We start from the raw sequence: 57,671 nt of genomic DNA on the forward strand, positions 1-57,671 counted from the left end.
GGCCATGGCGGCCCCCTCCGGGCTCGGCAGCAACGTATGCTTGATGTTCTCAAGCGTACTTGAGAACATCAAGTGATTGAAGGAAATGATGAGAAGTTACGGACAGTACTGCGGGCTCTCCCGGTCCCTCGAAGTCATCGGCGACCGGTGGAATCTGCTGATCGTGCGCCAGCTCCTCATCGCCCCCGCGCGCTACCGGGACTTGATCGACGGACTGCCCGGCATCGCCACCAACCTGCTGGCCGACCGGCTCCGGGACCTCGAAGCGGCGGGCGTGGTCGAGCGTCGACTATCGGGTGAAGGCAGCATCGTCGAATACGCGCTCACCCCGTGGGGCGCCGAGCTACGCGAGCCGATCGAGAGCCTGATCCGCTGGTCCACCCCGCTCATGCTCCGCGGCCCCGACGGCGATACCTTCCGCCCCGAATGGCTCGCCCTCGCCGTCCCCGCCCTGCTCAACACGCGGATCCAACACCGCCCCACCGCAACCATCGGCCTCGAAATCGGCGACTCGCCCTTCCAACTCCGCGCCACAACAGCGGGATTCGAGGTCGGACTACACGACGGCCACCCACTCGACGCCACCGTCCGCGCCGAACCCGGCTACATCCTCGGCCTCGCCGCCGGCGCCATTACCCTTGCTGATGCCCTTGCTGCCGGCCTGGTCGAGATCGAAGGTGACGAGTCCGTCCTCCGAGCCGTTTTCGGCTGACCGCCGCCTTCATTGCGCACGATCAGCATGGAGGTGAACTCGACTGTGGCCATCAACAGCCCGTTGTTCTGGATGGACCGCAACCGGAATCGCAGGACGGCTATGGCCGCAGGCGGTCTTGTTGACCGTCGTAGCAGTTCAAGCCCCACACCTTGGCCAGACCCGCCACGAACTCCGAGACCTTGGTCTCTTCACCCCATCGGATATTGACGTAGAGAACTGAGCCGTTGGCACTTTGAGTGAGGCGTGAAGACCACGGGCTACGTTGTCCGACGTCGGGCCAGCGGCGTAGCAGGGCCTGGATGAAGTCGGCGATCGCCGCGGTCGGCGGGGCCGCAGGCTCTTCTGCCAGTACCCGGCGTTCTTCTACCTCGCTCAAACTGTCCAGCATGCAACGAAGTTCGCCATCGTCGCTTGGTTGGGGGCCTTCCCAGATTCTCAGGTCGTAGCTCACATCGCGTGATTGTGCCTCGACCGGCCGACATCAGAGGGGATGGGCGAAGCGGGAGATGGAGTGGGCGAGTTGTTCGGCCAGGGCGGGGCTGCCGGTGTGGCCGGAGTCGTCGATGACGTGCAGGCGGGCGTCGGGCCAGGCTTTGGCTAGCGCCCAGGCGGTTTCGAGTGGGGCGCTGAGGTCGAGACGGCCGTGGATCAGTTCGCCGGGGATTCCGGCGAGGCGATCGGCATCGCGCAGTAGTGCGCCTTCCTCCAGCCATGCCGCGTGTGCGAAATAATGCGTGCAGATTCGGACGAACGCGAGCATGGGGGTGTCTGGCTTGGCGCTGTATTGGCCTGGGCTACCGAGGGATTCGTGGGCGATGACCGCGTCCTCCCAGAGGCACCATTCGATCGCGGCATTGTGGCGCACCCGCGCATCCGGGTGTTCGAGCAACTGCCGATAACCCTCGACCACGTCGATATCGCCGGGAACCACAGCCCGGAACCGCTCCCACTCGGCGGGCAGCAGGCGCCCGACACCCCGGTACAGCCAGTCGATCTCACGCCGCCGCGTAGTGGTGATGCCGACCATCACGATCCCGGTCACCCGCTCCGGATATCGCTGCGCATACGCCAGGATCAGCGTCGAACCCCACGATCCGCCGTACAACAGCCAGCGACCGATCCCGAGATGAATGCGCAGCCGTTCCATATCAGCGATCAAATGCTCGGTGGTATTGACCGTCATATCGGTATCCGGCTCAGCCGCGCTCGGAATACTGCGCCCACATCCCCGCTGATCGAACTGCACGATCCGGAAGATATTCGGATCGAACGACTTCCGCGGTCCCGGACTACTCCCGCTACCCGGCCCGCCGTGCACTACCAGCACCGGCCGTCCGTCCGGATTGCCGCTGGTGCACCAATACACCTTATTCCGGTCGCCGACCTCGAGCAGACCTTCGGCGTAGGGGTCGATCGGAGGGAATGTCGTGGGCATGATTGCCGAGGTTAGTGGAGGCGGGGGTGATGACCTGGCAATGGTCTGCTCACACCATTGCGGCGAGCATGGCCGGTGGGGCGTTCATGAAACCGTGTACGGCGATCAAGAGCCAGGGGTTGCGGTGGCGGGACCAGAGGTAGCCCAGGAAGAGGCCGGTTACGCCGATGTTGAGGATTGCGGCGGCGGAATCGATGAGTAGGCCGTTGCCGCCGTGGATTGCGGAATGCCAGGCTGCCCATAGGAGGCTGGTGAGGATGATGGCGGGCCAGCGGCCGTAGCGGGATTCCAGGCGGGTTTGCAGCCAGAAGCGGTAGAAGACTTCCTCTAGGACTGCGTTGATGAGGAATACCGCCAGGACGGTGATGATGTCGGGGGCGGTGCCTTCCCAGCCGGGGTCTATGGCGAGGGTGGTGGCGATGTAGGCGGTGATTGCGAGGGCGGGGCGTAGCCAGCGGCCGCGGACATTCAGGCGTGCCCATTCGGTCCAGGTGACGTGGCAGACCAGAAGTGGGAATGCCAGTAGCAGAACGGTTTTCAGGATGAGAAACCAGAGGTTGTCGCCTTGGGCCAGGTGCAATCCGATTGCGAAGGTGACTGCTGCGCCGACCAGCATCCAGGTGTCGCGGGTGAGCTGTCGCGGATCGATGGCGGTGAACGGGTCGGAGGCGGGTTCGCGGGGTGGGAGCGCTGCTGCGACGAGGAAGCCGGCGACGGCTGGTAGCCACAGGAGCCAGATCGGGCGGGATTCTGCTGTGTCGGCTGAGAAGCGGACCGAGGTTTCGCCGCTGACTGTCAGGACCACCAGGGCGGCGATATACACCGCAATTCCGGTGAGCAACAACGCCGTACTCGCTCGTATCGATGTGCGCACCAGATCCACCATAACGTGCCGTCGTCGCTGGTCGGGGGTGCGGAGCGCCGAACTTGATCGGCAGGACTGAATCTCGAAGTTCCTGCCAGACTGGTCGGATGAGCGGGGACGCCCGGTCGCGGGCATACGCGTCGTTGCAGGGCTTGGCGCTGGGAGATGCGTTCGGGTCCTGCTACGAGGATGCGATGAATCAACCTGCGCTGCGCGAACGCCGGGTGCTGCCGGGGCCGTGGTTGTGGACCGATGACACACAGATGGCGTGCTCCATCTTCGCCGTGCTGGCCGAGCACGGGCGGATCGATCAGGACGCACTGGCGGGGTCGTTCGCTCAGCACTACGACATCTACCGGCTATACGGTCCAGGGACGAGTCGGATACTGCGGCTGATCCGCCAAAAGGGTTACCACTGGCGGGAACTCGCCCAGCAGGCACGAGGTGGCCAAGGGTCCTGGGGCAATGGCGCTTCGATGCGGGTCGCACCGTTGGGCGCTTGGTTCGCCGACGACCTGGACCGGGTTGTCGCCGAGGCTGCCGCATCGGCGGAAGTAACTCATACCCATCCGGATGCGGTGGCAGGCGCTGTCGCGGTAGCGGTCGCCGCCGCCCTGTCCGCCGTCGAACCGCACGCCAACTCCGGATCGCTCCTCGAAATGACCGCAGCCCGCACTCCGGTGGGACCGGTGCAGGACAAGATCGTGCACGCGGCATCGATCGGCGATCCCGGCACCGCCGCTGCGAAATTGGGTGTCGGCCACGACACCGCCGCAGCCGACACCGTCCCCTTCAGCCTCTGGGTTGCCGCCAATCACGGCCATGATTTCAAAGAGGCATGCTGGACAGCGGCTACGGCAGGTGGCGACCAGGACACCACTTGCGCGATCATCGGTGGAATCCTCGGCGCCCGAACAACTCTCGACGGCCTGCCACGGGACTGGCTCGCGTGCAGAGAACCACTACCCGAATGGTCAACAGGGATCGCTCATTGATCTCGAGCGTCGTGTACCGCCTGGATCCTAAGGGCGAGGAACGCGTGGTCGACAGGCCGGGAGGTGTCGACCACGACGACCGGAGCCAGCCCGAGCGGCGCAGCATGAGCGGCCCAGTCGTTCCAATCGCCGGCCAGCCGTTCCCGGTCGCGGTGCACAGCTGCACGCGTCCGTGCCGCGTAGCGGGCCCTGGCAACCTCGGCAGGGATATCGCACCACACCTCCACGACCCGGCGTGCCCCGCTCCGCTCGATCCCAGCACGAGCGAACCCCAGATCTCGCGGCCTGAACCACCACGAGTCGATGACGACGTCCACCGTCGCCTCCGCCGCGAGCGCCCAAACCGTATCCATCGCGATCCCACCGAGTTCCGGCACACCCCGCGCGCCTTCGAGGCAATCGGCCAACGCCTCTTTCACCGCGTCCTTGGACAAGAACCAGGCATCCATCGATCGGGCCAGCGCAGCGCCCAAAGTCGTTTTGCCCGCACCAGGAAGCCCATTCACCAACACCAGCAATCCGCCCATACGCCGATCATCGCCTCTCGTAGCGTTGAACCCTGGTCTACTTCATTGGTAGGCAGATTCATTCAATGAGCAGCACCGGAAATTCAGTCGGCAGTCTCCCGAATCCAAGACGCCACCGGCGGTCAACCAAGATACGGATAGTCTCCGGACAGGAAGTCTCCGATCTGCTGCCGCATACTCGGATGAATGTCGTACCGGCCCAACTCCTCCGGCCGAACGAACTCCACGCCGTCCGCCTCGTCATTGACGCTCGGTTCCCCCGAGACAGGCCGCCCGATGTAGCAGTTCTCATACTGCTGACGGATCTCACCGTCGGTATACGCGACAATGTGATTCGGATTGCTGTACACCCCAAGAAATCCCGTGATCTCAGCCAGAATCCCGGTCTCCTCCTCACATTCCCGAACCGCACACTGCGCCGCCGTCTCACCCAAATCCATCGCCCCGCCGGGCAACGCCCACTGCCCCGTATCGCGCCGCCGCTGCAACAGAATCGCCCCGGACTCATCGGTGACGAGCAGATTGCAAGCCACCACAAGCGAATTCGGCTTGGGCGCCCTCGGGTCGTTGTAGTACTCGATCCTGCCCATGATCAGCCTTTCGTCCTCAGTTTACCGAGTGCCTTGCCGTCGATACCCTCATGATTCACGACCTCGGGCAACGAGGTGAGGTAGCGCATGGGCAAGAGGACTGGAGGAAGCGATGGGTAGTCGGCGTGACTACTACAAGGACCCTGATGCACCCAAGCCGAACTCGCTGAAGCCTGGTGGTGCGGCGCTGGTGGTGGATGAGGCTGGGCGGGTGTTGATGCAGCGGCGGGGGGATTCGGGGAACTGGTCGTTGCCGGGTGGGGTTATGGAGGTGGGGGAGACGTTGGGGGAGTGTGTGGTTCGGGAGACTCGGGAGGAGACGGGGGTGGAGATTGAGGTCTGTGGGTTGTTGGGGATTTATACGGATCCGGAGCATGTGATTGCTTATGAGGATGGGGAGGTTCGGCAGGAGTTTGCCGTGGTGTATTTCGGGCGGGTGGTGGGGGGTGAGATTCGGGTTTCGGAGGAGTCGACCGAGGTTCGGTTCGTGGCGTTGGAGGAGCTCGAGGGGATGCCGGTGCATCCGACTGTGCGGTTGCGGCTTGGGCATTATCGGGAGCGGAGGGAGGGGCCGTGGTTGGGGTAGGGGGAAATGAGTAGGGCCCAACCCTTTTGGGGTTGGGCCCTACTCATTTGTGGGGTGGGTTAGTCGGTTGTGACCGCGCCGGGGAGTTTGGATTCGATGGCCGCGATGATGCGGGGGCGGAGGTCGGCGGCGCGGATGATGGCGTCTACCGAGCCGACTTCGACGGCGCGCTGGATATTGTGGACGCGGTCGAATTCGGCTGCTACTTCGCCGAGTTTCTCGGTGCGGACGGAGGAGCGGATTTCGTCGAGTTCGGCGGTGAGGGTGGCGCGGTCGGCGGTGGCCGTGCTGGCGGCGCGTTCGGCGAGTTCGCGGACTCGCTGATCGGCCGCGGTGCGGGCGCTGACTTCACCGGCGAAGACGACGGCGGCGGCGGGGGCGCCGCCGAGGACGGAGGCGAAGGAGCCTTCCAGGGCCAGGACCGTCATGTTCGGGTTCAGGGCCTTGGAGAAGACCACGAACGCGCCGCCGTGGTAGCGGGAGATGACGCAGAAGACGATCGGGCCCTCGAAATTGACGATGGCGCGGCCGATTTCGGCGCCGTACTCCAGCTGGAGCTTGCGCATCGACTCGGGGGAACCGTCGAAGCCGGACAGGTTGGCCAGCACCACCAGCGGGCGATTGCCGCTGGCGGTATTGATGGCGCGGGCCGCCTTCTTCGACGACTGCGGGAACAGGGTGCCGGCGGTGTAGGTGTCGGGACCGTCCGTGGAGGGATAGCCGCGACGCGACACGCCCCGGGACTCGATACCCAACAGGCACACCGGGATACCGCCGAGACGAGCGTCCTGAACGACCGCGGTTTCGGCGTCGGCCATGCCCGCCCAGCGCTCCAGGACCGGATGGTCCTGGTCGGCCACGGCGCGCATGACGGTGCGAATGTCGAAGGGCTTCTTGCGATCCGGGTTGGCGGTCGCGGAGAAGATCTCGCCGACGGTGGTGAAGTCGCTGCCGGCCACCACGTGCGGGAAGTCGGAGACGTCCCGGTCGATCGGGTCGCTGGTCGCGGTGCGGCGCGGCATGGCCTCGCCGGGCGCGATGTAGGTGTGCTCGTAGTGGGACATGAGCACGCCGCGCGCCGCGTTCAGGTTCGGCGCCCAGTACTGCGCCTGACCGTTGGGGCCCATGACACGGTCGTAGCCGCCGATACCGAAGTTGTCCTCGGCCGACACGCCGCCGGAGAAGTCCAGCGCCTGCTTACCGGTCAGCACCATGGCCGAATCCGGGGTCATCACCAGAATGCCCTTGGTGTGCATGAGCATGGTGGCTTCGGCGTTCCAGTACGGCTGGGCGCCGACATTGATGCCCGAGACCACGATGTTGATCTCGCCGCCGTCCTGGGTGAATTCGACGATCCGCTTGAGCGCGGCCGCCACCCAGTCCATGTTCTCGGTGCCGGACTTCATGGAGATGCGCGCACCGGAGGACAGCGCGTACCACTCCAGCGGAACCTGCAACTGCTCGGCCAGATCCAGCGCGGCGATCACCCGCCGGCATTCCGGCTCCGACAGCGCGCCCAGGGATTTGGTGGGATCGCCGAGCAGCAGCACGCGCGTGATGCCCTCGGGGTACGACGGGGTCGCGGTCTTGACCACGCCCGCCACGATCGCCGCCTTGTTATTGCCCTTGGGCCGATCCACCGGCACCAGCGCGTGCGCGGCATCCAGATCGTATTCCGTGAAATCGCCCAGCAGGCTGGTCAATTCGTACGGGTACACGGTATTGCGGCTGCTGGCGCGCAGCACCTTCTGCCGGTACTCGTCCAGCGGCTCCACGACCTCTTCGGTGCGCTCACCGATGCTGACTTCCGCACCGCCGGTGGCGTCGAACGCGATCCGCACCGCGATCTTGGCCAGCTCCCCGGTCTGCGGATCCCGCTGGCGGGCGATGAGCAGGATCTCCTCCAGCCCGGCCCCCGCGGTCAGCGGCAGCACGTGCCCGCCGAGCACCTTCTCCAGCTCCTCGCGCGTCACATCGACCTCGGGCCAGATGTACATGATCACGCGATTGGTGTTGAACCGCTTGGCCGACGGCCGCTGCGCCTGCGCCCGGCGAATCGAGTCCAGGCAGGTGGCGATGGCGATCTCGGCGGTCGGCAGCGCCAGCAGCCGTCCGTCGTGGTCGCGCAGCGCCGCCAGGTCACGCACCTGAGCGAAGGAGATGAGCCGCTCGTCGGACGGATTGTCCTTGGCGATGGCCCGGAACAGGTACACCTCTTCGTCGTCCGAGGACGGCAGCCGGGTGAGGTCGAACTTGCGCAGCCGCTTCATCTGCATGCGCTGGGCGATGAACGGGTGCAGGCCGCGAATCAGCCGCTCCTCGCTCATCCCGGTGGCCGAGGGCCGGAAGGTGAAGTGGTGGTGCATGACCGCGCCGCCGCTGCCCGCGACGGTGGCGGTGATGCGGTGCACCTGGTTGGGCAGCGCCTGCCCGTCCAGCACCTCCTGCAACGCGGTGGCCATGGCGTCGAAGTCCTCGGGCTGCTTCTCCCAGCCGAGGTAGATATCGACCTCGATGGACGCCGAGGCGTGCGCCAGTTCGGCCAGCCCGCGCAGGATGGCGCCGAGTTCGTCGAAGCTGCCCGCGGCCGAAATCAGCGTCAGCCCACGGCGTTCGGCGCTCACGAAGGTGCAGCCGCCGGCTTCCCGGGTGCGCACGTCGGTGAGGTCCTTGTTGCCGTAGTAGCGGCGGGTCAGCACCTCGAGCATGGCGGTGTTGTCGATATTGCCGCGGACGAGGCGCTGCCCGAGCAGCCGCACCAGCGGTTCGGTGCTGCGCACCATATCGGCGATGCGCTCGGAACGGTCGGTGGTCTCCGGGTGCAGATCCAGGTAGCGCAGGTTCTTGCGCACATTGGTGTACACGCGAGCGCGGTTGCGGCGCAGCAGAGGCTGTCCGTACCAGGCGTATACGACGCCACGGGTCAGATCGGCGATGACCGGGAAACGCACCTGGGTGGCGGTGACCAGCCGTTCCAGCGCCAGACCGGCGGGCTCGTACAGCGATCCGCTCGGCACCGGCTCCCGCAGCCACGAACGCAGCAGCGTCGTAATGACATTGACGGTGTCGGCGGGCCGCTGCTGGGCCAGGAAGATGCGGAAGACCGCCGATTCCAGGTCCGGGGTGCGGTCCAGTTCGGTCACGCCGTAATGCCCGAGCGCCTTGACCAGCTTGGCCTGGTACGAGTCCGGCAGCCCGGCCCGCTCCACATCGAGGCTCTGCAGGTAGGTGTGGAAATGCTCACGCGCACTGTGCACATGGCTCTGCACGCCCTCGTCGTCCCACGACCGGTTGTGGCTCAGCTCGGCGAGATCGGTGAACACCTCGATCAATTCGAGCTCTTCGGCGAGCGGCCGGCGGTGATCGGACACCACGGTGCGGCGCACGTCCAGGTAGTCCGCGATGACGCGGCCCTCGTCGTGCGGGTCCACATCGAAGCCCAGCAGCAGGCTGCGCAGATCCTGCAGCCCGCGGGTCAGCCGCTCGTGCGGGCGCACCGGCGCGGCCTGATCGGGCAGATCCAGGGTGGCGGTGCCGGTGGCGGCGGCCTCGGCGTCCGCATCGTCCTCGGAGGCGATGGGCTCCAGGCGCAGCAGCGGCGCACCGGTCTCCACCTGGGTGCCGACCGACACCGCGCATTCCTTCAACCGCGCCCGGAACGGCGCGCGCAGTACGGTTTCCATCTTCATGGATTCCAGCACCAGCACCGGCGCCCCGGCCTCCACCTCGTCGCCGACGGCCAGCGGGGTGGCGACGACCAGCGCGGGCGCGGGGGAGCGGACCACGCCGCCCTCGTCGCGGCTGATGCGGTGGGTGACGCCGTCCACGTCCACCACGTGCACGGGCCCGTGGGTGCCGGTGGTCAGGCGGTAGCGGGCGCCGTTGACCACGACCTGCCCGGTGTGATCGTCGAAACGCTCCAGATCGACGTCGGCGGTGCGGGTTTCGCCGCCGGCCTCGACCCCGACCCGGAAGCGATGCGCGCCGATGCGGGCGACCCGCACCCGGTAGCCGACGCCGCGCAGCTTCAGATCGCGCGGCCGCCCGCTCTCGTGCTGCACCTGCGGCCGCCCGCCGGATGCGGTGGACAGCAGGCGATTCCGCTCGACCCGCTCTTCCTCCTCGTACGCGTCGATGGCCGCGGCGGCCAGCGCGATGGTGGAGTGGCGATGCGAGACCAGGCGGCCTTCGGGTCGCACCCGGTCGATCCAGCCGGTGTCGGCGCTGCCGTCGAGCACCTCGGGCTGGATCAGCAGATCGAGCACGAAGCTCTTGTTGGTCGCGCCGCCCTCGATGACGACGCGGGTCTGGGTGACCGCGCGGCGCAGCCGGCCCAGCGCCTCTTCGCGATTGCGGCCGTAGGCGATGATCTTGGCGATCATGGAGTCGAAGTCGGCCGGGATGGTGTCGCCCTGGCTGACGCCGGTGTCGACCCGGATGCCCGGTCCGGCCGGCAGATCCAGGCGCGCGATGCGGCCCGGCGCGGGCGCGAAGTCGCGATCGGGATCCTCGGCATTGAGCCGCGCCTCGATGGCGTGCCCGCGCTCGACCGGCGGCTCACCCTCGAGCTTGTTGCCGGCCGCGACGTGCAGCTGTGCGCGCACCAGGTCGAAGCCGGTGGTGGACTCGGTGATCGGATGTTCCACCTGCAGGCGGGTATTGACCTCGAGGAACGCGAACAGCTCGTCGCCGGGGTGGTAGAGGAATTCGACGGTGGCCGCGCCGCAGTACCCGACCGCGACGGCCAGCCGCTCGGCCGACGCCTTGAGCTCGGCCGCCTGCTCGGGCCGCAGCACCGGCGAGGCCGACTCCTCGATGATCTTCTGATTGCGCCGCTGCACCGAGCAGTCGCGCACGCCCAGCGCCCACGCCGTGCCCTGCCCGTCGGCGATGACCTGCACCTCGACGTGGCGGGCGCCGGTGACCAGGCGCTCGAGGAACACGACGCCGCTGCCGAAGGCGCGCGCGGCTTCCTGACGGGTGCGCTCGTAGGCGTCCTCGAGCTCTTCCGGGCCGGTGATGACGCGGATACCGCGCCCGCCGCCGCCCGCGGTGGCCTTGAGCATGAGCGGGTAGCCGATGCGCTCGGCGGCTTCCTTGGCCTCGTCGATGGTCTCGACCGGGCCGCGGCTCCACGGCGCGACCGGCACCCCGACCTCTTCGGCGATCAGCTTGGCGCCGATCTTGTCGCCCAGCTTGCGCATGGCGTCGGGGCTGGGGCCGATGAAGGTGACCCCGATCTGCTCACACAGTTCCGCGAAGGCGGGATCCTCGGCGACGAAACCCCAACCCACCCAGGCGGAGTCGGCGCCGGTCTCGCGCAGCGCGCGCTCGAGCAGCTTGAGATCCAGATACGGGCGCGCGGCGGCCGGACCGAGGTCGTAGGCGATATCCGCCTCGCGCACGAATGTCGCGTTCCGATCGACATCGGTGTGAAGCGCGACGGTTTCGATCGATTGCCCGGTCTCTGCCGCCAGGTCGCGGGCGGCATGGATGAGCCGCATAGCGGCCTCTCCCCGGTTCACGATGGCGATGCGGCTGAACACTCGCCAGCTCCTTCCATTCCACGATTCCGGCCCGGTCGGGCGAACAGGCGAACAGTATTGCCACTGCTCTTTCCGCGTACTATGCCCCTCCGGGCGCGTTCAGGTACACCGCGCGACGGGGTTACCGGCACGTATCCTGCAAAATTTCTCGCTGCGGTCATGAAAAACACCGATTTGGGCCCGATATGGGCAGTGCGGTAGACCGGGTGGTTTACGCGCTGCCGGAGTTGCCTGTGCCCTGTTATCGCGATCGAATCCGATTCCGTTCGCGAGCGCGTGCTTACAATACGGACGGTTCCGGTCAGGGACGGGCTGTACACCACATCGGAAACGGGAGTGGGAGGCCATGCGGAACGCGCTCGACGCTATCGACCTATCGGGACTGTTCACGCCGGCGACGCTCGGCCCGCTGCGCGTGCGGAACCGGTTCGCCATGGCCCCGCTCTCGCGCTACGCCGCGCGCTGCGGGGTGCCGGCCGCCGAACTCGGGGCCTTCTATCGGCGGCGCGCGGCCGGCGGCTTCGGGTTGATCATCAGCGAGGGCATATCCGTCGGCGCGAGCCCGGCGGGCTCGGGTATCGCCGCGATCCGGCAGCCGTCGGCGCTGCGGGCCTGGACCGCGATCGTGTCCGCCGTGCACGCCGAGGGGGTGCCGATCTTCGCGCAGTTGATGTACGTCGGCGAACCGGACCGGGTGCGCTGGGGCGTCGAGGCGGAGCGGATCATCGCGAGTTACGCGCAGGCGGCGCGGCAGGCCCGGCGGGCCGGGTTCGACGGCGTCGAAATCCATGGCGCGCACGGCATGCTGCCCATCCGGCCCGTGCTCGCGGCCGAACTGGTCGGTGCGGTCCGGGCCGAGCTGGGGCCGGAAATGCCGGTCACCTACCGGTTTTCGCAATGGCGGGCCGGGCGGTCCGGCACTCGCGCGGCGGCGGGACCGGCCGAGCTGGAGGAACTGCTGTGGCCGCTCGCCGAGGCCGGGGTGGCCGCCTTCCATCCCTCGACCCGGCGCTTCGACGAGCCCGAATTTCCCGGAATCGCCGGGCCGAGTGGGCAATTGAGCCTGGCGGGCTGGACCAAGAAGGTGACCGGGCGGCCCGCCGTCATCGTCGGATCGATCGGGCTGGCCAAGGACGCCGCCGCGGCGGGCGGACCCGCCGAGGTGATCTCGCTCGAACGGCTACGGCGGCGCTTGGACCGCGGCGAATTCGATATCGCCGCGGTCGGGCGTGCGGTACTGGCCAATCCGGATTTCGTCGAGCTGATCCGCGACGGACGGATCGGCGAGCTGGTGCCCTACGAGGACAGCAAGCACAAGTCCACGCTCGCCTGACGCCACTCGCGCGCAAGCTTCAGCGGATCAGCTTGCCGAGGTCGGGATACTCCTGGATCCAATGGAAGTCGCCGTCGCGCAACGGAAACGTATCCGGATCCAGCGCCGTCATGGTCAGGGTCGCGGGCCGCCCGTCGTACTCCCCGCGCAGCACCAGCTGATCCGCCGCCGGCTGCTCGAAGCTGAAAGTGTAGGTGAACGGCGGCATTTCACTCGGCGGGGCCTGTTCGTCCAGCGGCGGCCCGGTCAAGGTGAGGGTATTGGTTCCGGTGTCCACGGTCGCGACCGCGGGCACGAAGGAATCGTCCATCTTCTGATAGGCGGCCTTCCTGGTGTCCAGAACCAAGCGCCGCCAGCGGGTCTCGTCGGTGGTGAGCGGCGGCAGCGACCGGCCGTCCAGGGTGAACTCGGTGACGTTCCAGATGCCGTACAGCGGCGGGCGGGGCACGCCGTCGCCCTGCACCCGATAACCCTCGGCGGCCATCCGCGCCCCACCGGCCAGCACCCACACGCCCAGCGCCGCCATCGCCACCGCGGCGATCCGGTTCGCCCGCGCGCCGCGGAAGAGCGGCGGTTGTGTCATCGGACCGGAATGCCGCTCCAGCACAAGCACATTCGCCAGCCGCCCGGCCTGCGGCGCCAGCACGAACAGGCACATCAGCACCAGGTGGAACGACAGCAGCTTGACCGGCACGTCGAAGGTCATGTTCAGCACGAACACCTGGGCCAGATTCACCAGGCTCAGCAGCGCGCCCAGGGTCGCGGTGCGGGGCAGGAACAGCAGCAGCCCGCCCAGCACTTCGGCTGTGCCCAAGAGCATTTCGTACACCGGCGCGGACCCGACCTGGTTCCACAGCACCCCGGTGGCGCTGAAATCCCCGTACGGCTGCAACAGGGTGATCAGCGTGGGCCGCGGCATCTGCAACGGGATCACCTTGGCCATGCCGTAGAACAGCATCTGCCCGCCGAGGCACAGGCGGACGGCGGTGAGGAACCAAGCGTGCAGTCTCACATAGGCCGTCCGGCGGCGGTCCAGCACCGACCACACCAGGGTGATCGCGACCGCGGCGCCGAAGACGCAGAAGATCAGCACCCAGAGCGGGGCCTGATCGCCGCTGTAGGACTTGCGCAGCGGGGCCACCTCGGTACCGAACACGGTGGTGCTGACCGTGCGGACGAAATCGTCGATCGAGTCCATCTGGCCGCCGGCCGCGCTCGCCGCCAGATAGACGAACAGCGGTCCGGTGAAGACCAGCACCAATTGGGCGAACAGCAGGCAGAGCAATCCGAAATAGGCGAAACAGAAACGGAACGCGACCCTGGTCAACGGTTTCCAGAAAGCGGTTGTGAAATCGACGGGAGTGCTATCCTTTTCGCGATCTAGCACATCCGTGGCAACGCTCGACATGCTGGCGCCCCCTCGCTTTCCTCCCGGGTGCCGGGAATATCGCTCCGACCGTGGCTCGAACGCGACGATGATGCCACCCCGCCCGTGTGATGCGGTGCAGGGACACGCGTCCCGGACCTGGACGGATGCACCACACGCAACTACTGGTCGGCTGATCACGAGCGACACGCTGGCGATGAGCCGCTACATGGCTTCACACCCGTCCGGCTCTGCCAGGATGGGCCTTTGGACTGTTCTTTTCAGCTGCTCATACTCCGGGAGGAGCCAGGCGGATGAATGTCGGGCAATCAGCGCGTGAACCTCGCACTTTGGTCGACATCCTGTCGATGCGGGTGACGAAGACCCCGCAGCGTTCCGCGTACATCTTCTCGAACCATCGGCAAGCCGACACCGTCGTCGATCACCGCGCCCTGTGGGACCGGGCGGCCGGATTGGCCGCGCGCGTAGCCGAAGTCACCGCGCCGGGCGACCGGGTGCTGCTGATGTGCCCGCCCGGACCGGAATTCGTCTACGCCTTCTTCGCCTGCCTGCTCTCCGGGCGCATCGCGGTGCCGGTGCACCTGGCGGCATCGGCGCATCAGCTGGTCGCGCTCACCGCGATCGTGCGCGATTGCGGCGCTACCGCGGCCATCGCTCCGCTGGCGACGGTGCCGATCGGGGACGGGCAACTGGGACCGGACATTCGGGTCGTCGACACCGGCAGCGCGAGCGACGGAACGGGTTTCGAGGCCACGCACCCGGACCCGGAGGACATCGCCTTCCTGCAGTACACCTCCGGCTCGACCGGATCCCCCAAGGGCGTCATGGTCCGGCACCGGAATCTGATGGTAAACCTCGGGCTCATCCAGTCCGAAAACGCTCTTACACCGGACAATTCGATCGTCTCGTGGCTGCCGCCGTACCACGATATGGGGCTGATCCAGGGTGCGCTGCTGCCCATGTTCGTCGGCTTCCCGAGCGTCCTGCTCTCGCCCATGACGTTCCTGCGCGATCCGCTCATCTGGCTGCGCGCCATCGCCGCGCGTGCGCACGTGGTGGCGGGCGGCCCGAACCTGGCGTACGGGCTCTGCGCGAAACGGGTGTCCGAGGCCGATGCGGCCGGGCTCGATCTGAGCGGGTGGGACATTGCCTTCGTCGGCGCGGAACCGGTCGACCCGAACATTCTGCGCAAATTCACGGACCTGTTCGCCGCCAGCGGCTTTCGCGGCGCGAGCTTCGTGCCGATGTACGGATTGGCGGAATCGACGCTGTATGTCAGCGGCGGCCGTCCGGGCGACGGCGCTCGCTCCCGCGCCTTCTCGATCATCGATCTCGATCGCGGCGTGGCCGAGCCGAAAACCCCCGGGCGCGAGCTGATCAGCGTCGGGCCGATGGCGCCGGAGCGCATCGCGGTGGTGGACCGCGACACCGGGCAGCGCTGCGCCGAACACCGGATCGGCGAGATCTGGCTGCGCGGCGACAGCATCGCCGCCGGGTACTGGAACAAGCCGGCCGAGACCGAACGCGCCTTCCACGCCACCCTCACCGACGGCGACGGCACGCCGTATCTGCGCACCGGCGACCTCGGTTTCGTGGCCGACGGTGAGCTGTACATCTCCGGGCGCAGCAAGGAACTGATGATCGTGCACGGCCGCAATATCTTTCCGCAGGACGTGGAGCGCACCATCCTGGCCGAGCATCCCGCGCTGCGGCCCGGCGGCTGCGCGGTCTTCACCGCGCGCATCGACGACGAGGACCGCGTCATGGTGGTGCAGGAACTCACCGACGCGCAGGCCGGCGACGCGACGGCGCTGGCGGGTTCGATTCGCGACATCGTGAGCCGCGTGCACGGCATCGGCGTGCACCGGGTCGTATTCGTCGGCAAGGGCGAGGTGCCCAAGACGACCAGCGGAAAGATTCAGCGACAGCTTCTCCGGGAGACGTACTCGACGACAGCGGCACGCTAGGAAAGGACGGAATTGAGCAGATCGCCGGATACGACACCAGTGCTGGACTTCTTCGTGGAGTGGGCCGCCGCACGGCTGGAACGAGACACGGTGGACCCGTACTCGCCACTCACCTCACTGGGGCTGGACTCCGTGAAAGCCGCGGAGCTGATGAACATCCTGGAGGACCGGTACCAGACCGAGATCACCGCCGAGGACATCTTCGACGGGCTCAGCCTCGCCGATGTGGCGGCCATGGCGACCGCGCGCACCGGCAATGGCGAAGCCGGTTGCGGCGGTGAGACGCCCTCGGACCGTATGCGATTCAGCCTGCTGTTCTTCTCCAGTGACGCGCAGCGGCAGGCGGACGACCGCTACCGGCTGCTGCTGGAGAGCGCCCGCTTCGCCGATTCGCACGGCTTCGAGGCCATCTGGATTCCCGAGCGGCACTTCCACAAGTTCGGCGGGCTGTACCCGAATCCGGCGGTGCTCGGCGCGGCGCTGGCGGCCGGCACCGAACGGGTGCGGATTCGCGCGGGCAGTGTGGTGCTGCCGCTGCACAATCCGGTCCGGGTGGCCGAGGACTGGTCGGTGGTGGACAACCTGTCCGGCGGCCGCGTCGACGTCGCCTTCGCCACCGGCTGGAACGCGGACGATTTCGTGCTCGCGGGCGACAGCTACGCCGACCGGGTCGAAATCACCAGGGCCGGAATGGATACCGTGCAGCGACTGTGGCGCGGCGAGACCGTCGCGTTGGCCAACGGCGTCGGCGAGGAGCGTGCGGTGCGCATCTTCCCGGCCCCGGTGCAGCCGGCGCTGCCGACCTGGCTGACCTGCAGCGGCGGCATCGAACGCTTCGAGATGGCGGGCGCGGTGGGCGCGAACATCCTGACCGCCCTGCTGTTCCAGGAAGTCGACGAGCTGGCCGAGAAGCTGGCCGCCTATCGCAAGGCGCGTGCCGAGCACGGGCACGGCGCGGAAGCGGGCATCGTGACCGTCATGCTGCACACCTTCGTGGGCGCGGACGAGGCCCGGGTGCGCAAGACCGTCGAGGGCCCGTTCAAGAGCTACCTCGAGGATTCGGTCGACCTGTGGCGGCGCGGCTCCGAGGCCCTGGACAGCCTGGACGAGAAGACCCGGACCAGGGTGCTGGACTTCGCATTCGAGCGCTACTACCGCAATAACGGCCTGTTCGGCACCCCCGCCGGCGCGGCGGCCATGGTCGAGCGGCTGCGGGCGATCGGGGTGGACGAGATCGCCTGCCTGATCGACTTCGGTATTCCGGACGCCGAGGTGCTGACCGGTCTGGAGTCGCTGGCCGCCCTGGAGCAGCTGACCCGATCCGCGTAGCGCACCTTCCCGACGCCACGAGAAGCAGGAGCAGATTTGACCGGCGCACGTTCGCACTCTTTTCCGTTATCGGCTGCCCAGCAAGGGATTTGGTACGCGCAACAGTTGACCGGCGCCACGCCGTTCACCAATGCGCTGTGTATCGACCTGCGCGGCGCACTGGATACCGGAGTGCTGGCGGCGGCGTTCTGGCGGGTGGCGGGCGAGTTCGAGGCCGGGCGGCTGCGGGTGCTCGAGGAGAACGGCATTCCGCGGCAGGCGGTGGACCGGCCGCTGGGCGAGGGCATCGAATGCCTGGATCTGCGGACGGCCGCGGACCCGATCGGCGCGGCGCGGGAGTGGATGCGCGCCGAATACAGCCGCCCGGTCGATCTGCACCGGGATCGGCTGATCACCACCGCGGTGCTGCGGGTGGCGGAGTCGCGCTGGTTCTGGTATTTGCGCGCCCATCACATCGCGATGGACGGGCTGGCGGCCATGACGCTGCTGGCCCGTATCGGCGAGGTGTACACGGCAGCGGTCGAGGGCCGGGAGCCGTCCGCCTCCAAGGTCAAGGGTCTCGCCGACCTGGTGGCCGAGGACGAAAAGTACCGGGAGTCCGAGCGTTTCGCGGCCGACCGCGAGTTCTGGCGCGAGCAGCTGGCCGGGCTGCCCGCGCCGGTGAGCCTGGCCGGGAAGAGCGGGCAGGCGGACGCGCACCCGATCTCGGTGGGCGCGGTACTGCCCGCGGCGACCGGGGGGCTGCTGACCGCGGTGGTCAAGGCGACCTCCACCAACCCGGCGGTGCCGATCCTGGCCGCCTTCGGGGCGTTCCTGGGCCGCATGACCGGCGGCGACGATATCGTGCTCAGCCTGCCGGTGTCCGCGCGCGTCACCACGGCGGCGCTGCGGTCCGGCGGCATGCTCGCCAACACGCTGCCGTTCCGAATCACATTGAGCCCGTTCATCACCGCGGGCGAGCTGATCGCGGCGACCCAGCAGCGGTTGATCGACGTCCTGCGCCGGCAGCGGTACCGGCAGGAGGACATGTTCCGCGATATCGGGCGGCTCACCCCGCAGACGCAGGTCTTCGGGCCGTACGTGGACCTCATGATGTTCGACACCGACGTGGTGCTGGGGCCCATCGTGGGGCAGCTCGAGGTGCTGACCCCGGGACTGGTGTCGGATCTGTCGGTCAGCGTCTATTCCGATGCGGCCTCGGGCGGCACGCGCGTGGACTTCGTCGCCAACCACGACCTGTACACGCCGGAAGAGCTTGCGCGGCACCATGATCGGTTCATCCGGTTCTTCGGGGAGTTCCTTCGCGCGTGCCAGGCCAACGCCGGGACGCCGGTCCGCGCCATCGAGTTGCTGCACGCCGAGGAACGAGCGCGGGTGCTGGGGGAGTGGAACGACAGCGCGTTACCCATCGACGACGGCGTCACGCTCACCGACCTGTTCCGACGGCAGGCCGCGGCGACACCCGATGCCATCGCCGTCGTGTCGGGCGGTGAGGAGATCACCTACGCCGAGCTGCAAGCGCGCGCGAGCCGATTGGCGGCCACGCTGGCGGCACAGGGCGTGGGGCCGGAAAACGTTGTGGCCATTACGCTTCCCAAGGGCATTCCGCTGATCACGGCGATGCTCGGGGTGCTCGAAGCGGGCGCGGCCTACCTGCCGCTGGACCCGACCTCGCCACCTGATCGGCTCGCCTACATTCTCGCCGACGCCGCGCCCGCCCTGGTCATCACCGACGACACCATCGAGGATCAGGCGCCGGCCACCGCGCCGCGACCGTCGCGGCCGGGCAATATCGCCTACGTCATCTACACCTCGGGCACCACGGGAAAACCCAAGGGCGTGGCCGTCACGCACGCCAACGCGGTGTCGCTGTTCGAGAGCACCGCGCCCTGGTGCGATTTCGGCCCCGATGACGTTTGGACCTGGTGCCACTCACAGGCTTTCGACTTCTCGGTGTGGGAGATCTGGGGCGCGCTGCTGCACGGCGGCCGGGTGGTCGTGGTGCCGCGCGAGATCGCGTACTCCCCGGCGGAGCTGTGGGAGCTGATCGTCGCGCAGCGCGTGACCATCCTCAACCAGACCCCGTCCGCCTTCTACGCCTTGATCGAATCCACACGCAGCGCCGCGCTGGAGGATTCGGCGCTGCGCATGGTGGTGTTCGGCGGTGAAGCCCTGGACCCCAAGCGGCTGGCGCGCTGGCGGCCTGCCGGTGCGCCCGGCGGCCCGGCGCTGGTGAACATGTACGGCATCACCGAGACCACGGTGCACGTCACCGAACAGCCGCTCACGGAACAGCATTGGAACGGCGACCTCGGCAGCAGCCCGATCGGCGTGCCGCTGGCGAACCTGCGCGTCTATGTCCTCGACGCCTGGCTGCGGCCGGTCCCGGTGGGGGTCGCCGGGGAACTGTACGTGGCGGGCAATCAGGTCGCGCGCGGCTATCGCGGCCGGGCGGCGCTGACCGCCGCGCGCTTCGTCGCCGACCCGTTCGACCCGGACGGCGGTCGCCTGTATCGCAGCGGGGACGTGGTCCGCTGGACGGCGGACGGGGTGCTGGAATACCTCGGGCGCGCCGACGAACAGGTGAAGATCCGCGGCTATCGCATCGAACTGGGCGAGGTCGAAGCCGTGCTCGCCGATCAGCCCGCGGTCGGCCGCGCCGTCGTCACCACCCATACCGCCGCACCCGCCGCGCCCGAGGCCGCGCCGGACACCCAGCTGGTCGCCTACCTGGTCCCGGACCCGCGTTTCGCCCCGGTGGCCGCGACCTGCCTGGAGCTGCAACGCGACGGCGTGATCGCGCCGGGCGAACTGCACGAAATGCCCAATGGCATGCCGATCGTCGGCCGCAACCGCTCCAATGTCGAATTCCTGTACGAGGAGATCTTCGAGAACGGCGAATACTGCCACGACGGCATCGCCATCCCCGCCACCGGCTGCATCGTGGATATCGGCGCGCACGTCGGCATGTTCTCGGTCTACGCCAAACGCACCTCCCCGGCGGTCCGGCTGTTCGCGGTCGAACCCATGCCGGAACTGCGGCGCATGTACGAGGCCAACTCGCGGCTGCACGGCCTCGACGCCACCGTGGTGCCGTACGCCATCGGCGCGGAAGCCGCCACCGACACTTTCACCTACTACCCGGAAATGTCGGTCATGTCCGGGCGCGGCACCGACAGCCGCGTGCAGCACGACATTCTCGAATCCTTCCTGCATCACGAATACGCCGCCGAGAGCGCGGATCTGGGGGAGAGCTATGTCGATCAGCTGATCGAGGACCGCCTGGACTTCGAACGCGTCGACGTCTCGGTCCGGACGCTGTCGCACATCATCACCGAATACGGCATCGACCGGATCGACCTGCTCAAACTCGATGTCGAAGGCAGCGAACTGGACGCCTTGCGCGGTATCGCACCCGAGCACTGGCCGCTCATCGACCGCATGGTCATCGAGGTCCACGATGTCGAAGGCCGGCTCGCCCGCATCGAGAACCTGCTGCACGAGCACGGATTCGTTTCCGCCGCCCGGGTGTCGCCGAACGTGGTCGGCACCGACCTGCACATCGTCTACGCCTACCGCGCCACCGTCGGCCCGGACCCCGACGTCGACACGGCGCGACCAGACTTCCTGACCCCCGACGAGAAATGGTGCGCCCCAACGGCACTCGGCAAGCTGCTGCGCGAACGGCTCGGCGCGCAACTGCCCGCCTACATGGTGCCGGATGTGGCGATGGTCCTGGACGCGCTGCCGCTGACCGTGAACGGCAAGGTGGACAAGGCGGCGCTGCCGGAACCGGTCGCGGCGCGCGCCTACTACCGGGCGCCGCGCACCGTGACCGAAGAGATCGTGGCCACGGTGTTCGCCGAAGTGCTCGGGATGGAACAGGTCGGCCTCGACGACGACTTCTTCGCCCTCGGCGGCAATTCGCTGTCGGCGACCCGGCTATCGGCGCGCCTGTCCGAAGGCGTCGGCGTCACGGTGACGGTGCGCGATGTGTTCGACGCGTCGGTGGCCGAGGACCTGGCCGCGCTGCTGGCCGGGCGGGTGGAGCACACCGCGCATCGCGACGCGGTCCCGCGCTTGCGGCGCGGCCGGCGGCCCGAACGGGTGCCGTTGTCGTATGCGCAGCAGCGGATGTGGTTCGTCAACCGGTTCGATCCGGAGTCGGCGGCCTACAACATCCCGATGGTCATCCGGCTGTCCGGCGCGGTGAACGAATTCGCCTTGGCCGCAGCGGTACTGGATGTGCTCGCCCGGCACGAGGTGCTGCGCACCCGCTATCCGGACGTGGCCGGGGTGCCGTACCAGGCGGTGGTGCCCGTGGCCGAGCTGCAGCGGGCGGCGGATATCGACCTGACCGCGCTTCCGGTCGATGCGGCCGGTGCCGAAGCCGAACTCGCGGCACTGGTCTCGGTGGGTTTCGATGTGGCCCAGCGGGTTCCGTTGCGGGCGCGGCTGCTGGCGGTGGGCGCCGATGAGTTCGTGCTCGTGCTGGTGGTGCATCACATCAATGCCGACGGCTTCTCCATGGGGCCGCTGGCCCGCGACCTCGCCACCGCCTACACCGCCAGGCGCCATGGGCAGCAACCCGATTGGCCCGCGCTGCCGGTGCAATACGCGGATTACGCACTGTGGCAACGGGAACTGCTCGGCGCCGCCGACGATCCGGAGTCCTCGCAGTCGCGGCAGGTCGCCTACTGGTCGGAGCAATTGCGGGAACTGCCCGAAGTACTGGAACTGCCCTGGGATCGCCCGCGCCCGGCGGTCGCTTCACATCGGGGCGCGACCCACGCCTTCGTCCTGGAACCGGCGCTGGTCGCCGGATTACGCGACCTGGCGCAGGCTCGGGGCGTCACGGTGTTCATGCTGTTCCACGCCGCGCTCACGGTCGTGCTGTCGCGGCTGTCCGGCAGCACCGATATCGCCATCGGCTCACCGGTTTCCGGGCGCGGCGCGGCCGAACTGGACGATCTGATCGGCATGTTCGTCAACACAGTGGTGCTGCGCACCCGCGTGGACGAAGCGCAGCCGTTCACCGACCTGCTCGCCCAGGTCCGCGGCGTGGACCTGGATGCGTTCGCGCAGTCGGAGGTCCCGTTCGAGCAGGTCGTGGAGGCCCTGGACCCGCCGCGCAGCCAGGCGCATCACCCGCTGTTCCAGGTCATGCTCGCCTTCCACAATCTCGACCAGGCGGTGCTCGAACTCCCCGGAGTGGTGGTGGCGGCCTCCGGCGCGGACACCGGCACCGAACGGTTCGACCTGACCTTCACCATGACCGACGCCCCCGACGGGCACGGGGCGATCCCGGTGGAACTCGGTTACGCCACCGACCTTTTCGATCCGGGCACCATCGCGAACCTGGTCGATCGCCTGCGCGCGGTGCTGCGTGCCGTGACCGCCGATCCGGCGGTGCGGGTGCGGGATATCGAGGTGCTGTCCGAACCCGAACGGCAGCGGCTCGTCCGGGACTGGGGACGCAACGGAATCCCCGACGAACTGACGGAGCATCCGACCCTCCCGGCGCTACTGGCCGCGGCGGTCGCGTCGAACCCCGACGGTGTCGCGGTGATCGACGGCGAGCTGCGCATGTCCTATCGCGAGCTCGACGAGCGATCGAATCGATTGGCGCGCTTGCTGATCGGACGCGGCGCGGGCCCCGAATCCACGGTGGCGGTCGGGATCGAACGGTCCCTGCACTGGGTGCTGGCGGTGTGGGCCGTCGCCAAGACCGGTGCGGCGTTCCTGTCACTGGACCCCGCGCATCCGGCGGAGCGAAACCGTCTGTTGTGCACGGACTCCGGCGTCGGCTGGGTGCTCTCGTGCGGCGATCTCGGATTCGCGGCGCCCGAAGCCGACGTGATCGACCTGGCGGAACTCGAGCCGGCGGCATTCAGCGCCGATGCGCTGACCGACGCGGATCGCCGTGGGCTCGTGCACCCGCACGGCACGGCGTATGTCATCTACACCTCCGGTTCGACCGGACGCCCCAAAGGTGTCGAGGTCACGCACGCCGGTCTCGCGGCCGTGCGCGCCGACCACGCCCGCCGCTGCGTCGTCGACGCCGGGGCGCGGGTGCTGGCGGTGGCCGCCCGGACCTTCGACGCGGCGATTCTCGAACTCCTGCTGGCCCTCTCGGGCAGCGCGACACTGGTGGTCGCACCGCCGGACGTGTACGGCGGCGAGGAACTGCGGGACCTGCTGCGAGCCCAGCGGGTGAGCCACGCGTTCCTGACGCCGTCGGTGGCGCTGTCGCTGGAACCGGCCGGACTCGACGACCTGCGGGTGGTGCTCACCGGCGGCGATCGGTGCGGACCGCAGCTGGCGGCGCGCTGGGCGGGCACCGATGCGGCGGGCGCACGCCGCGTGCACAACCTGTACGGCCCGGCCGAGGCGACCATCTGGGTGACCGCCGCGGAACTGCTGCCCGGCCGGACGCCCGCGATCGGCACACCCATCACGGGAATGTCCGCGGTGGTGCTGGACGCCTGGCTGCGGCCCGTGCCCGCGGGGGTGGTCGGTGAACTGTACGTGGCGGGCCCCGGGGTGGCGCGCGGCTATCGGGACCGGCCCGGGCTCACCGCAGGCCGTTTCGTGGCCGATCCGTTCGGCGCACCCGGGCAGCGCCTGTATCGCACCGGTGACCTGGTGCACTGGGTGACCGGCGAATCCGGCACGGCCACCCTGGTTTTCGTGGGGCGCTCGGACTTCCAGGTCAAGGTGCGCGGGCAGCGCCTGGAACCCGGCGAGATCGAAGCCGCACTGGCCGCCGTCGACGGCGTGGCCCAGGCCATCGCCGTCGTGCACCCCACGTCCGGCGGCGGCCGATTGGTCGGCTACGTCGTGCCCGAGCCGGGCCGCACGGTGGACCAGGAAACGGTGCTGCACGAGGTCGGCGAGCTGCTGCCGGGCTACCTGGTGCCGGATGTGGTCATGGCCCTGGACGAGCTGCCGCTGACCAGCAGCGGCAAGGTCGATCGCCGGAGCCTGCCGGAGCCCGCGGCCGAAACCCGGGAGTTCCGTGCGCCCGCCACGCCGTTCGAGCAGATCATCACCGCGGTGATCGCCGAAGTGCTGGGTCTGGACCGGGTCGGCGTCGATGACGACTTCTTCGCCCTCGGCGGCGACTCCATCGTGTCGATCCAGGTGGTGGCGAAAGCGCGGGCGCGCGGCGTGGTGTTCGGGCCCCGCGACGTATTCGAACAGCGCACCCCGGCGCGGCTGGCCGCGACCGCGCGTGCCGCCGGTACCGCGCACACCGGCGTGCTCGCGGAACTGCCCGGCGGTGGCGTCGGCGAGCTGCCGTTGCTGCCGGTCGCGCGGTGGATGGTGGAGTGGGACAACGGATTCGAGCGCTTCGAACAGCACATGGCGCTGCGGCTCCCGGCCGGTATCGACGAGACCGCCGTGCTCGCGGCGATCACCGCCCTTCTCGATCACCACGACATGCTGCGCTCACGATTGCGGCGGGAACCGGCCGGCGGGTGGTCACTGCTGGTGGAACCGCCGGGCAGCGTGCCCGCCGCGGCGGTACTGCATCGCCACCGCATACCGGCGGGACCGGCCGCGGAAGCCGATGCTGCTGCCGCACAGCTGAACTCGGCCACCGACCGCCTGGACCCCGAGCGCGGCGTCATGGTCCAGTTCGTGTGGCTCGACAACGACGGCGAGACCCCGGGATTGCTGCTGGTGGTGGCCCATCACCTGGCGGTGGACGGCGTGTCCTGGCGGGTGCTGCTGCCGGACCTGCTCTCGGCCTTCGAGCAGATCGCGGCGGGCCGGATCCCGGTGCTCGACCCGGTCGGCACCTCGATGCGGCGCTGGGCGCACGGCTTGGCGGCCGCGGCCGCCGAACCCGCACGGCTGGAAGAACTTCCGCTCTGGCAGTCCATGGTGACCGGTCCGGACCCGAGCTGGGGCGAACGCGCCCTGGACCCCGCCGTCGACACCGCGGCCACCCTGGACGAAGTCGAGGTGACGCTGCCCGAGGCGGTGACCCGGGCGCTGCTGGGGCGCGTCCCGGCGGTGTTCCACGGCGGCGTCAACGACGGCCTCCTCGCGGGTTTGGCTGTGGCCGTGCGCATCTGGCGGTCACGGCGGCGGCTCGACGAACCGACGCTGCTGGTACGGCTCGAAGGCCACGGGCGCGAGGAACAGGTGGTTCCGGGCGCGGACCTGTCCCGGACCGTCGGCTGGTTCACCACGGTGTTCCCGGTCCGGCTCGACCTGACCGGCATCGACGTCGAACACGGCGACGCGGTCGCGGCGGCTGTCTGGTCGGTCAAGGACACCTTGCGCGCGATCCCGGACAAGGGCATCGGTTACGGCCTGCTGCGCTACCTCAATCCGGAAACCGCCGCGCTGCTGCCGGATCGAATGCCGGGCGGCATCGGATTCAACTACCTCGGTCAGGTCACCGGCGGGCAGGCCGAACAGCCGGTCGCCGCGGACCCGCGGCAGCCGGTCACCATCGCCCTCGACGTGAACGCGATCGTGATCGACGACCGGCTCCGGGCCGGATTCCGCTTCCCGCGCACCCTCCTGGACCGCGCGGACGTGGAAGAACTGGCCGAACTGTGGGCCGAGACGCTGATCGCCATCGCCGCGCACGCCGAAACCCCGGACGCCGGTGGACATTCCCCGTCCGACTTCGAACTGGTGACACTGACCCAGCCCGAAGTTGTCGCGCTCGATCGGGCGTATCCGGGGCTGACCGATGTCTGGCCGGTGACGCCGCTGCAAGCCGGATTGCTGTTCCACACCGGACTCACCGGCACCGCCGAGCCGGATGCCTATGTCGCGCAACTGGCGCTGCGGCTGCGTGGCGAACTGCACCCCGAACGACTCCGGGAAGCCGCGCGCGGTCTGCTCGCCGCGCATCCGGGATTGCGTGCCGCCTTCACGACCACCGGCGGCGGGACGAGTGTCGCGGTGGTGACCGAGGACGTCGAATTGCCCTGGCAATCGGTCGATCTCACGAACAATGCCGATCCCGAGGCCGCGTTCACCGCGCTCATGGCGGCGGAGCGGGCCGAGCGCTTCGATCCCGCGACCGCACCGCTGCTGCGCTGCACGGTGGCGCGGCTGGGCGTCGATCGCTGGGCGCTGCTGCTCACGAACCATCACCTCATCCTCGACGGCTGGTCCTACCCGCTGCTCGTCACCGAACTGTTCACCCGCTACCTCGACGGCGCCACCCGGCCCGCGGGTTCGTATCGGGATTTCCTGTCGTGGTTGACGACTCGCGATCACGAGGCCGCGCTGGATGCGTGGACGGCGGCCCTGGACGGCGCCGAACCCACACTCGTCGCGGGCAACGCGCCGAATCACGGTGCGGTGGAAGAGGAATGGATCACCCTCGATGAGGCGGCGGGCCGCGCCCTGACCGCAACGGCCGCTGACGCCGGTGTCACGGTCAATACCGTCCTGCAATCGGTGTGGGCGATGCTGCTGGCCCAGCTGAGCGGTCGCAGGGATGTGGTGTTCGGCGTGACGGTATCCGGGCGGCCCGCCGAATTGCCCGGCGCGGACAGCGCTCTCGGCCTGTTCGTCAACACCGTGCCCACCCGCGTGCGGTTGCGGCCCGCCGAGCCCCTCACCCGGCTGTGGGCTCGTCTCCAGGGTGAACAGGCGGCGCTGCTCGAGCATCACCACCTGGGCTTGACCGATATCCATGCCCGCACCGGCTACGAGGCCCTCTTCGATACCGTGATGGTGGTCGAGTCGTATCCCGTTGACGCGCAGGGCATCCGGCGGCTCACCGCACACAGCGACCTGGAAGTCACCGGCGTCGACGCCGCCGACTCGACCCACTACCCGCTCACCTGCAGCGTCACCGTCCAGGACGGGCTGCGCATCCGGCTGCAATACCGGCCCGAGGTATTCGACGCGGCCGTGATCACCGCGCTCGCGGCCAGGCTGCGACAGGTGCTGAGCGCCGTCACCGCCGATCCGTCGATGACGGTGCGTGACCTGGACACGCTCCCGGCGGCGGAACTGGCGCGGCTGCACCGTTGGGGCCGCGGCAACGCACTCGACCTCGAAACCCCGGACGCGGACAACGAACCGACCTTGCCGGCCCTGCTCGCACAGGCGGTGGCGGCCAACCCGGACGGGTGCGCGGTGGTGGACGGGGAGCGGCGCGTCACCTACCGCGAACTCGCCGAACACTCGAACCGGCTGGCGCGCTTGCTGATCGAACGCGGCGCAGGCCCCGGCTCCGTGGTCGCGGTGGGAGTGCCGCGCTCACTGGAATGGGTGCAAGCGGTATGGGCGATCGCGCAAACCGGCGCGGCCTTCCTGTCCCTCGACCCCGCGCATCCGCTGGAGCGGAACCGGTTCATGTGCGCTGATTCCGGTGCGCGAGTGGGCATTACGATCGGTCGCCACGTCGAAGACCTGCCCTCGGACGGCCCGGCCTGGCTGGCTGTCGACGACCCCGCCGTCGCCGCACGCCTCGAACAGCTCCCGGCCTCGCCGATCACCGCTGCCGACCGCCGTTGCGAATTGCATCCCGCCGCGACCGCATACGTGGTCTACACCTCGGGCTCGACGGGACGCCCCAAGGGCGTCGAGATCACCCACGCCGGTCTGGCCGGCGTCCGCGGCGCGCAGCACCGGCGCTTCGGCACCGGTCCGGACTCGCGGGTGTTGAGCGTCGCGGCCCGCACCTTCGATGCCGCGATCTTCGAACTGCTGCTGATGGTTTCGGGCAGCGCCACCCTGGTGACCGCACCGCCCGACGTCTACGCCGGACCGGCCCTGGCCACACTGCTGCGGACCGAACGCGTCACCCACGCCGTCCTCACCCCCAGCGTGGCGGTCGCTCTCGACCCGTCCGGCCTGGACGATCTCGAGGTGCTGATCGCGGCGGGTGAAGCCTGCCCGCCCGCCCTGGTCGCGCGCTGGTCGCGCACCGATACCGCGCGCCGCCGCCGGGTCCACAATCTGTACGGCCCGGCCGAGGCCACCATCTGGGTGACGGGCAGCGACGCGTTGCGCGCGGGCGATCCGGTCACCATGGGCTCGGTCATCGGCGGCATGTCCGCGCAGGTCCTCGACGCCTGGCTGCGGCCGGTGCCCGCCGGAGTCATAGGCGAGTTGTACGTATCGGGCCCCGGCGTGGCCCAGGGTTATCGTGGTCGTCCGGGCTTGACGGCGGCCCGCTTCATCGCCGATCCGGCCGGATCGGGCGAGCGCTGGTATCGCACCGGCGACCTGGTGCGCTGGCTCGAATCCGAGGACGGCACCGGCGTATTGAGCTTCGCCGGCCGCGCCGACTTCCAGGTGAAGGTGCGCGGCCAACGCCTGGAACTGGGCGAGGTCGAAGCCGCCCTGTGTGCCCTGGACGGCATCGATCAGGCCGTCGCGCTCGTGCACGCCTCCGATGCGCGGGCGCGGCTGGTGGCCTACGTGGTCGCGGGCACCGGCTGCGCGGTGGACCCGGCCCGGGTGCGGCGGGCGGCGGCACAGCGGCTGCCGGGCTTCATGGTGCCCGATGTCGTCCTGCCGGTGGAGTCCCTGCCGCTCACCGTGAACGGCAAGGTGGACACGTCGAGCCTGCCCGAACCGGTGGCGGCCCGCGCCGGCTACCGGGCCCCGCGCACCGCGACCGAAACCGCCGTGGCGCGCGTGTTCGGCGAGGTGCTGGCGGTGGAACGGGTCGGTCTCGACGACGACTTCTTCGCGCTGGGCGGCAATTCGCTGTCGGCGACCCGGCTTTCGGCACGCCTGTCCGAAGCCGTAGGCGGCACAGTCGGAGTGCGCGAGGTGTTCGAAGCCCCGGCGGTGGGGGACCTGGCCGCACTGCTGGAGGCGCGAGCGACGACGCCCGGCCACGACGCGCCGCCGCTGGTACCGCGGCCGCGACCGGAACAGGTGCCGTTGTCGTATGCGCAGCAACGCATGTGGTTCGTGAACCGCTTCGCGCCCGATTCGGTGGCCTACAGCATTCCCATGGTGCTGCGCCTGTCGGGCGCGCTCGATGCCGAGGCGCTGTCGGCGGCGGTGCGGGACGTGCTCGGACGGCACGAGGTACTGCGCACCCGATACCCCGATACCGCGGGCGTGCCGCGTCAGGACGTGGTGCCGGAAGCCGAACTCGACGGCGTGATCGATATCGACCTCGCGCCGCGGACCGTGCGCGCTGCCGATCTCACGCGGGTGATCGCCGAGTCGGTCGCCGTGAAATTCGATGTGGCCGAGCGGGTTCCGGTCCGCGCCCGGCTGCTCGCGCTCGGCCACGCCGAACAGGTACTGGTGCTGGTGGTGCATCACATCGCCGCCGACGGATTCTCGATGGGCCCCCTGGCGCGGGATCTGGCCGCGGCGTACGCGGCCAGGTCCGCCGGGCGGCAACCCGAGTGGTCGCCGCTGCCGGTGCAGTACGCGGATTACGCGCTGTGGCAGCGCGAATTGCTGGGTGCCGCAGAGGATCCGGGATCATTGCTCGCGCGGCAACAGGGTTATTGGATCGAGCGATTGCGTGATCTCCCCGAAGTCCTGGAGCTGCCCGCCGACCGCCCACGCCCGGCGGTGGCGTCCCATCGCGGAGCCACCCACGGCTTCACGATGGACCCGGCGGTGGTGGCCGGACTGCGGGAACTGGCTGCGGCACAAGGTGTCACGCTGTTCATGGTCTTCCACGCCGCCCTGGCCGTGGTGCTGTCCCGGCTGTCCGGCAGCGCGGATATCGCCATCGGCTCACCGGTGTCGGGGCGCGGATCGGCCCAGCTGGACGACCTGGTGGGCATGTTCGTCAATACCGTCGTACTGCGCACCCGCGTGGACGATTCGGCGTCGTTCGCCGAACTCCTCGCCCGGGTGCGCGAGGTCGACCTGGATGCCTTCGCGCGCGCCGAGATCCCGTTCGAACAGGTCGTGGAAGCCGTCGACCCGCCTCGCAGTCAAGCCCACAATCCGCTGTTCCAGGTGCTGCTCGCCTTCCACAACCTGGACCGGGAGAGCCTCGCACTGCCCGGCCTCGAGGTGACGCCGATCCGTGCCGAAACCGGCGTCGAACGCTTCGACCTGACCTTCACCCTCACCGACACGCCGGACCCGGACGGTGCCATTCCCGTCGATATCGGTTACGCAACAGACCTTTTCGACCCCGCGACGATCGCCACCCTGGCCGATCGCCTGCAGCGGGTGTTCGGCGCGATCACCACCGACTCCGCCGTCGCGGTCCGCGATATCGACGTGTTGTCTGCTGACGAACGCCACTTGCTGGTCGAGGAGTGGGGCCGCACCGGCACTCCCGCGCTCGGTGCATTCGCCACCGACGCCGTCACGCTGCCCGTCCTGCTGGCCGCCGCGGTGGCGGCGAACCCGGACGGTGCCGCGGTGGTGGACGCGGACCACAGCATTTCTTACCGGGAGCTGGACGAGCGCTCGAACGCATTGGCCCGCTTGCTGATCGGACGCGATATCGGCCCCGAATCGGTGGTCGCGATCGCGCTGCCGCGTTCCCTCGAATGGCTGCTCGCCGTGTGGGCGATCACCAAGACCGGTGCCGGATTCCTGTCCCTGGACCCCGCCTATCCGATCGAACGCAACCGGTATATGTGCGCCGATACCGCTGTGCGCCTGGGAATCACGGCCGAACGCCACACCGCCGCGCTGCCCTCGGACGGTGTCTCCTGGCTGTGCCTGGACGACCCGGCCGTGACGGAGCGACTCGAGCAGTGCCCGTCGGCCGCCGTCACCGATGCCGACCGGTGCGGGGCGCTGCGGCCCGGCAACACGGCGTACGTCATCTACACCTCCGGCTCCACCGGACGGCCGAAGGGCGTCGCCGTCACCCATGCGGGCCTGGCCGCGGTCGCCGCCGCGCAACGCCTCGACTACGCGGTCGCAGCCGAATCCCGCGTATTGGCGGTCTCCGCACGCACTTTCGACGCCGCCATGCTCGAACTACTGCTCGCCGTCCCGGCCGGCGCGGCTCTGGTCATCGCCCCCGACGACGTGTACGGCGGGCAACCGCTCACCGAACTGATCCGCGACCAGGCCGTCACCCACGCCTTCCTGACCCCGTCGGTGGTGGCCTCACTGGAACCCGCCGGGCTCGACACGCTGCGCATGCTGACCGTCGGCGGCGAACGTTATTCGTCCCGGCTGGTCGAACGCTGGTCACGCACCGACACCGAGGCCCAGCGGCGGTTCTTCAATACCTACGGCCCGACCGAGGCCAGCATCATCATGTCCATCAGCGGCGAACTGCGCGCCGGCGCTCCGATCGACCTCGGAGCGGGCATCCCCGGCATGGGCGTGCGGGTACTGGACGCCGCGCTGCGCCCGGTGCCGGTCGGTGTGGTGGGTGAGCTCTATCTGTCCGGAGCGGGCCTGGCGCGCGGATACCTCGGCCGTCCCGGTCTCACCGCTGACCGATTCGTGGCCGACCCCTACGGTCCGGCGGGCAACCGGCTCTACCGCACCGGTGACCTGGTGCGCTGGATGACCTCCGAATCCGCTACCGGCGTACTGACTTTCGTCGGCCGCGCCGACTTCCAGGTGAAGCTGCGCGGTCAGCGTCTCGAACCCGGCGAGGTCGAGGCCGCACTGTGCGAACTGGACGGCATCGGGCAGGCCGTGGTGCTCGTCCACACCGCCGACGCCGTGGCTCGCCTGGTGGCGTACGTGGTCCCGCGCGCCGGATCCGAGATCGATCCGGCCGGGGTCCGGCAGGCTGCCGCCGAGCGGCTTCCCGGCTACCTGGTCCCAGACGTGGTGATGGTCCTCGGCACACTGCCTTTGAGCGCCACCGGCAAGGTGGATCGGCGCGCGCTGCCCGAACCGGTGATCACCGCACCGCGGTTCCGGGCGCCCGCCACCCCGCTCGAAGAGATCGTCGCCGAGGTGTTCGGCGAGGTACTCGGGATCGAACGGGTCGGCGTGGACGACGACTTCTTCGCACTGGGCGGCGATTCCATCGTCTCCATCCAGGTGGTGTCCAAGGCGCGCGCCCGCGGCGTGCTGTTCGGCCCGCGCGACGTTTTCGAACAGCGCACCCCCGCCCGGCTGGCCGCCTGCGCCGCGACCGGGGCCGCCGAGACGCTGGCCGAACTGGACGGCGGCGGCATCGGTGCAATGCCCGTGCTGCCGGTGGCGCAATGGATGGTGGAGTGGGGCAAGGGATTCGACCGGTTCGAACAGCATGTGGTGCTGCGCGTGCCGGCCCGGGTCGACGACCGATGCTTGACCGTGGCGCTCGACGCGGTCCTCGAGCGGCACGACATGCTGCGCTCCCGCCTGCGGTCCGATCGGACCGGCAGCTGGTCGCTGGTGGTGGCTCCGGCGGGCACGCCGGACGCGGCCTCCGTGCTGCATCGCCGGGCCCTCGAAGCCGTCGAGGACAGCGAGGCGGGCCGGATCGCCGTCGCCGATATCGCTGCGGCGGAACTGGATTCGGCCATCCGCCGCTTGCGCCCGGCAGACGGTGCGATGGTGCGATTCGTCTGGCTCGACCCGCAGGACGGCACCCCGGGCTGGCTTCTGGTGGTGGCGCACCACCTGGTGGTCGACGGGGTGTCCTGGCGCGTACTGGTCCCGGACCTGATGTCAGCGCTGGAACAAGCTGTGGCGGGCCGGAATCCGGAGCTGGAACCGGTCGGCACGTCCATGCGGCGCTGGTCCCACGGGCTGCAGGATGCGGCCATGGACCCGGCCCGGACGGCGGAACTGGATTACTGGCGACAGCTGACGGCGGGCGCGGATCCGGTTCTCGGCGGCCGGGAACTCGACCCCGCGATCGATACCGCCGCCACGCTCGAACAGCTCGAACTGCGGCTGCCCGAATCGGTGACCCGGTCCCTGCTGTCCCGGGTGCCCGCCGTGTTCCACGGCAACGTCGATGACGCCCTGATCGCGGGACTGGTGGTGGCGGTGCGCAGCTGGCGTGCCCGCCACGGCGGCGACGACCCCTCGGTGCTGATCCGCCTGGAGGGGCACGGCCGCGAGGAGCAGGTGGTCGCGGGCGCGGACCTCTCGCGCACGGTCGGCTGGTTCACCTCCATGTTCCCGGCCCGCTTCGACCTCACCGGCATCGACGCCGAGGCCGCAGCGGATGGGGACGCGCTCGCGGTCGCGGTGCGGGAGGTCAAGGAGACACTGCGCTCGATACCCGACAAGGGCATCGGGTACGGCCTGCTGCGCTATCTCAACCCGGAAACCGCGGCGCTGCTGCCGGATCGGATGCCGGGCCGGATCGGCTTCAACTACCTGGGCCGGATCTCGGCCGCCGATATCGGGAGCGGTGGCCTGCACGGCGGCCTGGGTGAGCTGAGCGGATCCCCGCACCCGGACATGCCGGTGACGGTCGCCGTCGATGTGAGCGCCATCGTCGTGGAGGACCGGCTGCGGGCGGTGTTCCGCTTCCCGCGCAGCCTGCTCGATCGGGCACAGGTCCGGGAATTGGCGGACCTGTGGTCGCAGGCGCTGACGACGATCACCGAGTACGCGCAAACACCCGGTGCGGGTGGGCATTCCCCCTCGGACTTCGGCCTGGTGAACCTTGCTCAACCGGATATCGCGGCCCTGGAACGCGCCTATCCCGCGCTCGCCGACGTCTGGCCGCTCACGCCGCTCCAGACCGGTCTGCTGTTCCACGCCGAACTGGCCGGAGCCGACGCCGAAACCGATGCCTATGTCGCACAGCTGACTCTGCGGCTGACCGGACAGCTGGACCCGCGACGACTGCGCGCCGCCGCCGCTACCGTGGTGCGCCGCCACGATGGACTGCGAACCGCGTTCACCGCCACCACCGACGGCCGCAGTGTGGCGGTGGTCTGTGACGACGTCGAATTACCTTGGCAAGTAGTCGATCTCACCCGGGATGCCGATCCGGAGGCCGGGCTCACCGCGCTGGCGGCGGCCGAGCTGGCCCGCCCCTTCGATCTCGCCGCCCCACCGCTGCTGCGATTCACCCTGGTCGCGGTGGCCGCCGATCGCTGGGCGCTGATCCTCACCAACCATCACGTCATCCTCGACGGCTGGTCCTACCCGCTGCTGATCACCGAACTGTTCACCGAATACGCCGGTGCGCAGCCGGCCTGGAACGCCGGCTCGTACCGGGATTACCTGGCGTGGTTGACGACTCGCGATCGCGACGCCGCCCGTACCGCCTGGTCGCGGGCGCTCGACGGAGCCGAACCGACCCTGCTCGCGGGCCCGCCGCGCACCACCGCCGGCGCCGTGGCCGAACAGTCGATCGTCATCGACCGCGCCGAAACCCGGGAACTGGTGGCCGCCGCCGCCTCCGCCGGCGTCACCGCGAACACCGTCCTGCAATCCGCCTGGGCGATCATGCTGGCCCAGGCCGTCGGCCGCACCGACGTGGTCTTCGGCGCGACGGTGTCCGGGCGGCCCGGTGAACTGCCCGCCGCCGGGCATACCATCGGCCTGTTCATCAATACGATCCCGACCCGGGTGCGGCTGCGCCCCGACGAGACCGTGACCGGCCTGTGGACGCGCCTGCACGGCGAACAGGCCGCGCTGTTGGAACACCAGCACCTGGGGCTGCGGGACATCCACGCGCTCACCGGCCACGACAGCCTCTTCGACACTCTGATGGTGCTCGAGTCGTATCCGGTCGACATGGGCGATATCGAGCACGCGGTCGGCAGCGGCGAGCTGGCGATCACCGGTGTCGACGCCGCCGACGGCACCCACTATCCGCTGTCCTGCACCGCACGGCTCCAGGACGACCTGCGAATACGGCTCCAATACCGGCCGGAGCTGTTCGACGCGTCGGAGATCGACTCGTTCGCCGCAGGGCTGCAGCGGGTACTGCGCACCATCGCCCGCGACCCGGCGGTCCGGCTGCGAGATGTGAAGGCGCTCTCCGCATCCCAGCGCTATCAGCTCGTGCACGAATGGGGCCGGATCGGCACCTGCGACCTCGACCTGGCCGCCCTGGACGGGCTCGACGACACCGGATACCCGGCCGCCGGGACCACCCTGCCCGAGGTGCTCGCGGCGGCGGTGGCGATCGCACCGGACGGTGACGCGATCGTCGAAGGCGCACAGCGCATCTCCTACCGCGAACTGGATGATCGTTCGAATCGCCTGGCACGCGCGCTGATCGCGCAGGGCATCGGACCCGAGCAGGTGGTGGCGATCGCCGCCCCGCGCTCGGCGGCGTGGGTGCTCGCGGTCTGGGCGATCGCCAAGACCGGCGCCGCGTTCCTGTCCCTGGATCCGGCGCATCCGCTGGACCGGAACCGGTTCGTCTGCGTCGATGCCGGGGCGAGTTGTGTGCTGACGCAAGGTGATCCGGGATTCGAAGCCGCCGGGCTGGAGACGGTGGACATCGACCGCATCGACCTGTCGCACTGGTCCGGCGCGGCCATGACCGATGCGGATCGGCGCGCGAACGTGCGCCCGGAGAACACCGCCTACGTGGTGTACACGTCGGGGTCGACCGGCCGCCCGAAGGGGGTCGAGGTCACGCACGCCGGTTTGGCGGCCGTGGTGTCCGACCACGTGCGACGCTGCGCCGTCGATCCGGGCTCCCGAGTGCTGGCCGTGGCCGCGCGGACCTTCGACGCGGCGATTCTCGAACTCCTGCTGGCCGTCTCCGGCGGCGCACCGCTGGTGATCGCGCCTGCGGACGTCTACGGCGGACAGCCACTGCGGGAATTGCTGGCCGCCCAGCGGATCACGCACGCCTTCCTCACCCCGTCGGTGGCGCTGTCGCTGGATGCCGCCGGGCTCGACGATTTGCGATTGGTGGCCACCGGCGGTGACCGGTGCCCGCAGCAGCTGGTATCGCGCTGGTCGGGCACCGATGCGGCGGGACTGCGCCGGGTGCACAACCTGTACGGACCGGCCGAGGCGACGATCTGGGTGACCGGCGCCGAACTGGCCCCGGACCGCACCCCGGGCATCGGCGGTCCGATCGCCGGTGCGGGCGCGCTCGTACTGGACGCGTGGCTGCGACCGGTGCCGGCGGGCGTGGTCGGCGAATTGTATGTGGCCGGCGCGGGATTGGCGCGCGGCTACCTCGGGCGGGCCGGGATCACGGCGGCGCGGTTCGTGCCCAATCCGTTCGGTGCGTCCGGACAACGGTTGTACCGGACCGGCGACCTGGTGCGCTGGGTCGGCGAATCCGGCGCCGCCATGCTGCAATTCGTCGGACGCTCCGACTTCCAGGTGAAGGTGCGCGGCCAACGGCTGGAACCGGGCGAGGTCGAAGCCGCGCTGACCGCCGTGGCAGGCATCGCGCAGGCCGTGGCGCTCGTACACGGCGCGGGCGAAAACAACGGCGGCGGTGCGCATTTGGTCGCATACGTCGTGCCCGAACCGGGCACTGTGGTGGATGCCGAGCAGGTCAGGCGGTCGGTGGGGGAACACCTGCCCGCGTACCTGGTGCCCGACCTGGTGATGGTGCTGGCCGAACTGCCGCTCACCGGCAGCGGCAAGATCGACCGGCGGGCATTGCCGGAACCGGTCTTCGCGCCCCGGGAATTCCGTGCCCCGGCCACACCGGTCGAGGAGATCCTCGCCCGGATCTTCGCCGAAGTACTCGGGCTGGAACGCGTCGGCGTCGATGACGACTTCTTCACGCTCGGTGGCGATTCGATCGTCTCCATCCAGGTGGTGGCACAGGCGCGCGCCCAGGGCGTCGTGTTCGGGCCGCGCGATGTGTTCGAGCAGCGGACACCGGCGCGCTTGGCGAAATGCGCACGCGTGCTCGATGGTTCGGCCACGACCGGCCTCGCCGAACTGGCCGGTGGCGGTGTCGGCGAGATGCCGCTGCTGCCCGTGGCGCAGTGGATGGTGGAGTGGGGCAGGGGATACGACCGCTTCGATCAGCACGTCGTGTTGCGATTGCCCGCGGGCGCTGCCGCAGCGGATGTGGCCGTCGCCGTCGAGGCCGTGCTCGAACGGCACGACCTGCTGCGCTCGCGGCTGCACCGCGGCGACTCCGGAGACTGGTCGCTGGTCGTCGCACCGCCCGCGGACGTCGAGGCCGGGGTGGTATTGCGCAACTGCGTGATCGAGGCAGACGTCGAGACCGAGGCCGGGTGGCAGCTCGCCACCGAAACCACAGCGGCACAACTGAATGCGGCACTGGGCCGCTTGCGCCCGGACGCCGGGGTCATGGTCCAGTTCGTTCACCTCGCACCCGCGGACGGTGCGGCAGGGTGGCTGCTGGTGGTGGCGCACCACCTCGTCATCGATGGCGTCTCCTGGCGGGTACTGGCCCCGGATCTGCTGTCGGCCATCGCGCAGGCGCAGGCGGGTGCGGTCCCGGCGCTGGAGCCCGTCGGCACCTCGATGCGCCGGTGGGCGCACGGACTCGCCGGTGCCGCAACCGAACCCGCACGGATCGCCGAGCTCGAACTGTGGCAGCGCATGGCCGCGGACGTCGATCCGAACTGGGGCGGCCGGGAACTGGATCCGGCGATCGACACCGCCGCGACCCTCGAACAGGTCGGTGTGGAGCTGCCCGAGACGGTGACGCAGACCTTGCTGACGCGGGTACCGGCGGCCTTCCACGGCGGCGTCAATGACGGACTGCTGGCGGGTCTGGCCGTAGCCGTTCGTATCTGGCGTACTCGCCGCGGTATCGACGAGCCGTCGATCTCGGTGCGCTTGGAGGGCCACGGCCGCGAAGAACAGGTCGTGCCCGGAGCGGATCTGTCCCGCACCGTCGGCTGGTTCACGACCATGTTCCCGGTTCGCTTCGACCTCACCGGCATCGACGCCGATGCCGTCACCACCGGCGGCGACGCGGTCGCGGCAGCGGTGCTGGCGGTGAAGGAAACCCTGCGCTCGATCCCCGACAAGGGCATCGGTTACGGACTGCTGCGGTATCTCAATGCGGAAACCGCCGCGCGACTGCCGGATCGGATGCCGGGCGGGATCGGGTTCAACTACCTGGGCCGCGTGTCCGGCACGGACGGCATCGACGGCGGATTGGGGGAACTCACGGTCGCACCGGATCCGGCGATGCCGGTGACCGTCGCGGTCGACGTGAGCGCGATCGTGCTCGAGGACCGCTTGCGCGCCGACTTCCGTTTCCCGCGCACCCTCCTGGACCGCGCCGAGATCGAAGAGCTCGCGAGTTTGTGGACCGAGGCGCTGACCGCTATCGCCGCGCACGCCGAAACGCCGGGCGCGGGCGGGCATTCGCCCTCGGACTTCCCGCTGGTCGCCTTGACGCAGAATGATGTCACCGCACTCGAACAGGCGTATCCGTCGCTGTCGGATGTGTGGCCGGTGACGCCATTGCAAGCCGGGCTGCTGTTCCACGCCCACCTGGCCGATCACGGCACGAGCGTCGACGTCTATGCCGCCCAGGTGACGCTGCGCCTGTCCGGTCCGCTCGACCTGGACCGGCTGCACCGCGCTGCCAGTGTGCTGCTGGAGCGCCACACGAGCTTGCGCACGGCATTCACGACCACCGCTGGTGGGACGAGTGTGGCCGTGGTATGTGACGACGTCGAATTGCCTTGGCAGGTAGTCGATCTGAGTGGTGAGCCGGATCCCGAAGCGAGCTTGACCGTGCTCGCCGCATCCGAGCAGGCCCGGCGCTTCGATCTCGCCGTGGCGCCACTGCTGCGCGCCACGGTGGCGAAGCTGGGCGCTGATCGGTGGGCGGTGATCCTGACCGACCACCACGTCATCCTCGACGGCTGGTCCTGGCCGCTGCTGGTCACGGATCTGTTCACCCACTATGCGGGCGGCGGGGAATCGGCCCTGCCCGCGGGCTCGTATCGAGACTTCCTGGCGTGGTTGGGAACTCGTGATCGCGAAGGCGCCCTGACCGCCTGGTCCGCGGCTCTCGACGGTCTCGAACCCGCGCTCATCGCCGATCACGCCACCGCCGCCACCGGCGCGGCCGCCGATCACGCGCTCGTGATCGACGCCGCCGCGACCCGGGCGCTGCTGAACGCCGCGTCCGACGCCGGCGTGACGCTCAATACCGTGCTGCAATCGGCCTGGGCGATGATCATGGCCCAGGCCGTCGGTCACACCGATATCGTGTTCGGCGCCACCGTTTCCGGGCGGCCCGCCGAACTGCCGGCCGCCCAGTACACCATCGGCCTGTTCATCAATACGATTCCGGCCCGCGTCCGGCTCGACCCCGCCGAAACCGTGACCGCGCTGTGGACCCGTATCCACGCCGAACAGGCCGCCCTGCTCGACCATCACCATCTGGGGCTGCCGGATATACACGCGCTCACCGGCAACGACCTGTTGTTCGACACCGCCATGGTGCTCGAGTCCTATCCCGTGGACGCGCGCGGACTGCGCCAGGTGACCGATCTGGGCGGACTGGAGCTCACCGGTGTGACGGGCACCGACTCCACGCATTTCGCATTGTCCTGCACCGTGATTCACCAGGACGAGTTGCGCATCCGCCTGCAATACCGGCCCGAGTTGATCGACGCGGGCGCGGTCGCGGCGCTGGGGGAGCGGCTGGCGCTGCTGCTGGGCACGATCGGCGCGGACCCGGCCATACCGGTGCGAGACCTGGAGCTGCTCGGTGCGGCGGAGCGAGATCGCCTGCTGCACCGGCCGATTCCCGACGCCGACGCCCGGCTGCTCGAGGGGGCCGATCCCGCCGGGGTGACCCTGCCGGGCCTGCTCGCGGCAGTGGTCGCCGCCAATCCTGACGGTGCGGCCGTACTGGAACGTGACCGGCGGATGACCTATCGCGAGCTGGACAAACAGTCGAATCGACTGGCCCGGTACCTGATCGGGCAGGGCATCGGCCCGGAGTCCGTGGTCGCGATCGGCGTCTCACGCTCGCTGGAATGGGTGCTCGCGGTGTGGGCGATCGCCAAGACCGGGGCGGCATTCCTGTCGGTGGACCCCGCCCATCCCGAGGACCGGAATCGGTTCGTGTGCACGGATTCCGGTGTGCGGGTGGGTATTACCACCGAGCGTCATCGCAGGGCACTGCCGGACGACGGACCCGAATGGCTCGTACTGGACGACGCGAGCGTGGCCCAGGCCATCGCGCAGTGCCCGGACGGCCCCGTGACCGACAGCGATCGGCACGCGGCGGTACGGCCCGGCAATACGGTCTACGTGATCTACACCTCGGGTTCGACCGGACGGCCGAAGGGCGTCGAGGTCACCCACGCCGGGCTCGGCGCCCTCGCCGCCGCCCACCGGCAGCGGTACGCGGTGCACGCCGGCTCCCGCGTCCTGGGCGTGGGCGCACGGACTTTCGACGTGGTCGTGCTGGAATTCCTGCTCGCGGTCTCCGCCGGAGCCGTGCTGGTGATGACGCCCGACGACGTGTACAGCGGTCCGCCGCTGACCGAGCTGATGCGCGACGAACGCATTACGCACGCCTGGCTGACCCCGTCGGTCGCCGGTTCGCTCGACCCGGACCAACTCGACGAACTGCGCATCGTCTGGGTCGGCGGCGAGCACTTCACGCCGCAACTGGTGGCCCGCTGGGCGCACACCGACCGCGCCGGAACCCGGCGCATGTTCAACTCCTACGGGCCGACCGAGGCCACCATCATCACCACGGTCAGCCGCGAACTGCGGGCCGGCGAGCCGGTCACCATGGGCGCGGGCATCGCCGGACTGCGCCTGCTGGTCCTCGACGCCTGGCTGCGGCCCGTGCCGGTAGGCGTGGTGGGCGAGCTCTACGTCGCGGGACCTGGTGTGGCACGCGGATATCGCGGCCGCGCGGACCTCACCGCCGCACGCTTCGTCGCCGACCCGTACGGTGCGCCCGGACAACGGCTTTACCGCACCGGCGACTTGGTGCGCTGGCTGGCCGGTGCCGCCGACTCCGCCACGGCCGACTCCGCCACCGGCTCATCCAGTGCGGCTGACGCCCGCACGGCGGCATCCACTGTGCCCGACTCCGACACGGCGCTGTCGACTGTCACCGACCTCGTCGCGGACGCGCTGGAATTGCAGTACCTGGGCCGCTCCGACTTCCAGGTCAAGGTGCGTGGACAGCGGCTGGAGCTCGGTGAGATCGAGGCGGCGCTGTGCGATCTGGACGGGATCGCGCAGGCCGTGGTCGTGCACGTGCCCGGCGAGAACGGTTCCGCCGGTGCGCGATTGGCCGCGTACGTGGTGGCCGGGCCGGGGCGGGTGGTGGTCGCCGAATCGGTGCGCAAGGCGGTCGGGGAGCGGCTGCCGCGGTTCATGGTGCCCGATGTGGTGACGGTGCTCGACACGCTGCCGTTGAACACCAGCGGCAAGGTCGATCGTAAGGCGCTGCCGCGGCCGGTCATCGAAGTCACGGAATTCCGGGCCCCGGCGACACCGGTGGAACGGCGGGTGGCCGCGGTGTTCACCGAGGTGCTCGGCGTGGACCGGGTCGGCCTCGACGACGACTTCTTCGCCCTCGGCGGGAATTCGCTGTCGGCCACCCGATTGGCGGCGCGACTGGCCGACGGCGTCGGTGCCCCGGTGGCGGTGCGGGACGTCTTCGAGACCTCGGTGGTCGGCGACCTGGCCGCGCGGCTGGCGACCCGGATGACCGCTGCGGCCGAACTCGAACGTCCGCGCCTGCGCCCCCGGGTGCGCCCGGAACGCGTGCCGCTGTCGTTCGCGCAGCAGCGCATGTGGTTCGTGAACCGGTTCGCACCCAAATCCATGGCCTACAGCATTCCGCTGGTGCTGCGCCTGTCCGGCGCGGTGGATACGGCCGCGCTGGCGGCGGCGCTGTGGGATGTGCTGGCCCGCCACGAGGTACTGCGCACCAGGTACCCGGACGCCGACGGCGTGCCCTACCAGGTGGTGACCCCGGTCGCGCGGCTGCGGGAGGCGGTGGACGTCGACCTGACCGCGCGGCCGGTGCGCGAACACGAGATCGAAGGCGTGGTGGCCGACATCGTGTCGATGGGATTCGATGTGGCCGAACGGATTCCGCTGCGGGCACGACTGCTGGCGGTGGGCGCGGAGGAATACGTCCTGGTGCTCGTGGTGCATCACATCGCCGCCGACGGGTTCTCCATGACCCCGCTGGCCCGCGACCTGGCCGCCGCGTACACGACCAGGAGCGTCGGACGGGAGCCGCGGTGGTCACCGCTGCCGGTGCAGTACGCCGACTACACGCTCTGGCAGCGCGAACTGCTCGGCACCGCCGAGGACGCGGAATCCGTGCTCGCACAACAACTCGGCTACTGGCGCGACCGGCTCGCCGGACTGCCGGAGACCTTGGAGCTGCCGTCCGACCGGCCGCGTCCGGCGGTGGCATCCCATCGCGGGGCCCGGCACGAGTTCGTCCTCGAACCGGAGCTGGTGGCCGGGCTGCAACGCCTCGCCCAGGACACCGGGGTCACCCTGTTCATGCTCTTCCACGCCGCGCTGACCGTGGTGCTGGCACGGCTGTCCGGCTGCGCCGACATCGCCGTCGGCACCCCGGTGGCCGGGCGCGGATCGGCCGAATTGGACGATCTGGTGGGCATGTTCGTCAATACCGTCGTGCTGCGCACCCGCGTCGACGAGTCGATGCCGGGCCGCGAACTGCTCGCCGCGGTCCGCGACGCCGACCTGGATGCCTTCGCGCACGCCGAGATTCCGTTCGAACAGGTCGTGGAGGCCCTCGACCCGCCGCGCAGCCAGGCCCGGCATCCGCTGTTCCAGGTGATGCTCGGCTTCCACAATCTCGACGCGGCCGGATTCTCGCTGCCCGGGGTCGAAGCGACCGTCACCGGCGCGGACACCGGCATCGAGCGGTTCGATCTGACCTTCACCCTCACCGACGCCCCCGATGCGGCGGGCGCGATCCCGGTCGGAATGAGCTATGCCACCGAACTTTTCGACGCCGTCACGATGGCGGCGCTGGCGTGGCGATTGCGTACCGTACTCGCCGCTCTGGCCGCCGATCCGGGCATTCCGGTGCGCGAGGTCGACACCCTGTCGGTGCCCGAGCGGGAGCAGCTGCTCAACGTCTGGGGCCGCAATGATCGCGCTGCCGCGGACGTGGTGACGCTCCCGGAGCTGCTCGCGGCCGCCGTGACCGCGAACCCGGACGGGACGGCGCTGCGAGACGGTGACCGCACGCTGACCTACCGGGAACTCGACGAGCGGTCGAACCGGTTGGCGCGCAGGCTCATCGAGCAGGGCGCCGGACCGGAAGCCGTGGTCGCCGTGGCCGTGCCGAGGTCGCTGGAATGGGTCCTCGGCGTGTGGGCGGTCGCCAAGACGGGCGCGGCCTTCCTGTCGGTGGATCCGGCCCATCCCATCGAACGGAATCGGTTCGTCTGCACCGATTCTGTTGTGCGGCTGGGTATTACGTCGCGGCAGTACGTTGGGTCGGTTCCGGATGACGGTGTGGCGTGGCTCCTGGCCGATGACCCCGCGGAGTTCGATCGCTATTCGGCCACTGCCCTGTCCGAGGCCGATCGGCGTGGAGTGGTGTGGCCGACGAGCACCGCCTATGTGGTGTACACCTCGGGTTCTACCGGTCGCCCCAAGGGCGTGGAGGTCACGCACGCCGGATTCGCCGCCGTGATGGCCGATCATCTGCGCCGCTGCGAAATCGATTCCAACGCAAGGGTACTCGCGGTGGCCGCACGGACCTTCGACGCCGCCATCCTGGAATTGCTGCTGTCGGTCGCGGCGAGCACGACGCTGGTTGTCGCACCCGCCGAGGTGTACGGCGGCCAGCCGCTCACCGAGCTCATGCGAGCCCAGCGCATCAGCCACGCGTTCCTGACGCCCGCCGTGGCGGCAACCCTGGAACCCGAAGCGCTCGACGACCTTCGAGTCCTGCTCACCGGCGGCGACCGCGCCACCGCCCAGCTGGCGGCACGTTGGTCGCGCACCGACAGCGCGGGCTCACGCCGGGTGTACAACCTCTACGGCCCGGCCGAAGCCACCATCTGGGTGACCGGCGCGGAACTGCTCCCGGAGCAGCCGCCGGCCATCGGCGAACCGATCACGGGCATGTCGGTGGCGGTGCTCGACGCCTGGCTGCGCCCGGTGCCGGTCGGCGTGGTGGGTGAGCTGTACCTCGCGGGACCCGGTGTGGCGCGCGGATATCGCGGCCGGGCCGGGCTGACCGCCGAGCGCTTCGTCGCCGATCCGTACGGCGCGCCCGGCGACCGCCTCTACCGCACCGGCGATCTCGTGCGCTGGGCCGCCGACGAATCCGGCTCGGGTGCACTGGTATTCGTGGGCCGCTCCGACTTCCAGGTGAAGGTGCGCGGACAGCGCCTGGAACTGGGCGAAGTCGAAGCGGCGCTGGTCGCCGTGCCGGGCGTGGAACAGGCCGTCGCCATGATCCGGGACGCGAAGGAAAGCGAAAACGGCAGTGCCACCGCTCGTTTGGTGGGCTATGTGGTGGCCGCACCCGGACAGCAAGCCGACCCGGAGGCGATCCGGAGCGCGGCCGCGCAGCACCTGCCCGCCTATATGGTTCCCGACCTGGTGATGGTTCTCGACGCCATGCCGATGACCGCCACCGGCAAGATCGACCGCAAGGCGCTCCCGGATCCCGAACTGCCGGTGCGGGCTTTCCGGGCGCCGTCGACGCCGAACGAACAGCTGATCGCCGACGTCTTCGCCGAAGTCCTCGGCGTGCAGCCGGTCGGCGCGGACGACGACTTCTTCGCCCTGGGCGGCAACTCGCTGTCCGCGGTGCAGGTCGTTTCCCTGGTGCTCGCCCGCAGCGGATCGCAATTGCAATACAACGAGCTGTTCTCCGACGCCACCCCGGCATCGCTGGCCCGAGCCCTGGACCGCGGCGCCGACCCGATGAACATCTCGCTCGGCGTCCTGACGCCGCTGCGCTCCTCCGGCGATCGCTCACCGCTGTTCTGCGTGCACCCCGGCGGCGGCCTGGCCTGGGTGTACGGCGCGCTGGTCGGGCACCTCGCACCCGACCGTCCGGTCTACGGCTTGCAGGACCCGTACATCGTCGCCGGCGAATCCCGACTGGATTCGGTCGACGCCTACGCCGACCGGTACGTGCGCGAGATCCTGGAACGCTGCCCCGACGCCACCTACAACCTGCTCGGCTGGTCCCTCGGCGGGCAGATCGCACACGCCATGGCGGTGCGGCTGCAAGAGCTCGGCCGCCCGGTCGGACTGCTCGCCCTGGTCGACGCCACCCCCGAATCGGGCGCCGGCGAAACCGCCGCACCGACGCGAAAGGAAGTGACCGAAGCCGTCTCCCGCATCCTCGGCGGCTGGCGCGACATCCTCGAACTGGACGAGATCCCGGAAATCGGCGAGCTGGACGACTTCTACACCCTGATCGCCGAACGCATCGGCCGCGCGGGAATCCTGGCCCCGCAACAGGTCCAGCGCGTACTGGAAAGCTTCTCCAACCCGCTGCCCTACCTCCCCGGCCGATTCACCGGCGACGCGGTGCTGTTCACCGCCGGCCGCGAATCCGGCCGCGACCGCCTGGCCGACACCTGGCGCAGCCACATCACCGGCCGCATCGATCAGATCGCCATCGACGAATGGCACACCGGAATGCTGAACGCGGACAAGGCCGCCGAAATCGCACCGCTGCTGGAATCGCGACTGCGGGCCGGCGGCTGACCGGCCGCCTCACGGTCCCGGCCGCCCCCGGCTCAGTCCGGGGGCGGTGTCGCGCTCGCCACGATTTCCTGTAGGGCGGCGATGTGACCGTGGAACGCGGTGCGGCCGGTGTCGGTCAGGCGGGCGCGTAGTTTGCGGCGGGCGCCGTCGAGGCGGCGTTCGGTGGTGACGTAACCGGCGTCCTCGAGAGTCGCTAGCTGTTTGGACAGGGCCGAATCCGAGAGGGCCAGGCGGTCTTTGAGGTAGGCGAACTCGGCCCAGTCGGCTGCCGCCAGGGTGGCGACCAGCGACAGCCGGGTGCTGGGGTGGATGAGTTCGTCGAACCGGGCGTTGGTCATGCCCGCACCCAGGCGCGCAGGGTGCGCAGGATCTCCGGGCCGCCGAAGCCGACGATGGCCGCGACGAACACGGCCGACCAGATGGCGGGGTGCCGGGCGCCGTCGGCGTTCAGGGCGAAGGCTGCTCCGATGGTGACCGCGACCAGGCCGAGCAGCATTGCGATCACTACCAAGGGCACACGGCGGCCGGCGGTTTCGGCGCTGACCCGGACCTGGCCGGTGCGGCTGCGGCCGTCCAGCAGCCGGGAGGCGATGGTGGAGTGGCCGATGCCGAAGGCCAGGGTGGCGGCAATGACGAGCCATTGCGGGCCCAGGTCGCCGACGATGCCGAGCACCAGCCAGCCGGCGGCCATGCCCCACCAATAGGCGCGGGGGAGGCCGACTTCCGCGGCCACCTGGCGTTCGGCGCGTGCGGCCGCTTCGAGGGCGGCGCGAGCTTGATCGGGAGCGATGTACTCCATGATAATTCCTCACTTTCCTGCCTGGAAAGTGAGGCTCCCACTTTCCTAGTAGGAAAGTCAAGGGTCAGTCCGACGCGCACACGGCCGTGTCGAAGACCTTTTGCAATGCGGCGGTGGCGGCGGCATCGGCCGGGCGCAGGTTGGCGATCACCGTGACGGCGCGGCCGGTCGGGGTGACGCCGTTGTAGGTGCGGAAGCCGGGGATGGAGCCGCCGTGACCCCAGACGGTGAGGTCGCAGGGGGCCGTGGCTTGGGTCAGGCCCAGGCCGTAGGAGTAGCCGGGACGATTGGTGAGCGGTCGCGGGTCGGCGCGCATGGCGGTGGATTGCGCGGTGGGAAGCAGGTTTCCGGTGATCAACGCGGTGAAGAAGCGGTTCGCGTCCGAGCCGGTGGAGACGATCTCACCGGCCGCGCCGGCCCAGGACGGATCGAAACGCGTGTAGTCCGTGGGCTTTCCGTCGATGGACTCGTAACCCTGCGGGTGCGGGGTGCGGATATCGGTGTCGCCCGCGGCCGGGAAGTAGGTCTCGCGCAGGTGCAGGGGACCGGTGATGCGGCGGTCGACCTCATCGGCGAGGGGTCGGCCCGTCACGCGTTCGACCAGCAGGCCGACGATGAGGAAGTTGGTATTGCTGTACTCGGCGCGCTCGCCGGGCTGGAAATGCGGCGGCATGGCCATCGCGGAGCGGACCAGCGCGGCGGCGTCGAAATGCTTGGTCAGCAGCTCGTCCGAATCATCCTGCAACTCCGGCAGTTCGAGATACTCGGGCAGACCGCTGGTGTGCTGCATGAGATTTCGCACGGTGATGCGATTGCCGTCGATGCCCTCGCCTCGCACCACGCCCGGTAGATACCGCTCGATCGGTGCGTCCAGGTCGACCGAACCCGCCGCCACCAATTGCATGAGCACGGTCGCGACGAACGCCTTGGTATTACTGCCGAAACGAGCGTGCGCGCCCTCGGGGAAGGGGGTGCGGGCGGCGATATCGCCGACCCCGGAGGCGGCGGTCCAATCCAGGCCGTCGGCGGTGACCACCACCTGCACCCCGGGAATCCCGGCGGCCACGGCCGCGTCGAGGGTCTGCTGCACGGCGGTGCGCGAACTGTCGGACAGCGGGCCGTGCGGCGGCGGGGCCGGATCGGAGGTGCAGGCGGCGACTGTGCCCGCCAGCACCGCGACGGCCGCCAAGGGGGCGAAACGGAGCAGGCCGGGGCGTGCGGTCGAAGCGGATTCGGTCGCCGGGGATGTCATGAGCTGGACGGTAGCCGCGCGCCGGACGGGGTGGCATCGCCCCACTGGCTCATTCGCGGTCATCCCTGCGGCGTATCGCCGATGGGGGAGAACCCGCCCGCACCCCCTAGCCCGGCCCGGGGTGGTCGCCGCTTAGGAAATGCTCGATCTCCCGGGACAGCCTGCCGCCGAGGAAGATTCCGTAATGCCCGCGCCGCGGATACAGCGCGAGCTGCGCGCCCGCCGCCCCGCGCACCGTCCGGCCGATGATGTCCGCCGTCAGCAGCGGATCCCGGTCCCCGGCCACGAGCAGCAGCGGCGCGGTGATGTCGGCCAGCCGCTCCCGGCAGTCGAAAGCGGCCAGGGCGGTGGCCATCACGATCCCGTCGGACAGGTCCCGGCCGCGCAGTCCGCGGTCGTTGCACCACATGAGCAGGGACGCCGCCGGACGCAGGCCGGGCGAGGGCGTCACCATGCGGGTGAACGTCCGCATGGGCGGTCGCCCGGCCCGCGCCCGCAGCGCCCAATCGAGCAGTGCCCGCTGCCCGTACGCCGACCAGGTGTGCCCGGCCCCGGCGACGATCAGCCGCCGCACCAGTTCGGGATGGTCGGCGGCCAGTTGCAATGCCATCGCGCCGCCGGCGGACAGGCCCGCGATATCCACGGGCGCGGTGAAATTCGCGGTCAGCGCCGCCGCGTAGTCGTCCGCGAAATCCGCGACGGACGCACCCGGCGGCACGCCCACGCGCCTGCCGATCAGATGGACCTTCCGTCGCCGCGACAGGGTTCGCAACTGCGCCAGCAGCATTCGCCGCGTCGCGCCGGCGGGATTGCCGTGCAGCGGGGTGAAACCGGAGAACACCACCAGGGACGGGCCGTTCCCCATGGTCAGGTGCGGCAGACCACCGCCGAGCCTGCCTTCCGTCACGGGCAGCATAGGCCGGGACTACCCGCGCCCGGCGGCCCGAAACCGCCACGCCGGTGGGTCGTTTGACGCGCCGCACGCCGGGTAGGCGATTCGCGACGCCGGGATGGCACGGCGTCGGATCGACGATCAGGAGAACACCATGCGCCTGGGCCTGCCGGATGCGATCGCGGCGACGCTGTTCGACCTGGACGGGGTGCTGACCGATACCGCCGCCGTGCACGAGCGCGCCTGGCGGCAGGTCTTCGACGAGTTCCTGGAAGCACGGTGCGGGGCGGGATTCCAGCCCTTCTCCGCACGGGACTATCAGGAATACGTGGACGGCAGACCGCGGTCCGACGGGGTGCGTGAGTTCCTGAGAGCGCGGAATATCGCTGTGCCGGAAGGGAAGCCGGACGATTCGGCGACCGAGTCGACGGTGCACGGGATCGGGAATCGGAAGAACGAGCTGCTGCTGTCGCTGATCGAACGCGACGGCGTGCACGTCTACCCCGGGACGGTGGAATACCTGTCCGCCGTGCGGGACGCCGGATTACGGATCGCGGTGGTGTCGTCCTCGGCCAATGCCGAGGCGGTGCTCGCGGCGGCCGACCTGGCGCGGTTCGTCGAAGTTCGGATCGACGGCAAGAGTTTCGCCGCGCAGGGGCTGCGGGGCAAACCCGCGCCGGACGGATTCCTCACCGCCGCGGACGAGCTGGGGGTGCGCCCCGATGCGGCGGCGGTGTTCGAGGATGCCGTCGCCGGGGTCGCGGCCGGGCGCGGCGGCGATTTCGGGTACGTCGTCGGGGTGGAACGCACCGGGACCCCGGCCCATGCCGAAGCCCTGCGCCGAGCCGGGGCGGATGTGATCGTCGGTGCTCTCGCGGACCTGGGCGGAACCCGATGAGCGATCCCGGTTTCGAGATATCGCCGTGGGAATTGCGCTGGTGCGGACTGGATCTCGAGGCGCTGCACCGCACCGAATCGATCTTCGCGCTGTCCAACGGGCATCTGGGACTGCGCGGCACCCTCGAGGAAGGCGAGCCGGTCGGGCTGCCCGGCACCTACCTGAACGGTTTCTACGAATCCCGGCCGCTGCCGTACGCCGAAGTCGGCTACGGGTATCCGGAGCACGGGCAGACCGTGGTCAACGTGACCGACGGCAAGATCATCCGGCTGCTGGTGGAGGACGAGCCGATGGATCTGCGCTACGGGGACACCCGGGCGCACAATCGGGTGCTGGACTTCCGGTCCGGGACGCTGCGCCGGGACACCGAATGGACCTCGCCGACCGGGCGGACCGTGCGGATTCGCTCGGAGCGGCTGGTGTCGTTCACCGAACGCGCGATCGCCGCGGTGCGTTACGAGGTCGAGCCCCTCGACGGCGATATCGAACTGGTGGTGCAGTCCGATCTGCTCGTCAACGAACCGATCACCGCCACCCGCGGGGATCCCCGGCTCGCCGCGGCCCTGGACCGGCCCTTGATCGCCGACGATGTCGCGGCGCGCGAGCTCGCCGCCGTGCTCGTGCACCACACGCGCAGTTCCGGATTGCGGATGGCGGCCGGAATGGATCACGAACTCGCGGTGCCGGGTTCGGCGCGCTGCGGGGTGCACGCCGAGGACGAGCTGGCGCGGGTGACCATCGCCGCCGATGTGCCGTTCGGTGAAAAGCTCTGTCTCACCAAGTATCTCGCGTACGGCTGGTCGGCGCGTCGCTCGGCGCCCGCCCTGCGCGCACAGGTGGAGGCGGCGCTCGCGGCGGGACTGGACACCGGCTGGGAAGCGCTGCTGGCCCGGCAGCGCGCCTACCTCGACGAGTTCTGGGCGCAGGCCGATATCGAACTCGACGGTGATCCGGAACTGCAGCAGGCGGTTCGGTTCGCGCTGTTCCATGTACTGCAGGCGGGTGCGCGCGGTGAGGCCCGGGCCATTCCGGCCAAGGGTCTCACCGGCCCCGGCTACGACGGGCACGCGTTCTGGGACACCGAGACCTTCGTGCTGCCGGTGCTCACCTACACCATGCCGGGGGCGGCCGGGGACGCGCTGCGCTGGCGGCATGCCACCCTCGATCAGGCCCGGCGGCGGGCGCGGGAACTCGGGCAGGCGGGGGCCATGTTCCCGTGGCGGTCCATCGACGGCGAGGAAGCGTCCGGATATTGGCCGACCGCCACCGCGGCGGTGCACGTCAATGCCGATATCGCCGACGCCACCGCGCGGTATCTGACCGCCACCGGTGACGAGAAGTTCGAAATCGACTGCGGGGTAGAACTGCTGGCCGAGACCGCCCGGCTGTGGGTGAGCCTCGGGCATTACGACACCGCCGGACTCTTCCGCATCGACGGTGTCACCGGACCCGACGAATACTCGGCGCTCGCCGACAACAACCTGTACACGAACCTGCTCGCCCGCCGGAATCTCGAGGAAGCGGCCGCGGCGTGCGAGCGGCAGCCCGAGGTGGCCGACCGGCTGGGGGTCGACGCCGCCGAGCTCGCGCATTGGCGCAAGTGCGCGGCGGCCATTCTGCTGCCCTACAACCACGAACTGGGGGTGCACGAGCAATCGGAGGGGTTCACCCGTTACGCGCCATGGGATTTCGCGGCGACGCCGGCCGAGAACTATCCGCTGCTGTTGCACTACCCGTACTTCGATCTGTACCGGCAGCAGGTCGTCAAACAGGCCGATCTGATTCTGGCGATGTACCTGTGCCCCAATGCTTTCGACCTGGGACAGAAGACCCGGAACTTCGACTATTACGAGGCGCTGACGGTGCGCGACTCGTCGCTGTCGGCCAGTGTGCAAGCCGTGCTCGCCGCCGAAGTCGGCCATCTGTCACTGGCTTTCGACTATTTCGCCGAGGCGGCTTTCACCGATCTGCACGATCTGCACCACAATGTGTCCGCCGGACTGCACATCGCCGCCCTGGCCGGTACCTGGATCAGCTGTGTCGGCGGGTTCGGCGGGCTGCGCGACCAGGACGGCCTGCCCGCGTTCGCGCCCCGGCTGCCCGCGCCGATCGATCGGCTGGCCTTCCGAATCCTGTGGCGCGACAGCCGAATCCGCGTGGAGATCACCGCCGCGAACACCACCTACCGGCTGCTGACCGGTGAACCGGTCCGGCTGACCCACCACGGTGCGGCACGGGTACTGAACGGTGAACTCACCCTTCCCAATCCGCCCGCGCCCGTGGTGGCAGCGCCGCGGCAGCCCGCCACCCGGGCCCCGCGGCACAACCGCCGTCACTTGGCGTAATGGCTTGCGCCCCACCAATCCACGACCACCACGTCCTCATCGCCCACCACCCAGGCGTCGTGCCCGGACGGCAACGCGGTGACCTGGCCGGGCGTGGCATCGAATTCGGTGCCGTCGGCCATCAGAATGTGCAGGGTGCCCGCCACGTGATACTGGAAATGCGGGGCCTCGCACCATTCGGTGCCCGCGATCGGTTTCACGTCCTGCGACCAGCGCCACCCGGGATGCAGGACCAGCCGGCCGATATCGCTGTCGCCGACCTTCAGGATCTCGGCGCGGCCCCGATCGAAGGCCCGCACCTCGTCGGGCGTGGCGAAATCCCGGTGCTCGGTGCCCATGGCGATCACCGATCCCACGCCTGCACGCCGGTCTCCCGGACGATGCGGCCGTCGGACAGATCCATGGTCACCGCGCACAGCACCCGGGTGCCGTCGGGATACCGGCAGGCTTCGAAGAAGTTCACCGTGACCCCGTCGGTGACGGCGTGCTGGATCTCGTGCGTCATCTCGCGCCCGCACACATCGGCCAGATACGCGCCGATCTGATCGCGCCCGCGCAATACCCGCGGATGACTCGGTGGATTGTCCTGATCGATCATGCGTACTTCCGCGTCCTCGGCGTACATCGCGCGCAAGGCCGCGGCGTCGCGCTCCTCGATCCCGCGGCGGAACTCGCGCAGATCGAACCCGGTATCGGTGGTGCTCATGACGTGCCTTTCTCCCTGGTTTCCCGGCCCGTGGGAAGTCTGCGCGGCCTGCGTCAAACGCGCGTCAAGCGCTGCTGCCCCGAGGGGTTGCCAGGCGACTGCCATGCGACGAGACTCGGAGATCCTCGCGGAGAGGCACACGCGATGCTGCGAATACAGGTACTCGGCCCGCTCCGGGCCGAACTCGACGGACAACCGGTGCGGCTACCGGATCGAAACCAACGCGTGTGCGCCCTCCTGGCCTGGCTGGCCGTCCACCCCGGCCCCCGCCGCCGCTCCACCGTGGCCGCCGAACTCTGGCCAGACGCTCCCGCCCCGAACGCCCGGGCCAGCCTCCGCAGTGCGATCTGGTCGCTCCGCACCGTTCTCGGCCCCGGCTCGCCCACCCTCGCCACCGCCCGCGAAACCATTGCCCTGAGTCCCGATGTCCAGGTGGACCTGACCGAATTCGATCGCCTCGCCAGCGCCGGAGCGGCTGCCGCCGCCCTGTCTCTCTGCCGCGGCGAACTCCTCACCGGCTGGCAGGAAGACTGGTTGCCGCCGATTCGCGCCGACCACACCCGCCGCCTCGCCCGGGTACTGGCACTCGCCGCCACCGCCGCCGAAACCGAAGGCGACCACGACGCCGCCCTGACCTGGGCCCGCCGCCGAGCCGACCTCGATCCCGTCGACGAAGTCGCCGCGCGCGAACTGATCCGGCTCCTCGCCGCCACCGGTGACCACGACGCCGCGCTCTCCAGCTACGCCCGCCTGCGCCGCACACTCCAGTCCGAACTCGAGGTGGCCCCCGCGCCCGAAACTGTCGCCCTCATTCATCGGATCCGCTCGGCCGAACCGCTCGCGGTGTCCGAGTCCGCGGTGCCGCCGTCGCGCCCGGCGGAACCGGTTGCGGGCTTCGATTCGGTAGGGCGGCGGTCGCGTTCGACGGAACCGGTTGCGGGCCTCGATTCGGTAGGACATCCGTCGCGTTCAGCGGGACCGGTTACTGGGTTCGATTCGGTAGGACATCCGTCGCTTTCGGCGGAACCGGTTGCTGGGTCGGTAGGGCGGCGGTCGCGTTCGGCGAAACCGGATGCGGGATTCGATTCGCTAGGGCGGCAGTCGTATTCGGCCGAACCGGGCCCAGGGATCGATTCGGTGAGCAGGCGGCCTCTCGCCGCGCCGGTTCCATCGCAGTGGGCAGTTCACTCCGCCGAACTGCCCACTGCGATCGAGGCGCCGGTGGGTCGGGTACGGAACGCCGGACCGCCTGCGACGGGCGGTTGGCTCGGCACGGCACCTGTCTCTTTGATCGGCCGGGTGCCGGAACTGGCGCAGTTGCGGAATTGCCTGGCGCGCATGGATATCGGGCGCGGTTGTGTTGTCATGATCAACGGGGAGGGCGGGATCGGGAAGACGGCGCTGGCCGAGGAACTGCTGGATCTGGTAGCGCGCCATGGGATTCGCAGTGGGAGCGGTGCGGCCGGCGGACCGGGCGGGATGCCTTTCGGGGTGTGGTCCGAGGCGCTGGCCGAGTTGCTCGCCGGTGCCGGGCCGCTGCCCGCCGACGCCGCCTGGGTGGCTGATCTGGCGCGCTTGGTGCCCGCCGTCGCGCCGCCCGGATCGGCCGGCGCACCCGAGCATGATCGAATTCGGTTGTTCGAGGCGGTGGTTCAACTGCTGGTTCGGCTATCGGCGCGGGGGCCACTGGTGCTGGTGCTGGAGGATCTGCATCTCGCCGACGCGTCCAGTCTGGATCTGCTCGGCTATGTGGGGCGGCGGATCGGGCGGCTGCCGGTATTGCTCGTGCTCACCCGGCGCCGGCTGCCGCCCGGGCGGCGCGCGGATGCCGTGCTCGCGGCCTTGCGGGCGAAGGGAGTGCTGGCGGCCGACATGGACTTGGGGCCTTTGACTGTGGGGGAGGTGCGTGAGCTGGCGCGGTGTACCGCCGACCTGACCGCCGCGCAATTGGAGCGGATCGTGTCGGTGGCGGGCGGGAGTCCGCTGCTGACCGTCACCGCGGCCCGGCAATTCGCGCTCGGGCACGCCGATCCGGTGGAGGATCTGCGGGTTGCGACCCGGGCCGAACTCGGTCGATTGTCCGGGCAGGCAAGGCTTTTCGTGGAATTGGCCGCTGTCGCCGGGCACGATCTGGGGCGCGCGGATATCGTGCGGCTGCCGCTGCTGACCGCTCCCGATCGCGCCGCCACCGAGGCACTGGGCGCTGGACTGTTGCGAATCCGCGAGGGCGCGATCGGATTCCGGCACGCACTGCTGCGCGCGGCGGTCTACGACGATATCGCCGAACCGGTGCGCGCCCATCTGCACGAGGCACTGGCAACGGAGCTGAGTGCGCGGGACGGCCGGGCTACCCGGCGGGCCGCCGAGATCGCCGATCATCTCCGGCGCGCGGGCCGGGACGATCTCGCGGTGGGACAGCTGATCCGGGCCGCCGCCGACGCCCGGGCGGTGGCGGCGCTCGCGGAAGCCGCGGGGTTCCTGCGCGAAGCACTCGAGATCGAGCCCGATCATCCCGAAACACTGCTCGAACTCGGTGAAGTGGAAGCCTGGCGCGGACGGCTGGAAGCCGCCGACGACGCCTTCGACCGGGCCTTGGAGCTGATCTCGCCCCAGGACACCGGCGCGCTGATCGCGGCCTGGCTGCGCCGGGGCATGTGGTTGCGGGGCGGAGTGTGTCATCCACGCGAATCGCGTCGTTCGTACCGTGCGGCACTGGATCTGCTGGACCGCGAACCGGATTCCGATCCGATGATCCGGGCCGAGGTCCTGGCGGGGCTGGCCTGGGCGGAATCGGTTGCCGGGGAGCCCGATGCGGTCGCGGAACTGCTGGAGCAGGCCGCAGTCCTGACCGCGGACGGACCGGTTGGTGACCTGCTGGCCCACGACCTGGAAGTGGCTCGCGCGCATGCGCTCCTGCGCGCCGGGCGCTTCACCGAGAGCTACGCGCCGCTGGTGTCGGCCGCCGATGCCGCGCAGCGTGCCCGGCGGCCCGACCTCGCCTACAGCTGCTTGATCAATGCGGCCAGCGCCGCGGCCTGCGCCGGAGAGTTCACGCGCAGTGTGGATTTCGCCGACCGCTGCCTGTCCCTGGTGGTGCCGAACGGGTTGCTCCGGCTGATCGTCTACACCCAATCCGGGCGCTGCGCGCTGCTGCGCAGACTGGATCGGCTCGCCGAAGCCCAGACCGCCCTCGACGCCGCCGCCGGCGCCGCGGAGCGTCTGGGCAGCGCCGACCTGGAAGCACTGGTGCACCACGATCGCGGACTGCTCGCCCACGCCCGGGGCGAAGACACCGCCGCCGCAGAGCAATTCCGTCTCGCCCTGGCCGCCGACCCGCCCGTAAGCCGTGCCCTGACTAGACTCCATCGCGCCGAATCACTCACCCGCGCCGGGCAACTCGAAGCCGCGGAGGCGGAGCTGCGGCAGGCCGCGCTGGAACCCGTTGCGGCGGGCGATTTCCCGGACACCCTGGTGGCCAGAATGCAGCGCATCCAAGGGCTGATCGCGCACGCCCGCCAGGACGACGACCTGGCCGTCACGCGCTTGCGGCAGTCGGCGCGGGTGTGGCGGCGCCGGGTGACCGTCGGCGCGCCGACCGGCGAGAACTATTCGGCCGCACTGGTCGATCTGGGCCGCCCGCCACTGGCGGCCCTGGTCGAACCGGCCCGGGAACTCGATCGGGTACTGGCCGAACTCTCCGCCATCGAACAGGACCGGAACGGACATGCCGAGCTTCGATGATCACGCGCACAGCCCGGCCGCGCCCGAGGAGGTGTGGAAGCTGCTCTACGACCCGAGCCGATTCCCGGAGTGGTGGGCCGGAATCGGCAGCGTCGAACCCGCGGCGGCCACCGGCGCGGACGGCTACACCATGTACCCGGAAGGCTATCCGGACTTCCCGATGCCGCAGGCCCTGCGCACCGACCGCGCCGGGCGGCGGGTGACGATCTCCTGCCTGATCTCGGATCTGTGCTTCGAATGGCGGCTGGAACCCGATGCGAGCGGCACGCAGACCGATATCCACGTGCACGTCGAACTCCCCGACGCCGAGGCCGCCCGCCTCGCCCCGCAACGGGAGATCATCCACGCCTCGGTGCTGGCTCTGGCGGCGCTCGCCGCGGCGGAGTGACTCACTCGTCGCTGCCGAGCCGATCCCCGATGAACCGCAACAGTTCCGGATCACCGGAGGTGAATCGATCCAGCTCCTCACCGCCGGTGCAGGGGTAGAGCCCGACGGTGACCCGGTCCGCGCGCCGGGCCAGCACCCGCCAGATCGCGCCCGCGGACTCCCAGCGCCGCAGTACCGCGACCGGATCGGCGTGCTCCCCGGACACGATCGGCGTCAGCTCGCGGCCGAGGTGACGCCGGTCAGCTTCTCCGACAGCGTCCAGAGTTCCTGCGCCAGTGCGGTATCCAGGGCCTGCTTGTTCTTGGGCTGCTCCACCTTCAGCCGGTGGTAGTACTTGCCCTCGATCTCCTCGGCGGTGGTCGCCAGGTGCACCAGGGGCTCGGCTCCGCGCTCGGGGGAGAGGAACACCAGGCGGCCGATCGGCGAGCGGATCAACGCGCCCAGACCCAGTGGGGCGTTGTCGTAGACGTGGGTCGCGACCGCGCCCGGATGGAAGGCGGCGGTGCGCAGGCCGGTGCCGGCGGTGCGGCGCGCCAGCTCGCGGGTGAAGATCAGGTTCACCAGTTTCGACTGCGCGTAGGCGGCGAGCTGATTGAACGAGCCGGTCGAGGCGTTCACGGTGTCGAGATCGAGCCGGGCCATGCGATAGGTGGTGCTGGAGGTGTTGATCACCCGCGCGTCCGAGGCCAGCAGCCGCTCCAGCAGCAGATTGGTGAGCAGGAACGGCGAGAGGTGATTGGCCTGGAAGGTCAGCTCGTTGCCGTCCACGGTGACCGTCCGCTCCGCCCACGCGCCGCCGGCATTGTTGGCCAGCACATCGATGCGCGGATACCGCTCCAGCAGTTGCGCGGCCAGCGCTCGCACCTGTTCGAAATTCGCGAAATCGGCGGTGAACG

The 57,671-nt window shown here is 69.6% G+C and carries 27 protein-coding genes (2 of these 27 only partly in view); 11 read left to right on the plus strand and 16 right to left on the minus strand.

Annotation, left to right across the window (positions count from 1 at the left end):
* On the minus strand, positions 1 to 6 hold the start of the coding sequence (locus NY1_RS17765) for an alpha/beta fold hydrolase (RefSeq protein ID WP_067714107.1). Its footprint begins 876 nt before the window's first position; the window shows 6 of its 882 coding nt (coding positions 1-6); its start codon is at positions 4 to 6; its stop codon lies beyond the left edge, outside the window.
* 82 nt (positions 7 to 88) lie between these two features.
* Here NY1_RS17765 and NY1_RS17770 point away from each other — a divergent pair, with 82 nt between their 5' ends.
* Entirely contained in the window at positions 89 to 712 is a 624-nt protein-coding gene (locus NY1_RS17770; protein WP_067714528.1) for a winged helix-turn-helix transcriptional regulator, read from the plus strand.
* Between the two features lie 100 nt (positions 713 to 812).
* Here the strand turns inward: NY1_RS17770 and NY1_RS43010 are convergent, their stop codons facing one another.
* From NY1_RS43010 to NY1_RS17780, 3 genes are read right to left on the minus strand one after another with little or no spacing between them, the layout of a single operon-like run.
* Entirely contained in the window at positions 813 to 1,166 is a 354-nt protein-coding gene (locus tag NY1_RS43010) for a hypothetical protein (RefSeq protein ID WP_157762301.1), read from the minus strand.
* A 30-nt stretch (positions 1,167 to 1,196) separates the two neighbouring features.
* Complete coding sequence (gene pip / locus NY1_RS17775) at positions 1,197 to 2,150, minus strand: prolyl aminopeptidase (protein ID WP_067714110.1); 954 nt, start codon at positions 2,148 to 2,150, stop codon at positions 1,197 to 1,199.
* Between the two features lie 49 nt (positions 2,151 to 2,199).
* The gene (locus tag NY1_RS17780; protein ID WP_169815363.1) at positions 2,200 to 3,024 is read right to left on the minus strand and encodes a CPBP family intramembrane glutamic endopeptidase; all 825 of its coding nucleotides are present in this window, start codon (positions 3,022 to 3,024) and stop codon (positions 2,200 to 2,202) included.
* A gap of 98 nt (positions 3,025 to 3,122) precedes the next feature.
* Here NY1_RS17780 and NY1_RS17785 point away from each other — a divergent pair, with 98 nt between their 5' ends.
* Positions 3,123 to 4,010 carry an ADP-ribosylglycohydrolase family protein gene (locus NY1_RS17785; protein WP_067714116.1) on the plus strand — a complete coding sequence of 296 codons (888 nt, stop codon included), beginning with the start codon at positions 3,123 to 3,125 and terminating at the stop codon, positions 4,008 to 4,010.
* On the opposite strand, the gene NY1_RS17790 is transcribed toward NY1_RS17785, so the two are convergent.
* Together NY1_RS17790 and NY1_RS17795 are read right to left on the minus strand one after the other, a co-directional pair.
* Positions 4,004 to 4,537: a P-loop nucleotide/nucleoside kinase family protein gene (locus tag NY1_RS17790; protein ID WP_218028381.1), complete on the minus strand. Its 534-nt coding sequence runs from the start codon at positions 4,535 to 4,537 to the stop codon at positions 4,004 to 4,006. The two genes, NY1_RS17785 and NY1_RS17790, sit on opposite strands and share 7 nt — an antisense overlap.
* Positions 4,538 to 4,659: 122 nt before the next feature.
* On the minus strand, positions 4,660 to 5,127 hold the full coding sequence (locus tag NY1_RS17795; RefSeq protein ID WP_067714117.1) for an NUDIX hydrolase: 468 nt from the start codon (positions 5,125 to 5,127) through the stop codon (positions 4,660 to 4,662).
* A 112-nt stretch (positions 5,128 to 5,239) separates the two neighbouring features.
* On the opposite strand from NY1_RS17795, the gene NY1_RS17800 reads away from it, so the two are divergent.
* Positions 5,240 to 5,713 carry an NUDIX domain-containing protein gene (locus NY1_RS17800; RefSeq protein WP_067714119.1) on the plus strand — a complete coding sequence of 158 codons (474 nt, stop codon included), beginning with the start codon at positions 5,240 to 5,242 and terminating at the stop codon, positions 5,711 to 5,713.
* 59 nt (positions 5,714 to 5,772) lie between these two features.
* Here the strand turns inward: NY1_RS17800 and NY1_RS17805 are convergent, their stop codons facing one another.
* Complete coding sequence (locus tag NY1_RS17805) at positions 5,773 to 11,259, minus strand: ATP-binding protein (protein ID WP_067714121.1); 5,487 nt, start codon at positions 11,257 to 11,259, stop codon at positions 5,773 to 5,775.
* Positions 11,260 to 11,605: 346 nt separating this feature from the next.
* Here NY1_RS17805 and NY1_RS17810 point away from each other — a divergent pair, with 346 nt between their 5' ends.
* A complete protein-coding gene (locus NY1_RS17810; RefSeq protein WP_084535063.1) occupies positions 11,606 to 12,592 on the plus strand; it encodes an oxidoreductase in 987 nt (328 codons plus the stop codon).
* Between the two features lie 19 nt (positions 12,593 to 12,611).
* On the opposite strand, the gene NY1_RS17815 is transcribed toward NY1_RS17810, so the two are convergent.
* Positions 12,612 to 13,919, minus strand: coding sequence for a DoxX family protein (locus tag NY1_RS17815; protein WP_157762302.1), 1,308 nt, complete (start codon positions 13,917 to 13,919; stop codon positions 12,612 to 12,614).
* Between the two features lie 389 nt (positions 13,920 to 14,308).
* Between NY1_RS17815 and NY1_RS17820 the strand changes: the two genes are divergently transcribed.
* From NY1_RS17820 to NY1_RS17830, 3 genes are read left to right on the plus strand one after another with little or no spacing between them, the layout of a single operon-like run.
* Complete coding sequence (locus tag NY1_RS17820; RefSeq protein ID WP_067714125.1) at positions 14,309 to 15,946, plus strand: fatty acyl-AMP ligase; 1,638 nt, start codon at positions 14,309 to 14,311, stop codon at positions 15,944 to 15,946.
* A gap of 12 nt (positions 15,947 to 15,958) precedes the next feature.
* Positions 15,959 to 17,275, plus strand: coding sequence for a MupA/Atu3671 family FMN-dependent luciferase-like monooxygenase (locus tag NY1_RS17825; RefSeq protein WP_084535065.1), 1,317 nt, complete (start codon positions 15,959 to 15,961; stop codon positions 17,273 to 17,275).
* Between the two features lie 36 nt (positions 17,276 to 17,311).
* The gene (locus NY1_RS17830; protein WP_084535066.1) at positions 17,312 to 45,754 is read left to right on the plus strand and encodes a non-ribosomal peptide synthetase; all 28,443 of its coding nucleotides are present in this window, start codon (positions 17,312 to 17,314) and stop codon (positions 45,752 to 45,754) included.
* 32 nt (positions 45,755 to 45,786) lie between these two features.
* On the opposite strand, the gene NY1_RS17835 is transcribed toward NY1_RS17830, so the two are convergent.
* From NY1_RS17835 to NY1_RS17850, 4 genes are all read right to left on the minus strand, one after another.
* A complete protein-coding gene (locus NY1_RS17835) occupies positions 45,787 to 46,092 on the minus strand; it encodes a transcriptional regulator (protein WP_067714130.1) in 306 nt (101 codons plus the stop codon).
* A complete protein-coding gene (locus NY1_RS17840) occupies positions 46,089 to 46,553 on the minus strand; it encodes a hypothetical protein (protein WP_067714131.1) in 465 nt (154 codons plus the stop codon). Before NY1_RS17840 ends, NY1_RS17835 begins: the two co-directional genes overlap by 4 nt.
* Before the next feature lie 64 nt (positions 46,554 to 46,617).
* A complete protein-coding gene (locus NY1_RS17845) occupies positions 46,618 to 47,805 on the minus strand; it encodes a serine hydrolase domain-containing protein (RefSeq protein ID WP_084535067.1) in 1,188 nt (395 codons plus the stop codon).
* Positions 47,806 to 47,911: 106 nt separating this feature from the next.
* The gene (locus NY1_RS17850) at positions 47,912 to 48,721 is read right to left on the minus strand and encodes an alpha/beta fold hydrolase (protein WP_067714133.1); all 810 of its coding nucleotides are present in this window, start codon (positions 48,719 to 48,721) and stop codon (positions 47,912 to 47,914) included.
* 94 nt (positions 48,722 to 48,815) lie between these two features.
* Here NY1_RS17850 and NY1_RS17855 point away from each other — a divergent pair, with 94 nt between their 5' ends.
* Both NY1_RS17855 and NY1_RS17860 read left to right on the plus strand, forming a co-directional pair.
* Complete coding sequence (locus tag NY1_RS17855; protein WP_233434370.1) at positions 48,816 to 49,595, plus strand: HAD family hydrolase; 780 nt, start codon at positions 48,816 to 48,818, stop codon at positions 49,593 to 49,595.
* Complete coding sequence (locus tag NY1_RS17860; protein WP_067714135.1) at positions 49,592 to 51,940, plus strand: glycoside hydrolase family 65 protein; 2,349 nt, start codon at positions 49,592 to 49,594, stop codon at positions 51,938 to 51,940. The genes NY1_RS17855 and NY1_RS17860 overlap by 4 nt, the downstream gene beginning before the upstream one ends.
* On the opposite strand, the gene NY1_RS17865 is transcribed toward NY1_RS17860, so the two are convergent.
* Both NY1_RS17865 and NY1_RS17870 read right to left on the minus strand, forming a co-directional pair.
* Positions 51,928 to 52,278: a cupin domain-containing protein gene (locus tag NY1_RS17865; protein WP_067714545.1), complete on the minus strand. Its 351-nt coding sequence runs from the start codon at positions 52,276 to 52,278 to the stop codon at positions 51,928 to 51,930. The two genes, NY1_RS17860 and NY1_RS17865, sit on opposite strands and share 13 nt — an antisense overlap.
* Positions 52,279 to 52,283: 5 nt before the next feature.
* Positions 52,284 to 52,646, minus strand: coding sequence for a nuclear transport factor 2 family protein (locus tag NY1_RS17870; RefSeq protein ID WP_067714137.1), 363 nt, complete (start codon positions 52,644 to 52,646; stop codon positions 52,284 to 52,286).
* A 144-nt stretch (positions 52,647 to 52,790) separates the two neighbouring features.
* Here NY1_RS17870 and NY1_RS17875 point away from each other — a divergent pair, with 144 nt between their 5' ends.
* Together NY1_RS17875 and NY1_RS17880 are read left to right on the plus strand one after the other, a co-directional pair.
* Positions 52,791 to 56,387, plus strand: coding sequence for an ATP-binding protein (locus tag NY1_RS17875; RefSeq protein WP_067714139.1), 3,597 nt, complete (start codon positions 52,791 to 52,793; stop codon positions 56,385 to 56,387).
* Positions 56,371 to 56,775, plus strand: a complete 405-nt coding sequence (locus NY1_RS17880) for an SRPBCC family protein (protein WP_067714144.1) — start codon at positions 56,371 to 56,373, stop codon at positions 56,773 to 56,775. Before NY1_RS17875 ends, NY1_RS17880 begins: the two co-directional genes overlap by 17 nt.
* Position 56,776: 1 nt before the next feature.
* Here NY1_RS17880 and NY1_RS17885 read toward each other — a convergent pair whose 3' ends face one another.
* On the minus strand, positions 56,777 to 56,980 hold the full coding sequence (locus NY1_RS17885) for a hypothetical protein (protein ID WP_067714146.1): 204 nt from the start codon (positions 56,978 to 56,980) through the stop codon (positions 56,777 to 56,779).
* Between the two features lie 8 nt (positions 56,981 to 56,988).
* Positions 56,989 to 57,671, minus strand: partial view of an SDR family NAD(P)-dependent oxidoreductase gene (locus NY1_RS17890; protein ID WP_233434371.1) — the 3' portion only. 166 nt of this gene lie beyond the right edge of the window; 683 of the gene's 849 nt are visible here — the last part of the coding sequence; its start codon lies off the right edge, out of view; its stop codon occupies positions 56,989 to 56,991.

Source organism: Nocardia yamanashiensis NBRC 100130 (genome assembly GCF_001613325.1).
In the GTDB taxonomy this organism is placed as follows: Bacteria; Actinomycetota; Actinomycetes; order Mycobacteriales; family Mycobacteriaceae; genus Nocardia; species Nocardia yamanashiensis.

What these genes read in the sequence shown, in the direction of transcription:
- NY1_RS17770 (WP_067714528.1), top strand. Translation starts at nt 89, where the DNA reads ATGAGAAGTTACGGACAGTACTGCGGGCTCTCCCGGTCCCTCGAAGTC.
- pip (WP_067714110.1), bottom strand. Translation starts at nt 2,150, where the DNA reads ATGCCCACGACATTCCCTCCGATCGACCCCTACGCCGAAGGTCTGCTC.
- NY1_RS17785 (WP_067714116.1), top strand. Translation starts at nt 3,123, where the DNA reads ATGAGCGGGGACGCCCGGTCGCGGGCATACGCGTCGTTGCAGGGCTTG.
- NY1_RS17790 (WP_218028381.1), bottom strand. Translation starts at nt 4,537, where the DNA reads ATGGGCGGATTGCTGGTGTTGGTGAATGGGCTTCCTGGTGCGGGCAAA.
- NY1_RS17795 (WP_067714117.1), bottom strand. Translation starts at nt 5,127, where the DNA reads ATGGGCAGGATCGAGTACTACAACGACCCGAGGGCGCCCAAGCCGAAT.
- NY1_RS17800 (WP_067714119.1), top strand. Translation starts at nt 5,240, where the DNA reads ATGGGTAGTCGGCGTGACTACTACAAGGACCCTGATGCACCCAAGCCG.
- NY1_RS17810 (WP_084535063.1), top strand. Translation starts at nt 11,606, where the DNA reads ATGCGGAACGCGCTCGACGCTATCGACCTATCGGGACTGTTCACGCCG.
- NY1_RS17835 (WP_067714130.1), bottom strand. Translation starts at nt 46,092, where the DNA reads ATGACCAACGCCCGGTTCGACGAACTCATCCACCCCAGCACCCGGCTG.
- NY1_RS17840 (WP_067714131.1), bottom strand. Translation starts at nt 46,553, where the DNA reads ATGGAGTACATCGCTCCCGATCAAGCTCGCGCCGCCCTCGAAGCGGCC.
- NY1_RS17845 (WP_084535067.1), bottom strand. Translation starts at nt 47,805, where the DNA reads ATGACATCCCCGGCGACCGAATCCGCTTCGACCGCACGCCCCGGCCTG.
- NY1_RS17850 (WP_067714133.1), bottom strand. Translation starts at nt 48,721, where the DNA reads ATGCTGCCCGTGACGGAAGGCAGGCTCGGCGGTGGTCTGCCGCACCTG.
- NY1_RS17855 (WP_233434370.1), top strand. Translation starts at nt 48,816, where the DNA reads ATGGCACGGCGTCGGATCGACGATCAGGAGAACACCATGCGCCTGGGC.
- NY1_RS17860 (WP_067714135.1), top strand. Translation starts at nt 49,592, where the DNA reads ATGAGCGATCCCGGTTTCGAGATATCGCCGTGGGAATTGCGCTGGTGC.
- NY1_RS17865 (WP_067714545.1), bottom strand. Translation starts at nt 52,278, where the DNA reads ATGGGCACCGAGCACCGGGATTTCGCCACGCCCGACGAGGTGCGGGCC.
- NY1_RS17870 (WP_067714137.1), bottom strand. Translation starts at nt 52,646, where the DNA reads ATGAGCACCACCGATACCGGGTTCGATCTGCGCGAGTTCCGCCGCGGG.
- NY1_RS17875 (WP_067714139.1), top strand. Translation starts at nt 52,791, where the DNA reads ATGCTGCGAATACAGGTACTCGGCCCGCTCCGGGCCGAACTCGACGGA.
- NY1_RS17880 (WP_067714144.1), top strand. Translation starts at nt 56,371, where the DNA reads ATGCCGAGCTTCGATGATCACGCGCACAGCCCGGCCGCGCCCGAGGAG.